The organism is Corynebacterium sp. HMSC065H09 (genome assembly GCF_001812845.1).
Classification (GTDB): Bacteria; Actinomycetota; Actinomycetes; order Mycobacteriales; family Mycobacteriaceae; genus Corynebacterium; species Corynebacterium jeikeium_D.
The window spans coordinates 115,012-165,863 of sequence record NZ_KV810576.1 but is presented as its reverse complement, the minus strand read 5'-3'; the positions used below and the strand labels follow the sequence as shown (position 1 = coordinate 165,863).

Annotated in this window: 45 protein-coding genes (1 of these 45 running past the window's edge); 20 read left to right on the top strand and 25 right to left on the bottom strand. The window is 60.0% G+C overall.

The features are described from left to right. Positions 1-82: 82 nt before the first annotated feature. Together HMPREF2878_RS01970 and HMPREF2878_RS01965 are read right to left on the bottom strand one after the other, a co-directional pair. Positions 83-1,849 carry a metal ABC transporter solute-binding protein, Zn/Mn family gene (locus tag HMPREF2878_RS01970; protein ID WP_222865187.1) on the bottom strand — a complete coding sequence of 589 codons (1,767 nt, stop codon included), beginning with the start codon at positions 1,847-1,849 and terminating at the stop codon, positions 83-85. Continuing rightward, complete coding sequence (locus HMPREF2878_RS01965) at positions 1,846-2,655, bottom strand: metal ABC transporter ATP-binding protein (RefSeq protein WP_035006260.1); 810 nt, start codon at positions 2,653-2,655, stop codon at positions 1,846-1,848. Before HMPREF2878_RS01965 ends, HMPREF2878_RS01970 begins: the two co-directional genes overlap by 4 nt. A 285-nt stretch (positions 2,656-2,940) precedes the next feature. Here HMPREF2878_RS01965 and HMPREF2878_RS01960 point away from each other — a divergent pair, with 285 nt between their 5' ends. The 6 genes from HMPREF2878_RS01960 to HMPREF2878_RS01935 are packed head-to-tail and all read left to right on the top strand — an operon-like array spanning position 2,941 to position 9,674. After that, positions 2,941-6,078, top strand: coding sequence for a Na+/H+ antiporter subunit A (locus HMPREF2878_RS01960; RefSeq protein WP_049193803.1), 3,138 nt, complete (start codon positions 2,941-2,943; stop codon positions 6,076-6,078). Then, positions 6,075-6,590, top strand: coding sequence for a Na(+)/H(+) antiporter subunit C (locus HMPREF2878_RS01955; RefSeq protein WP_048760372.1), 516 nt, complete (start codon positions 6,075-6,077; stop codon positions 6,588-6,590). The genes HMPREF2878_RS01960 and HMPREF2878_RS01955 overlap by 4 nt, the downstream gene beginning before the upstream one ends. Continuing rightward, positions 6,580-8,283 (top strand): Na+/H+ antiporter subunit D, encoded by a 1,704-nt coding sequence (locus HMPREF2878_RS01950; RefSeq protein ID WP_049193797.1) that lies wholly within the window; start codon positions 6,580-6,582, stop codon positions 8,281-8,283. The genes HMPREF2878_RS01955 and HMPREF2878_RS01950 overlap by 11 nt, the downstream gene beginning before the upstream one ends. After that, positions 8,283-8,936 carry a Na+/H+ antiporter subunit E gene (locus tag HMPREF2878_RS01945; protein WP_070601049.1) on the top strand — a complete coding sequence of 218 codons (654 nt, stop codon included), beginning with the start codon at positions 8,283-8,285 and terminating at the stop codon, positions 8,934-8,936. Before HMPREF2878_RS01950 ends, HMPREF2878_RS01945 begins: the two co-directional genes overlap by 1 nt. After that, on the top strand, positions 8,917-9,327 hold the full coding sequence (locus HMPREF2878_RS01940) for a monovalent cation/H+ antiporter complex subunit F (protein WP_070605341.1): 411 nt from the start codon (positions 8,917-8,919) through the stop codon (positions 9,325-9,327). The genes HMPREF2878_RS01945 and HMPREF2878_RS01940 overlap by 20 nt, the downstream gene beginning before the upstream one ends. Beyond that, positions 9,324-9,674: a monovalent cation/H(+) antiporter subunit G gene (locus tag HMPREF2878_RS01935; protein WP_016421509.1), complete on the top strand. Its 351-nt coding sequence runs from the start codon at positions 9,324-9,326 to the stop codon at positions 9,672-9,674. The genes HMPREF2878_RS01940 and HMPREF2878_RS01935 overlap by 4 nt, the downstream gene beginning before the upstream one ends. 172 nt (positions 9,675-9,846) lie before the next feature. Here the strand turns inward: HMPREF2878_RS01935 and HMPREF2878_RS01930 are convergent, their stop codons facing one another. The 4 genes from HMPREF2878_RS01930 to HMPREF2878_RS01915 all read right to left on the bottom strand — a co-directional run bounded on the left by HMPREF2878_RS01930 (position 9,847) and on the right by HMPREF2878_RS01915 (position 13,180). Then, positions 9,847-11,070, bottom strand: a complete 1,224-nt coding sequence (locus HMPREF2878_RS01930; RefSeq protein WP_049193794.1) for a glutamate--cysteine ligase — start codon at positions 11,068-11,070, stop codon at positions 9,847-9,849. A gap of 17 nt (positions 11,071-11,087) precedes the next feature. Then, positions 11,088-11,645 carry a hypothetical protein gene (locus tag HMPREF2878_RS01925; protein WP_049169906.1) on the bottom strand — a complete coding sequence of 186 codons (558 nt, stop codon included), beginning with the start codon at positions 11,643-11,645 and terminating at the stop codon, positions 11,088-11,090. Positions 11,646-11,866: 221 nt separating this feature from the next. After that, positions 11,867-12,790: a LytR C-terminal domain-containing protein gene (locus tag HMPREF2878_RS01920; protein WP_222865186.1), complete on the bottom strand. Its 924-nt coding sequence runs from the start codon at positions 12,788-12,790 to the stop codon at positions 11,867-11,869. 42 nt (positions 12,791-12,832) lie between these two features. Continuing rightward, on the bottom strand, positions 12,833-13,180 hold the full coding sequence (locus tag HMPREF2878_RS01915; protein ID WP_016421513.1) for a DUF3263 domain-containing protein: 348 nt from the start codon (positions 13,178-13,180) through the stop codon (positions 12,833-12,835). A 200-nt stretch (positions 13,181-13,380) separates the two neighbouring features. On the opposite strand from HMPREF2878_RS01915, the gene HMPREF2878_RS01910 reads away from it, so the two are divergent. Further along, positions 13,381-13,962 (top strand): peptide deformylase, encoded by a 582-nt coding sequence (locus HMPREF2878_RS01910; protein ID WP_049169904.1) that lies wholly within the window; start codon positions 13,381-13,383, stop codon positions 13,960-13,962. A gap of 3 nt (positions 13,963-13,965) precedes the next feature. Further along, entirely contained in the window at positions 13,966-15,138 is a 1,173-nt protein-coding gene (locus tag HMPREF2878_RS01905; protein ID WP_049169902.1) for an N-acetylglutamate synthase, CG3035 family, read from the top strand. Positions 15,139-15,184: 46 nt separating this feature from the next. Here the strand turns inward: HMPREF2878_RS01905 and HMPREF2878_RS01900 are convergent, their stop codons facing one another. After that, on the bottom strand, positions 15,185-16,012 hold the full coding sequence (locus tag HMPREF2878_RS01900) for an RDD family protein (RefSeq protein WP_222865547.1): 828 nt from the start codon (positions 16,010-16,012) through the stop codon (positions 15,185-15,187). 121 nt (positions 16,013-16,133) lie between these two features. Here HMPREF2878_RS01900 and HMPREF2878_RS01895 point away from each other — a divergent pair, with 121 nt between their 5' ends. The 3 genes from HMPREF2878_RS01895 (at position 16,134) to HMPREF2878_RS01885 (ending at position 18,097) form a co-directional block, all read left to right on the top strand. Continuing rightward, on the top strand, positions 16,134-16,931 hold the full coding sequence (locus HMPREF2878_RS01895) for an exodeoxyribonuclease III (RefSeq protein ID WP_038626705.1): 798 nt from the start codon (positions 16,134-16,136) through the stop codon (positions 16,929-16,931). A 242-nt stretch (positions 16,932-17,173) separates the two neighbouring features. Further along, a complete protein-coding gene (locus HMPREF2878_RS01890; RefSeq protein WP_016421518.1) occupies positions 17,174-17,737 on the top strand; it encodes a MarR family winged helix-turn-helix transcriptional regulator in 564 nt (187 codons plus the stop codon). Between the two features lie 42 nt (positions 17,738-17,779). Beyond that, positions 17,780-18,097, top strand: coding sequence for a hypothetical protein (locus HMPREF2878_RS01885; RefSeq protein WP_172954624.1), 318 nt, complete (start codon positions 17,780-17,782; stop codon positions 18,095-18,097). A 37-nt stretch (positions 18,098-18,134) separates the two neighbouring features. On the opposite strand, the gene HMPREF2878_RS01880 is transcribed toward HMPREF2878_RS01885, so the two are convergent. Further along, the gene (locus HMPREF2878_RS01880) at positions 18,135-18,638 is read right to left on the bottom strand and encodes an NUDIX domain-containing protein (protein WP_049169897.1); all 504 of its coding nucleotides are present in this window, start codon (positions 18,636-18,638) and stop codon (positions 18,135-18,137) included. Positions 18,639-18,773: 135 nt separating this feature from the next. Between HMPREF2878_RS01880 and HMPREF2878_RS01875 the strand changes: the two genes are divergently transcribed. From HMPREF2878_RS01875 to HMPREF2878_RS01860, 4 genes are all read left to right on the top strand, one after another. Continuing rightward, positions 18,774-20,432 carry a hypothetical protein gene (locus tag HMPREF2878_RS01875; protein WP_070652750.1) on the top strand — a complete coding sequence of 553 codons (1,659 nt, stop codon included), beginning with the start codon at positions 18,774-18,776 and terminating at the stop codon, positions 20,430-20,432. After that, entirely contained in the window at positions 20,429-21,508 is a 1,080-nt protein-coding gene (locus tag HMPREF2878_RS01870) for a glutamate ABC transporter substrate-binding protein (RefSeq protein WP_049193784.1), read from the top strand. The genes HMPREF2878_RS01875 and HMPREF2878_RS01870 overlap by 4 nt, the downstream gene beginning before the upstream one ends. Further along, positions 21,505-23,970, top strand: coding sequence for a serine/threonine protein kinase (locus HMPREF2878_RS01865; protein ID WP_070546056.1), 2,466 nt, complete (start codon positions 21,505-21,507; stop codon positions 23,968-23,970). Before HMPREF2878_RS01870 ends, HMPREF2878_RS01865 begins: the two co-directional genes overlap by 4 nt. 113 nt (positions 23,971-24,083) lie before the next feature. Continuing rightward, a complete protein-coding gene (locus tag HMPREF2878_RS01860; RefSeq protein WP_016421524.1) occupies positions 24,084-24,935 on the top strand; it encodes a L,D-transpeptidase in 852 nt (283 codons plus the stop codon). A 244-nt stretch (positions 24,936-25,179) separates the two neighbouring features. Here the strand turns inward: HMPREF2878_RS01860 and HMPREF2878_RS01855 are convergent, their stop codons facing one another. Both HMPREF2878_RS01855 and pta read right to left on the bottom strand, forming a co-directional pair. Then, complete coding sequence (locus tag HMPREF2878_RS01855) at positions 25,180-26,376, bottom strand: acetate kinase (RefSeq protein ID WP_016421525.1); 1,197 nt, start codon at positions 26,374-26,376, stop codon at positions 25,180-25,182. A 5-nt stretch (positions 26,377-26,381) separates the two neighbouring features. Beyond that, positions 26,382-27,908, bottom strand: coding sequence for a phosphate acetyltransferase (gene pta, locus HMPREF2878_RS01850; protein ID WP_016421526.1), 1,527 nt, complete (start codon positions 27,906-27,908; stop codon positions 26,382-26,384). Between the two features lie 541 nt (positions 27,909-28,449). Here pta and HMPREF2878_RS01845 point away from each other — a divergent pair. Next, positions 28,450-29,838 carry an FAD-dependent oxidoreductase gene (locus HMPREF2878_RS01845; protein ID WP_049169886.1) on the top strand — a complete coding sequence of 463 codons (1,389 nt, stop codon included), beginning with the start codon at positions 28,450-28,452 and terminating at the stop codon, positions 29,836-29,838. A 33-nt stretch (positions 29,839-29,871) separates the two neighbouring features. Here HMPREF2878_RS01845 and HMPREF2878_RS01840 read toward each other — a convergent pair whose 3' ends face one another. The 6 genes from HMPREF2878_RS01840 to HMPREF2878_RS01815 all read right to left on the bottom strand — a co-directional run bounded on the left by HMPREF2878_RS01840 (position 29,872) and on the right by HMPREF2878_RS01815 (position 36,932). After that, the gene (locus HMPREF2878_RS01840; RefSeq protein ID WP_049169883.1) at positions 29,872-30,642 is read right to left on the bottom strand and encodes a sirohydrochlorin chelatase; all 771 of its coding nucleotides are present in this window, start codon (positions 30,640-30,642) and stop codon (positions 29,872-29,874) included. 55 nt (positions 30,643-30,697) lie between these two features. Continuing rightward, positions 30,698-31,999: a sulfate adenylyltransferase subunit 1 gene (locus tag HMPREF2878_RS01835; protein WP_070595453.1), complete on the bottom strand. Its 1,302-nt coding sequence runs from the start codon at positions 31,997-31,999 to the stop codon at positions 30,698-30,700. Next, positions 31,999-32,925 carry a sulfate adenylyltransferase subunit CysD gene (gene cysD / locus HMPREF2878_RS01830; protein ID WP_038626730.1) on the bottom strand — a complete coding sequence of 309 codons (927 nt, stop codon included), beginning with the start codon at positions 32,923-32,925 and terminating at the stop codon, positions 31,999-32,001. The genes HMPREF2878_RS01835 and cysD overlap by 1 nt, the downstream gene beginning before the upstream one ends. Positions 32,926-33,041: 116 nt before the next feature. After that, positions 33,042-33,806 (bottom strand): phosphoadenylyl-sulfate reductase, encoded by a 765-nt coding sequence (locus HMPREF2878_RS01825; protein WP_048734528.1) that lies wholly within the window; start codon positions 33,804-33,806, stop codon positions 33,042-33,044. A gap of 250 nt (positions 33,807-34,056) precedes the next feature. Further along, positions 34,057-35,763, bottom strand: a complete 1,707-nt coding sequence (locus tag HMPREF2878_RS01820; protein ID WP_016421533.1) for a nitrite/sulfite reductase — start codon at positions 35,761-35,763, stop codon at positions 34,057-34,059. A gap of 143 nt (positions 35,764-35,906) precedes the next feature. Continuing rightward, positions 35,907-36,932 (bottom strand): sulfite exporter TauE/SafE family protein, encoded by a 1,026-nt coding sequence (locus HMPREF2878_RS01815; protein ID WP_049169877.1) that lies wholly within the window; start codon positions 36,930-36,932, stop codon positions 35,907-35,909. A gap of 252 nt (positions 36,933-37,184) precedes the next feature. On the opposite strand from HMPREF2878_RS01815, the gene HMPREF2878_RS01810 reads away from it, so the two are divergent. Together HMPREF2878_RS01810 and HMPREF2878_RS01805 are read left to right on the top strand one after the other, a co-directional pair. Beyond that, positions 37,185-38,690 (top strand): FAD-dependent oxidoreductase, encoded by a 1,506-nt coding sequence (locus HMPREF2878_RS01810; protein WP_049169875.1) that lies wholly within the window; start codon positions 37,185-37,187, stop codon positions 38,688-38,690. Positions 38,691-38,754: 64 nt separating this feature from the next. After that, positions 38,755-39,258, top strand: a complete 504-nt coding sequence (locus HMPREF2878_RS01805; RefSeq protein ID WP_016421536.1) for a phosphoribosyltransferase — start codon at positions 38,755-38,757, stop codon at positions 39,256-39,258. Between the two features lie 91 nt (positions 39,259-39,349). Here the strand turns inward: HMPREF2878_RS01805 and purT are convergent, their stop codons facing one another. The 6 genes from purT to HMPREF2878_RS01775 all read right to left on the bottom strand — a co-directional run bounded on the left by purT (position 39,350) and on the right by HMPREF2878_RS01775 (position 46,203). Next, a complete protein-coding gene (gene purT / locus HMPREF2878_RS01800) occupies positions 39,350-40,570 on the bottom strand; it encodes a formate-dependent phosphoribosylglycinamide formyltransferase (protein WP_049169873.1) in 1,221 nt (406 codons plus the stop codon). A 116-nt stretch (positions 40,571-40,686) separates the two neighbouring features. Beyond that, positions 40,687-41,718 (bottom strand): nucleoside hydrolase, encoded by a 1,032-nt coding sequence (locus tag HMPREF2878_RS01795; protein ID WP_049169871.1) that lies wholly within the window; start codon positions 41,716-41,718, stop codon positions 40,687-40,689. Between the two features lie 96 nt (positions 41,719-41,814). Next, complete coding sequence (locus HMPREF2878_RS01790; RefSeq protein WP_049169869.1) at positions 41,815-43,071, bottom strand: glycerophosphodiester phosphodiesterase family protein; 1,257 nt, start codon at positions 43,069-43,071, stop codon at positions 41,815-41,817. A 193-nt stretch (positions 43,072-43,264) separates the two neighbouring features. Further along, positions 43,265-43,903, bottom strand: a complete 639-nt coding sequence (locus tag HMPREF2878_RS01785) for an LppP/LprE family lipoprotein (protein ID WP_048734507.1) — start codon at positions 43,901-43,903, stop codon at positions 43,265-43,267. A gap of 162 nt (positions 43,904-44,065) precedes the next feature. Next, positions 44,066-44,656 carry an LppP/LprE family lipoprotein gene (locus HMPREF2878_RS01780; protein ID WP_049169864.1) on the bottom strand — a complete coding sequence of 197 codons (591 nt, stop codon included), beginning with the start codon at positions 44,654-44,656 and terminating at the stop codon, positions 44,066-44,068. A 257-nt stretch (positions 44,657-44,913) separates the two neighbouring features. Further along, positions 44,914-46,203, bottom strand: coding sequence for an adenylosuccinate synthase (locus HMPREF2878_RS01775; RefSeq protein WP_016421542.1), 1,290 nt, complete (start codon positions 46,201-46,203; stop codon positions 44,914-44,916). 51 nt (positions 46,204-46,254) lie between these two features. Between HMPREF2878_RS01775 and HMPREF2878_RS01770 the strand changes: the two genes are divergently transcribed. After that, positions 46,255-47,199, top strand: a complete 945-nt coding sequence (locus HMPREF2878_RS01770; RefSeq protein WP_224784293.1) for a hypothetical protein — start codon at positions 46,255-46,257, stop codon at positions 47,197-47,199. Between the two features lie 134 nt (positions 47,200-47,333). Then, positions 47,334-48,026 carry a DUF1707 SHOCT-like domain-containing protein gene (locus HMPREF2878_RS01765; protein WP_049169860.1) on the top strand — a complete coding sequence of 231 codons (693 nt, stop codon included), beginning with the start codon at positions 47,334-47,336 and terminating at the stop codon, positions 48,024-48,026. A gap of 101 nt (positions 48,027-48,127) precedes the next feature. On the opposite strand, the gene HMPREF2878_RS01760 is transcribed toward HMPREF2878_RS01765, so the two are convergent. The 3 genes from HMPREF2878_RS01760 to HMPREF2878_RS01750 form a co-directional block, all read right to left on the bottom strand. Continuing rightward, positions 48,128-49,531, bottom strand: coding sequence for an FUSC family protein (locus tag HMPREF2878_RS01760; protein ID WP_005510217.1), 1,404 nt, complete (start codon positions 49,529-49,531; stop codon positions 48,128-48,130). 97 nt (positions 49,532-49,628) lie between these two features. Further along, positions 49,629-50,039 carry a DUF3151 domain-containing protein gene (locus HMPREF2878_RS01755; protein ID WP_016421545.1) on the bottom strand — a complete coding sequence of 137 codons (411 nt, stop codon included), beginning with the start codon at positions 50,037-50,039 and terminating at the stop codon, positions 49,629-49,631. Between the two features lie 132 nt (positions 50,040-50,171). Further along, positions 50,172-50,852, bottom strand: partial view of a glycoside hydrolase family 76 protein gene (locus HMPREF2878_RS01750; RefSeq protein ID WP_049169856.1) — the 3' portion only. Its footprint extends 537 nt past the window's final position; 681 of the gene's 1,218 nt are visible here — the last part of the coding sequence; its start codon lies off the right edge, out of view; its stop codon occupies positions 50,172-50,174.

The following is a 50,852-nucleotide window of genomic DNA, read 5'->3' as shown; positions in this document are numbered from 1 at the left end:
TCCCCATTATCGGGGACACTCACAAGGTAACGGGAATGCGACCGGGGAAGCCCAACGCATGTGGGCCTCGAGCATTCGCGTTTTAGCGCTTCAGCCCCGCGATCATGGTCTTCAAGTTGCTGCGCAGGAAATCCTCGTAGGTTCCCGCGACCGTGCCCGGCTTGCCGAGCTCATCGGAGTGCAGTGGCTCGTCGAAGATCGGAATCCCGGCCTCCTTCGAGACGGTCTTCATGGGGCGCGTATCCACGTTCGACTCCACGAACAGGTGCTTCGGGCGCTTGTCCTTCAGCTGGCGCACGAGGTGTCCGATCTGCGCGGGGGAGCCGTTTTCATCCGTGTCGATCTGCCAGATATACAGCTGCTCCATGCCGTAGGTGTCGACCATGTATTGGAAGGCATGTTCACTGGCCACGAGCACACGATCCTCCTTCGGCAGCGCACCGATCTGCTCGCGGTAGTCGGCGTCGATGCTCTCCAGCATGGCCTTGTACTCCGCCCCCTTCTCCTCGATGTGCTCGGCACGCTCGGGCAGGGCCTCGGCCAGCGCCGCGGTCACGTTCTCGGCCATCGCGATGCCGACGGTCGGGTCCAGGAAGGCGTGCGGGTTGATCTCCTGATTGCCCTTTTCGTCCTTGAGGTACTTCGGTTCCACGCCCTTGGTGGCCTCGACCATCTGGGAATCGTCCAGGCCCGCGGTGTTTTTCAGTTTCGCGAGCCAGCCGTGCTCACCGCCCTCGAGGTTCAGCCCGTTGTAGAACAGCAGGTCGGCGTCGCTCGTCGCATCCAGGTCCGCGGGCAGGGGGTCGTAGTCGTGCGGGTCCGTGCCGGTCGGCACGAGGTTATGGACGTCCACCGCCTCGCCGCCGATCTCCTCCACCAGGTCCGCCAGCAGCGTGAAGGTGGTGACGACGTTCAGCTGCTCACCGTCTGCCTTCTCCTCCGTCGAGAAGGTCACGGCCCCGAACACGAGGGCACCGCCCACCAGGAGGGCCAACAGCGCGGCCAGTGGCTTATTGCCCAGCGAGCGAGCAATCAGTCCCTTGCCTGGCGCGAAGAGGAAAGCCAGCAGGAACAGCGCGCTGGCGGTCAGCACGATCGTCACGCCGGAGGACACGTTGTAGCTATAGCTCAGGAACAGCCCCACTACGGAGCTGAGCGCCGAGATCGCCACTGAAAGCCCGATCATCACTCCCAGCCGGTTCGTCAGCAGGTACGCCGCCGACGCCGGAGTGATCAGCAGGGAGACCACCAGGATCACGCCCACCGTCTGCAGGGAAATGACCGTCACCAGCGTGAGCACCACCATCAGCCCGTAGTGGATTGCCCGCACGGGCACGCCAGCCGACTGCGCCATGACGGGGTCGAAGGTGCTGAGCTTGAGCTCCTTGTAAAAGACCAGCGTGAGAATCAGCACGGCAGCGGCAATACCGATCGAGAGGTTGCGGTCGGCGTCCTGAACGGTCAGGACGTTGCCGAAGAGGATCTCCGTCAGATCCGTCGCCGTCTGCGCTTTCGCCATGAGCAGCACGCCGATCGCGAAGAAGGTGGAAAAGACGATGCCGATCGCCGAATCGTTCTTCACAGTGGAGCGTTCGCTGATCAGCCCGATCGCCAGTGTGGCGAGTAGACCCGCGACCACCGCCCCGAGGAAGAGGTTCGTGCCGAGCAGGTAGGAGGCCGCGACCCCCGGTAGTACGGCGTGCGAGATGGCGTCGCCGATCAGGGCCATGCCGCGCAGCACGATGAAGCTGCCGACGATGCCGCAGGCCACGCCCACGATCACCGAGGTGATCAGCGCTTTTTGCAGGTAGCCGTGGCTGAGTAGTGAGTCGAGGAACTCCGCGATCATGCTGTCTCCTCCTGGAGGGCTGCCTGCCGTGGCGTGGGGTGGGCTGGTGCTGACGGCTCGCGGATGACGAGCGCGCCGAAGGCCTTCTGCAGCACGTCGGGGACGAAGACCTCCTCGGTGGGACCCGCCGCGACGAGCTCGCCGTTGAGGACGATGAGGTCGTTGTAGTAGCCGCGCACCGTGTTCATGTCGTGGTGCACGACGACGACGTGCTTGCCCGCGTCCGCCATCTGCCGCAGCAGGGTCACGATCGTCTTCTCGCTGGGGACGTCGATGCCGACGAAGGGCTCGTCCAGGAAGATGTACTCCGCGTCCTGGACGATGGCGCGGGCAAAGAGGACGCGCTGGAACTGTCCGCCCGAGAGTTCGCTGATGTGGCGGTGGCGAAAGTCCCACATGTCGACGTCCTTGAGAGCCTGGGTGGCTGCTTCGCGTTCGGCCTTGCCGGGGCGGTGGAAAAGACCCAGGCGCGGGTAAGTGCCCATCAGGACGGTGTCGAAGACGCTGGTGGGGAAGTTGCGGTCGAGGTCAGAGCGCTGCTCGATATAAGCGATTGCGCGGCGCTGCTCGGCGGGGGCCTTGCCGTCGAGGGTGACGGGGTAGCCGGCAGGGGCGCCGGTGGGGCCTGTGCCGTGGACGTTGTGTTTGTCCAGGATCTGGAGCATCGCCTTCATGAGGGTGGATTTGCCTGAGCCGTTGGGGCCGATGATGCCGTGCATGCCGGGGGAGTCGAGGGTGAAGCTGATGTTCCGAATCGCGGTGTTCGCGCCGTAGCTCACGCTCAAGTTCTGGACGCTAATACTCATGGCAGCCAAGAATAGTGGTCAGTTCAATGAATCACCAAGTTCAATGTATTGACCTTTGGGGTGGGGTGGTGTTGGGGGGGGCAGTAATGGCACTGATTTGGGGCTTGAGCAGTCAGCCGCTCAAGCCCCAAAAAATGCCCAACTTCCGCCCCCCCACAACTCACCCCCAAATTTTCACTTTCCCAGAAACAATTGACCGTTTTCACACACTCGGTTAACACCGCTTCAAATGCTTAAGTCCCTAAAACGGGGTTGCATGAACTGGCGTGTTCCAATCATTATGGAATAGTGACTTCTCTCCTGTGCATCCTGTTCGTTACGGCAGCGCTTGCACCATGGACGATTAAGTGGCTCGGAACCCGCGGGTTCCTCGTACTCAGCCTCCCGCTGGCAGGCGGTGCCATCTACACCGGCACCCATCTCGTTCGCTTAGCTCTAGACAATGGCAACGGGGAAACTTCCGCACTCACGCAACCCGCCGTCACGCATTTTTCGTGGATGCCCATTATCCACTTGGATGTAAACCTGCGATTAGGTCCTATTGAATCGCTCTTCGGCACGCTGGTTTTGACCATCGGCTTTCTCGTACTGGTGTACTGCTCCGGTTACTTCATCAACCCGCCACTCGGCAAACGTCGCCGCGTAGGTTCCTTCGCAGCCCAAATGATCGCCTTCGCTGCGGCGATGTACGGCCTGGTCATCAGCGACAGCATCATGCTGATGTTCGTCTTCTGGGAAATTACCTCGGTTCTGTCCTTCCTCCTGGTGGGCTACTACGCCGAGCGCGCCTCCTCCCGTCGCGCAGCAGGCCAGGCGCTCCTGGTCACGACGCTGGGTGGCCTCATCATGCTGGTCGGTATCGTTCTGATGGGAGTGACCACCGGTTTCTGGAACTTCTCCGAACTCACCGCGCCTGGCGCTCTGACAGCGGCACAGCTGGACTCCACGGCAGTATCCACGGCCGCAATCCTGCTGGTCGTTGGTGCGCTGTCGAAGTCCGCTATCGCGCCCTTCCACTTCTGGCTACCCGGTGCAATGGCCGCCCCTACCCCGGTTTCTTCCTTCCTGCATTCGGCAGCGATGGTCAAAGCCGGTGTGTTCCTGGTTGCCCGGCTCGCGCCGACCTTCAATGACACCAACGCGTGGCAGCCAATCATCATCCCGCTCGGCCTCTTGACCATGATCATGGCCGGCTGGATGGCCCTGCGCCAGAAGGATCTCAAGCTGATTATGGCGTATGGCACTGTCAGCCAGTTGGGATTCATCATCACAGTCGCGTCGATAGGCACGCGTGCGACGATGCTGGCAGCCCTGGCACTGACGCTCGGCCATGCCATGTTCAAGGCCGCGCTGTTTATGGTCGCGGGCACAATTGACAGGCTGACTGGTACGCGCGATATCCGTGAGCTCTCTGGGCTCGGTAGAAAGTCGCCGCAGTTGCTGGTGATTTCGATTCTCGCCGCTGCATCGATGATGGGTGTGCCGCCGTTCTTCGGCTTCGTCGCCAAGGAAGCTGCGCTGGAGGCCACGCTCAATGCTGATCCGCTGCATGGGATGCCGTCGGTGTTTACCACCATTGGCCTCGTCGTGGGTTCGATTCTGACCGTAGCGTACTCGCTGTACCTGCTGCGCGCCGCGTTTGCGACCAAGTCCAGCACCCACGCCAGCGGCGGTGGCACTTCCCCTGCCGTGGCAGAGATGGATTCCCCGACGTGGGATCAGATTGGCCCGGCTTGGCTGTTGGCGCTGGCAGGTTTGGTTTTCGGCCTGGTTCCCCGCGTCCTCGACTCGATTATCTCGCCCTACCTCACCAGCGCATTCCCGAATACGGAAGCAGAAACGCACCTGGCGCTCTGGCACGGATTCACCCTTCCGCTGGCACTGACGGCCACAATTCTACTCGTGGGTGCCATCATGCATTGGCAGCGTAATCTGGTGCGTCAGCTGCAGTTTGATCAGCCGGCTCTCGGTAGTGCCGATGCGCTTTACGACGGAATCCTGGACTTGGCCCGCCGTCTTTCTCTCCGTGTCACTGCTGCGACCCAGCGTGGTTCCCTCCCGTTGAATGAAGCGGTCATTTTGCTGACCCTCATCGTGCTGTCCATCGGTGCGTTGTTGCTCGGCGAGCGCGATGAGCTGCGAATGGAACTGTGGGACTCTGCTCCGCAGGGTGCAGTTGCGCTCATCATGATTATCGCGGCGCTGGCCGCTACCCGGCAGAAGAACAGGCTTTCCGGGGTCATCCTGGTAGGCGTGACAGGCTACGGCTTGGCCATTATTTTCGCCATGTACGGCGCTCCTGACTTGGCCCTGACGCAGCTGCTGGTCGAGACGGTCTCAATGATTATTTTCGTGTTGGTGTTGCGTACGCTCTCCCCGCGGGCACCGGCATCGAACCCGAGGTGGACACGACACCGTGCTTGGTTGGCCATTGCAGTCGGTGTCACGGTTCCCGTGTTGGCCGCCTACGCCATGGGCTCCCGTCGTACTGAGCCAATCTCGGGCGACATTCCGCCGCTGGCGCACGATATTGGACACGGCCAGAATGCAGTCAACGTACTGCTTGTCGACATCCGCGCCTGGGACACCTTCGGTGAAATCACCGTGCTGGTGATGGTGGCTCTGGGGATTACCTCACTGGTCTTCCGCACGCATACCATGCATATGCGTTCAAAGATTAAGCCGCAGCGGAATCGAGCTCGCCGCACCAACCGTTGGTTGAACACTCTCGATGAGTCCGGTGAAGCCGAGCGGTTGCGCTACCCGATCATGGTGCTGGTGGCATCGCGCGTGCTCTTCCCCGCCATGATGGTGGTTTCCTTCTATCTCTTTTTTGCCGGCCATAACGATGTCGGCGGTGGCTTCGCCGGTGGTCTCGTGGCTGCGCTGGCACTGACCATGCGTTATCTCATCGGTGGTCGTCGTGAGTTGGCGGCAACTCTGCCGATTCCTAACGAGATGCTTCTCGGCGGCGGTTTGCTGGTGTCGGCACTCAGCGCGTTGTGGCCACTGTTTGTGGGGTGGGCACCGCTAACTTCTACGTATGGCTCGCGGGAAATTCCGCTGCTCGGAGATGTCACTGTTGTCTCCCCGATGCTCTTTGACCTGGGCGTATACATGATCGTGGTTAGCACGATTGTCTACATCCTGCGCAGTTTGGGCGGTGGCATCGACGCTCAGATAAACCTTCGCGCTGAGCGTGATCGTTCACGTCGTGTGAATCGAGCCGCACTCGGCCAGTCCCGCCAGCTGCGCAGCAAGTTGGCGGCGGCTAAGCCCGCAGGTGTTAAGTCCGCAGGCGCTAATCCCGCAAGCGTTAAACCTGCCGGCACTAAACCCGCAGACTCTGCCAACACAGCCACCTCAGAGGCTTCAGAACCGACAGCCCCAGCTAGGACCGAAGGAAAGGACACACACCCGTGATTCTCAATTTTGTTCTGCTAGCAACTGTCGGCACGCTGATTGCTACAGGGGTGTACCTGTTCCTCGATCGTTCGTTGACCAGGATGCTCATGGGACTGTTGCTGATGGGCAACGGTATCAACCTGCTCATCCTGCTTGGCTCTGGTTCGCCGGGACGGCCACCAATTTGGGATAGGGAATCGCTGGTCAGCGATGCTCAGGCAGACTCACTGCCCCAGGCCTTTATCCTCACCGCAATTGTTATTTCCATGGGCATGACCGCATTCCTGTTGGCTCTGCTCTATCGCCAGCACCGCTACCGCATCGGCGATCACGTGCAAGATGACCACGAGGACCGCAGCCTGGCAATGCGTCGGGCCAGCGACCCATCAGCTGCTCCGGACCACGACAAGTCCGACGATCCCACCACCGGTCGTCCCACAGAGGCCGGCGATAGCTTCGGTCCGGCCAGTTTCGAAAAGCCCGTGACCCCGCCATCAAACTCCCCAGGAGGTGACGACGATGACGACTGAGCAAATAATTCTGGCACTAATTCCGCTGCCTATCATCGTCCCCGCCGCCACCGCCGCAATTGCTCTGCTGCTGGCACGTTTTCCCAAAGCACAGCAGGCGATCGCGCTAATCTCGCTCGGCAGCCTGCTGGGAGTCGCCAGCGCCTTGGTGTATCTCATCTACGCGCACGGCGTCCACACGGTCCAGGTGGGCGGCTGGGACGCACCAATCGGCATCACGCTCGTAGCCGACAACCTCGCAGTGTTGATGATCACCGTCTCTCAGCTGGTCCTCTTTGCCGTGATGTGGTTCGGCATCGGCCAGGGTATTAGCGATGGTGACGAAGATGAGCCGATCTCCGTCTTCGTTCCGACGTACATGCTGCTCAACATGGGCGTCTCCATGGCCTTCCTGGCCGGCGATCTGTTCAACATGTACGTCGGCTTCGAGGTTCTGCTCGTAGCCTCCTACGTGTTGCTCACGCTGGGGGCATCGTCGTCACGCATTCGCGCAGGCGTGTCGTATGTGATGGTCAACATGTTGTCCTCGATGGTGTTCCTGCTGGCGATTGGCCTGGTTTATCAAGCGGTCGGCACGGTGAACTTCGCACACATTTCCCTGCGCATGGAGGACATCCCCGATGGCACCCGCACCGCGATCTTCGCAGTGCTGCTCGTCGCCTTCGCAGTGAAGGCGGCGGTGTTCCCGCTGTCGGCGTGGTTGCCAGACTCCTACCCCACCGCACCGTCGATGGTTACCGCGGTCTTCGCGGGGCTGCTGACGAAGGTGGGTGTCTACGCGATCATCCGCACGCGCAGTGTCGTTTTCCCAGACGGCAGGCTTGACGACGTCCTGATGTGGGCTGGCCTAGCGACAATGCTCATGGGCATTCTCGGTGCCATGGCCCAAAATGACATTAAACGTCTCTTGTCTTTTACGCTGGTATCCCACATCGGATACATGATCTTCGGTATTGCCGTCGGCAATACGCTGGGACTCGGCGGCGCGATTTTCTACATCGTCCACCACATTCTGGTGCAGACGGCATTGTTCCTGGTGGTCGGGCTTATCGAGCGCCAGGCGGGCTCGTCCTCCCTGCGCAGCCTCGGTAGCCTGGCCAAGACGTCGCCGCTGCTGGCGTTGCTATACCTCGTGCCCGCGCTCAACCTCGGTGGTATCCCACCGTTCTCAGGCTTCCTGGGCAAGGTCATGCTCATCGAGGCCGGCGCACAGAACGGATCCGCCACCGCATGGATTCTGGTTGCGGGATCTATCATCACCAGCCTGCTGACCCTCTACACCATGATTCTCGTCTGGTCGAAGGCCTTCTGGCGCGACCGTTCCGACGCCCCCGAGGGCGACACTGTGCTTGCGCAGCCAGCCGCGCTCCGGGAAAGGACTCAGATGGTTGCTATCGCAGAGCGTGACGACGTCGGCAAGATGCCACTCGGCATGGTGATGCCGACGGCTCTGCTGGTGATTGCTTCTGTGGGGGTTACCGTTCTGGCCGGGCCACTGTCCAATGTGGCTACCGAAGCGGCAAGCAACGTCGCGAATGTTGATGAGTACCGCGCAGCGGTCCTCGGTATCGACTCGGCCGATGACAAGGGCCTGGAGCAGCTGGAAAACCCAGGCCGCACCAAGAGCCCATGGAAGTCGGATTCGGCGACCGAACGTGCCACCAGCACGCTGGAAGGAGCAGGTGAAAGCTGATGAGTAAAACGCGCGCCAAGGTGGCTGCAAAGCGACCACCACGTATTTCAATCCTGCTCTTTTTATTCACAGTGATTATTTGGGTCATGCTGTGGGGCGAGGTGACATTTGCCAATGTGCTCTCGGGAATCCTGGTAGCCACGTTGCTGAACCTCGCCATGCCTATCCCGCCAAACAGCGCGCTGGATATCAACTTCGGTGGCATGGTGCGACTGTTCGGTTCTTGGACAATCGACTTTGTGAAGGCCTCTATCAGTGTCGCCTGGCTGGCCATCCGACGAGATGATCCGCCACCGACTGCCATTATCAAGGTCCCCATGCGGACCAATGACGATATTTCGCTCACGACTGCAATGGCACTAATTAATCTGCAGCCGGGCGGCATCATCGTGGACATCGATAAGCGAAAAAAGACGCTGACCATGCATCTTCTCGACGCTTCGTCGACAGGCAAGGTAGCTGAACAAATCAACCAGTTGACCCGAATCGAGCGACGGGTGATTCGCGCGTTTGAGAACCGCGATGTACATGAGCAACCGACTAAGCCAGGCTCTGGCGAAGAGCAGCCGAGCAGTGCGAAAAGCGGCGAGCAAGGCGAAACGAGCAGCGAAAAAGGGGAGAAAGGAGTAGCCGATGAACCCGGAAGTTTTTAACATTCTGCTCGGAGTGGCTGCCGCAGGCTATTTCATTGCGGTGATGATTACCCTCGGGCACATGATCGCAGGACCAAACTCGCTGGACCGCCTGGTGGCGCTGGAGTCCATGACTGCAATGTTGCAGGGCATGCTCGCTGCGTTCATGGCATGGAGTTTGGACACTTCGGTGGTCTACCCAATGCTCATCATTGCGCTGCTCGGTTTCCTGTCTTCGCTGGCAGTCGCCAAGTTCCGTGTTCCGGATGACGGAAAGCAGCCCGCGAAGGGCTCCCGAAAGGGTGTGGCGAAAGCAGCCGGAAAGGTCGCCACAAAGAAAACCGCACAGAAAGCAGCGCCTAAGGCAACACCGACAGCAGCTCCGAAAACAGCGAAGGGAGAGTCCAAATGATTCTCGTGGCAGACATTATCGCCATCACACTCATTCTCACCGGAATGCTACTGTGCGTTGCAGCGTCCGTGGGATTGATACGCTTCCGCGACACCATCAGTCGGATGCACGCATCCTCCAAGCCACAAACACTGGGGCTAATTTTGACGCTGTCGGGCTCGCTTGTGCACGTCGCCACGCACGCGTCAGCTCACACAACTACTAGTAGTGACTTGGCTCTGTTGACCCTGATTATCCTGTTTGCTCTGGGTACATCGCCAATTGTTAGTAACCGCGTTGGCCACGAGGCGTTCAAAGAGAGGCTCGTCGACGAGGACAGCCTCGCCCGCGATGACAGCCGGGAATAACGAGAGGACACTCCCCGTCAAGATTGGACCCCGACCTGGAGCGGAACCGGGTTCGACCGGGGCCGCCCAGGGGGGGGCGCCTTTCTTCAGTTAGTGGCTAGGTTTATGCACCCCAAAAGTGCTATAGGCCTAGTCACTAATTTTTGTCTGGGCACACACCGCTTAACGACGGCTAGTCGTCTACTTGCTCGTGGAAATCTGCAGGCGCTATCGGATGCCCGGCGCGCAGTTCCTGCACCGCAAGATCCACGGCGGCACGCCACGGGGTGTGGCCAATGCGCTCTTCGTTCGCCCGTACGTCGTCCTCGGTAGCCATGGAAGGCAGCGCCCCGGCCGCATCCGCCACAGTGCGCTGCCGCTCGTATGCCGCGCCCATTTCCACGATGTTGTTGACGAATTCCAGTTCGGCTCGGCAACCCAGTTCGTCGGCAAGCGGGGCGAGTTGAACCACAAGTTCACGGAGTTCGTCGCGAACCCACCGCTCGTCGGTATCGCGATTCACGATGACCAGCGCGTCCATGCCGTAGCGGGCGGCGCGCCACTTGTTTTCGGCGATGTGCCAGGACTGCAGCGACGGTAGCTCCTCGCCAGCCTCCCACATGCGGTCGTAGTAAACCGTCAGACAGTGCGTCAATGCCACGATAGCGGCGAGTTCCTGCAGGTTAGAGGTAGCGTCAGCGACACGAATCTCAATGGTGCCGTACTTTGATGCCGGGCGAATGTCCAAGTGCATCGAGCCGGTGTGATTGATGACGCCGGAGCGGGACTGGTCGTGCATGTAGGACTCCCACTCGGGCCACGTGTAAATCGCCGGCGGCTGACCAGCGGTGGGAAGCTGCTGGTAGAGCAGGCTTCGGTTGGAAGCGTAACCCATGTCCTCACCGTTCCAGGCCGGTGAGGAGGCAGACAGCGCCAACATGTGCGGCAGCTTCGTTGCCAGGGCCTGAATGATCGGCCAAACGCGTTCGGAGTCCTTAATGCCAACATGGACGTGGACTCCCCAGATGATCATCTGGTTACCCCACCACTGAGTGCGGTTGATGATTTCGGAGTAGTGCCCCTTAGCGCTGACCTGCTGAGCAGTACCGCGGGCGAACGGATGCGAGCCCGATGACCACACATCCACCCCAACGCGATCAGCGGCCTCGAGAACCATGTCCAGCTGGCTTTGGAGCTCCGCTACGGCACCGGGCACGTTCGTGTGCACACCGGTGACGAGCTCTACGGTGTTGGCGAGGAACTCTCGCTGGAGCCCATGTCCGGGATGCTCCGCATCGATGATGTCGAGCACCTCGGCGGCAGCGGGGGCGGTGTCGCGCGTTCGTCGGTCAACGAACGCCACTTCCCATTCCACTCCCAGTGATGGCTGCGCCGATCCGGAAAATTGCTCAGTCATACCGCTATTTTTTCACACTAGGAGTCGTTTTCCTCAGTTGGCTCCGTCCAGGTGACGGTTTTTGCGCAGGAGGCAAGGTCACCGTTGGAATCGACAAGCGCAACTGTGGTGAAACTGTCTTCATCCACCTTGGACGGAACGTTCCAGACATCTGCATTCCGTTTGTCATCGACGTGCACTTCGCCGATGACACCCAACCCTTCGGTTGCGGGGCTGCCGATGCCACTGCAGCCAGATGCACCGCGCGCCTGCACTGTGTACTTGCCCTTATCCAAGGTAGTGAACTGACCTTTTTCGTCGGACAGTCCCATCCATCCCTTGGCGCTCATGACCTGTACAGTTGCCAGCATTTTCATTGATCCGTCGTCGTTTGTTCGGATGAAGTTATAGGCGCTGACTCGCTCGGTCAGCTTCGGTGCAGCCGGATCTACGCTCACTGGCGCAGTGCTTGTCGACGCGCCTGCGTTCCCGTCCTTGTCGCTGCTGGATTCAACCCCCGAGCAGGACACCAACAGTGTTGCAGCACAACCCAACGCGGTGGCGACAGCAACACGACGACGCTTTACGGCGAACATAAAAACCTCACAGACCTCACTGGCTACTAGCAGAATACTAGTACCCCTTTTTCAGCCGTGATCTGTTTGAGACTGCAAAATATGCAAAAGCCCCGCGTAGGCCATGAAATGTGTGGCTTACGCGGGACTTGGAAAGCTATGGGGCTTCGCACCACGGCGGCAGGTTTTGAGACTTAGGCCGCAAACCTTAGTGAGAGACCAAAGCCTGGTGGGCCGGGAGTCTAGTGAGCCGGGTCAGTGGCGACCACGACGATTCCCGCCGGAGCGTCCCGGAGGCGGTCATCGCGAGGTGCGGCTTCCCAACCGTTGTCATGCGCGATCTGCTCAGCGGCGGCCTTTTCCTCTTCGTTCCTCGGGTCGAAGTAGACGGTGGTCTTCTCCCACACACCCATCTTCTCTTCAGGAGCATTGCCGGTCTCGCCGGCGCCCCAGCCCTGCTCGCCCATCTGCTTGGACAGGTCATCGGCGAGGCCCACGACCTCAGAGTTATTCAGGACACTGACCTTGACAGTCTTGCGGTCAATCTGGGGCGCTTCGTTGGCCTCATCCTGTGCCGGCGGATTCTCAGCGGGAGGAACCGGTTTGCCTGGCTCATTTGCCGGTGGCGGCGGCGGAACCTCGCCGTCACCATCTCCAACAGCACCATCCTTTGCCGGATCACTGCCGTTGGCCGAGTCAGCAGGCGCACCAGAGTCAACCGGAGCGGATGCCGAGGTGTCATTCTGGCCGGTGTTCTCGGCATCGTCGCCACGTGTGCTGAGTGCATAGGCACCGTAGGCGACCAGGCACACGCCGATAGCGAGCAGCACGATAGCGAGAACGCGCATGTAGCGGCCATCACCGGCACCGTCGCCGATGTCGCCGTCATCAACACCATCAGCAGCTGCGGAATTGCTAGCAGCCCCAGCGCTGGCACCGGTCGAGGCGGCGGTGGCACCAGCAGCAGCTGCACCAGCGGCGGGAGCCGCAGATTTTGGCGCTGTGTGTTGAGCATCCGACGGCTCGGAGTACGCATGGGCGCCGCCAGCGGCGGGAGCCTCCGCGTAATCGCTGTACTCATCGAAGTCGTCGAAGTCGTCATCGAGTCGATGACGGCCCGGACGCGGCGAATTCTGAGGGTTTAGTTGGTCAGACACATCCCACATCCTATATGTTCTGCCGCCGAACCGTGAAGTGAAACTTGAACCTTATGCGTCTTGGTTGTCCCGCACGGCGCGCAGCCGATGAACCAACACGGGTTCGGCCGCTTCGGCTGCCGGAGAATCGAGAAGTCGCGAAAGTACCTGGTGGTAACGGATTGTGTTGTTGCCGAAGTCCTCGGCAAAGCGACGCCGAATTGCCTCCTGCCGCGCACCGGCCATACGCGGCCCACGGCGGGCAACTTTCAGCCATTCCTTCTCAAAATCCAGCATTTTCTGCGCCAAAATGGGCTCAATGCCGCCGGTATCGCCCGCGAGTCCGGGATGCTCGGATGAGTCAGGCCGCAGCTCAGTCTCAGGTTCGTGGCTGCCGCCTATGGGTTTCTTGCTCACCATTTTCCGCACCCCGCTTTCCTTCCCACTCGCCCTGATTTTCTATTCTGCACAACACTGCCTATGCAGATACTTAGCGAAGATACATGGTAAGGCCCAGCCGCCCAGCCCTACATACCACTTCCGACATCGCCCAACGTCTCCAAGACCCCTGACATCACCAGGCGATATAGAAAACATGGACGCCGAGTAGAATCAGCGACATGACTATCCGTCCCATTGTGATTGCCGGAGACCCCGTTCTCCACACTCCTACCCAGCCGGTAACCGAGGACATCTCCGAGCTGCGTGAGCTCATCGAGGACATGTACGAAACCATGGACCGCGCCCACGGTGTGGGGCTGGCTGCCAACCAGGTGGGCGTCGGCAAGCGTCTGTTCGTCTACAACTGCCCCGATGATGACGACGTCTGGCACCGCGGCTGCGTCATCAATCCGGTGCTGACCACCAGTGAAATCCCGAAGACCATGCCTAATGACGACGGTTCCGATGACGAAGGCTGCCTCTCTGTACCCGGCCTGTCCTTCCCCACCAACCGCGCGGAGAAGGCTGTCGTCACCGGCCTGGATGAAAACGGCGAAGAGGTCCGCATCGAGGCCACCGGTTTCCTCGCTCGCTGCATGCAGCACGAGGTCGGCCATCTAGATGGGTTCCTCTATACCGATTGCCTCACCGGTCGTTGGAAGCGCATGGCCAAGAAGGAAATCAAGCGCGCCGGTTGGACCGAGGGCGGCCTGACCTGGATGCCGGGCGTGGATCCGGATCCGTTCGGCCACGAGGATTAGATCGTGGCGGATAGGCAATTGGAGTCGTCGGCAAGCGAAAATGCAGCACAGAAGCTACCGATTTCCCGCTGGGGCGTCGGTGAAGTGGCGGTGGGACGTCGTGTCATTGTGCGGCGCGCGCTGACCGATGAAGAAGCATTGGCCAGCGGCAAGAAGACTACGGACGTCATTGGGCATGTGCTCAGCATGGATCCGTTCGTCGTGCGTCCGCAGGTTCGTGCTGGCGTGCGTGCCGACGAATCCGTGGCAGCGGTGGACTTTAGCGATAAGCACATTTTGATTGTGAAGGCCCTGCCGGATCATCCGGTGCGCAATTCGGATATTCGCGCCGTGGAAACTGCGACAGCGAAGGCCTTCCCGGGTATCGCGCATGTGGTGGAGTCGGGCTGGCTGCTGCGAGCCGGCGATGGCATTACGGAGCGTTCCAACTCCGCGCTGCCGCTCGAACCCGGAGCCAGCACTCAGCCGGTGCCGTTGGAGAAGATTAAGTCGTTTTACGATTCCCACGATTTGCCGGTGCGGATTGCGATTCCGGATAGAATCGCCAAACCTGCACAGGCGCTGGTCGCGGGGCCGGAGTGGACGGTCGGGCCGGACATTGTGGTTATGACGCGCTCACTCGATGGGGATTTGCCGCCTGCTGAATTGGCAGCTGAATCGCACAGCGCCGTACAGGTGCTTGATGAGCACAGCGCCGAACAGGTGCTCGATGAGCACAGCGTCGAGCTTGCAGACGTGCAGGTGGATATCGCTGATCAACCTGACGACGACTGGCTGGGGCTCTACCATTTCCGCGGTACCACGCTGTCCGAGCATGCACTACAGCTTCTGCGCAATGAAATTGATGGCCGCATGTGCTTCGGACGCCTGCAAGTGCCTGCCAACAATGCGCCTGAAGGCATACGCACGGTAGCCATTACGCGCGGCACGCTGACCGAATCGGACGACGGCCGTGTGTGGCTCGGGTTCTCCGCTGTGGAAGTCGCAGCCGATATGCGCCGCCGAGGACTTGGCACCCTACTGGGAATTCACATGATGCACTGGGGCGCACAACACGGGGCAGATTCTGCATATCTGCAGGTATTGGGCTCAAATGAGCCTGGCATTGCGCTATACCGGACACTCGGTTTTACCGAGCACCACCGGCACCGCTACGCGGAGCTGACAGGGGCTTAGGGGCCGGGGGTTACGTTTCGGCCCTGCGCTGCTCGCCCTGATCGCCCTACTTCCCGCGCTTAACCCTTTTAATCCGCTTCAGCTGCTTGCCCTGCTGCTCTTTGCTACCCATGCGATTGTCCATGCGGCGCTGCCCGCGCGGCAGCTCGCGCGTCTCCGGCTTTTCCACCACACGGGTGTGGACCGAGAGTTCATGACGACCTCTCCCCAGCGGATCGCGGGACGCACCCATCGCAATCCAGCCAGCCAGGCCCGCAGAGACAAACCAACCGGCGACCGGAATCATCGACGGCAGAATCCAGGCATTGCGCACAAAACCATCGCGGGCTGAGACTGGCATCCCGTGTGCACCTTCGATTTTCATGCCCATGGCGTGTTTACCCGGCGACCCGTCGAAGATGGAGTCCCCCGCCACGCGGTAGAGGTAAAAACCACCGGGACCGAGGAAGAGGCTGATCAGCATCACCATTACGCCGCTGTCCGATGTCCCCACGATGCTAGTGAGAACTGCAATGGAGGCAATCAATGCAGTGTAGATGACAGAATCCACCAACAGCGCACCACCACGACGTGCCACTGAGCCATTGGCCAGATTGGGGTCAAAGCCCAGGTGTACTGCCATTTGAGCGGTCAGCGGCGCGACTTTGGGATTAGCACTGAGCTCACCGAAGGAAGACACCCCATAGCTAGCGGGGTACCCGCTTTCATAGCCGACCGGAATGTTTGCTACCGGATATGGCACTTCCTGATACGGCATTGCCGCATCGTACGCCGCATATGCGTCGTGTTCCCGATAAGCGTTCCTGCCACTACTACCCAGGTAATCCGTCGGACTGTACTCGCCGCCGTAACGGCGATCGTCCCAGTTAGCCAACCTCGAAACTCCCTTTCCTACCGGACTTCCGCCCACCTTATCCGTTTTTGTCCGCCTATTTTGTCACTGCTTTGTTCAACGCATGAGGCCGCCGTTTCGTTCCCCTTTTACAATCGTTGATATGCGAATCTGTGTCTGGAACGTCAATTCGGCTCGAACTCGCCTCGACCGAATGGTGGAAATGCTGCGCCGGAATGACATTGATGTCCTGGCCGTCCAGGAAACCAAGTGCAAGGACGACCAATTCCCCACCGCTGCTTTTGAAGAGCTGGGATACCAAGTCGCCCACCACGGCCTGAATCAGTGGAATGGCGTTGCCATCATCTCCCGCGTCGGCCTTGAGGACATCCAGGCAGAGTTCCCCGGTCAGCCCGGTTTCAACAAGGACCCCGACGCAACTCCCGCATTGGAGGCCCGCCATATCGCCGCTACCTGCGGTGGCGTGCGCGTCCATAGCCTCTACATCCCGAACGGCCGCGACATCACCGACCCGCACTTCGAGTACAAGCTCGAATTTCTGGAGCGGCTCCGTCAGCACATCATCGCCACGCTTGACGACGACCCGGAGGCCACCTTCATGATGGGCGGCGACTTCAACATTGCCCCGACCGACGGCGATGTCTGGTCAATGGCAGCCTTCGCAGGGAAAACACACGTCACACCGCCTGAACGCGCAGCTTTCTATGCGCTGGAGCAGGCGGGCATGAAGGAAGTAACTCGCCAATTCACCCCAAACCAGTGGACCTACTGGGATTACAAGGCTGGCCGCTTTTTCAAGGATGAGGGCATGCGCATCGACTTCCAGCTCGCCTCCCCCGACCTCGCGGCAAAGGCGTCCGCCGGATTCATCGACATCGAAGAGCGTCAGGGCAAAGGCGCATCCGACCATGCTCCGGTGATTGTGGATTACGAAGTGTAGATAAACGGGCGGAAAAGCGCGTAGGCCTAGTTCCTACTAGGGGGTGTCGCTGGGGCCGTCGTAAAGCGGAGTCTTTGCTGCCAGCCCCTAAAATCAGGGGCAGAAATGGGTGATAAAGCACCCGCACAACACTTATGAGTCTAACTTTTTGTTCAATCTACAAATTTTCACCACAGAAAGTTATTTCGACGATATAAGGTGTTTATTCAGAACATCAATTCATTACGTCGGGAAGGAAGATCATGACTTCTGCACGCTCCCCTCAGCGCACCACTACCCCGGAGCCAGCGAGCGGCTTCCCCACCGCGGATGACTCGACTGAGTCCGATGAATCCCTGCGCGAAAGCGTGCAGAAGATTTCCATCGGCCTGTATGACTTCCTTGCATCGACTCGCCGCCTCGGTGAGCGCCCGAATGCCAGGATGGACATTTCCCAGTCGGAAATGGAAGTACTGCACTTTATTTCAACCCACCCGGGCTGCGGCGTATCCGACATTGCACGCCTGCGTTTCCTACGCCCGTCCAACGTTTCGGCAACAGTTCGCCGTCTACTCGACAACGGACTGATTGAACGCGAGAACAACGCAAAGGATCGCCGTGCGCAGAACCTCTATGTCTCCAGCGATGGCGAAACGCTGCTGGAGCAACTTATCGACCACTGGGGTGCGCTGGTGTACGAAATTGTGCGGACAATGTCGCAAAAGGACGTTCGTGCGCTAATTAAGGCACTGCCCTCGCTACTAAAGCTGGCGGAGCACTCGGAAAGCTATGTTGAGGAGCACCAGCGCCGCCAGGAGCCGTTCTAAAAGCGCGCCGCCAAGCCCTTCTTACTAGGTACGATGATGCTTATGGCTATTACTTTGAAGAAGGCAAAAGACGTAAAGACCGCTCCGCTCGTGGCCACTGGCCTCATCGGCGGCTGGCTCACCGCTCGCGAAACAGGCATTCGTCCGCTCGGTGGCGTCATCTTGGGTGCCGCCGGCGCATACGCAGCACGCACCTGGAATGCAAAGACCGGCGCCCTGGGTGCCGCCGGCCTAGTAGCCGCCTACCTCGGCGCTTTCGGCCTCTCACACCCGCTGGCTAAGAAGATTGGCGCATGGCCGTCTGTCCTGACCGTCACCGCGCTGGCCGCTGGCGCGGCAGCAGTTGCCGACTCCAAGTAGTCGACGCAGAGAGCGCCGGTAGGTGCGAAGCCGACACCTAGTCAAGGGCCTCCAGCAGTTTCTCGAGGTGCGCGCGCACCCGGGGCCACGATTCCACAAAAGGCGGCAGCAGATCGAGGCTGTCGACGTCGTCAAGCGGAACCCAGCGCAACTCTAGGGACTCCTCGTTCGGATTCGTCTCCAGCTCTTCGGCAGCTAGTGCGTAGACCGTGTGGTATTTCCAGCCGCCGGCGAGCTCGGGGCGATTCGGATCGGCTGGGAAGGGACCGGTGGTGACCTGCGTGTCGAGGATGCGAAGCTGATGCTCCAGCAGCCCAGTTTCCTCAGCCGTTTCACGCAGCGCGGTCGCCTCAGGAGCCTCATGAGAATCACAAGCCCCACCAGGAACACCCCACGTTAGGGGGAACGATGTCCAGTCAGCTCGATACTGCATAAGCACAGTGCGCTGAGGGCTCACAATCAGCAGCCCTGCAGCTCCGAAGCGTCCCCAGCAGCGCGTACCGTTGGGGCCGGCTGCCCAACCATTTCCATCCTGAAGCATGTCTCCACCCTACGCCAGATACCCTTGTGTTTTCCGTCACAAGCCCGAGCGACTAAGATTTGCAAGGAACTAACGTTGCTCTGAGCGGAGAGATCGTCGCGGGCGACTTCGGTCACGTCGGAAGGACACGTGCACATGGGTGAAACCACTTCAAGTGCGCCTCATTCCCGTGCCCACGACAAAAACCGAAACCCATTCCACCGCAAGAATCGTGCTCCACGCCGAACTCGTTTCAGCGGTCGCACCACTCCTGGTGGCGAAAGCTTAGACACACACACTGCGGCTCAGGCGGCAAAGGAATCGAAAGATACTCCCGACACCACCCCGGCTACCGAGAGTGCGGCACCATCAACTGCTCTGGAAACTACAGAGTCCTCGGCTAATGCCCCAGCAACGGCCACAACCCCAACAGTCCTAACAGACTCTCCGCGTGATACCGACCTGCGTGTGGATGCCCTGGAAATTGGCCCGCGCAACCGGAGATTGACACGTTTTCTCGGTGAGCGTCTCTACGACAAGCTCGGCCCGTCGGCCACGTATGTGCGCCGGTCAGCGTCATTTTTGATGACGTCACCGGGCCGATTGACCACAGTCGCCCTCATCCTCATCGTCGCTATTCTGGCCGCCGGCCTATCCATGTGGCAAACAACCTCGCAACGCCAGCAGCAGCTCACCCGAATTTCGCAGCTGAGCGAGCCGATGGCCAATGCCTCGCAGAATCTCTATGCCTCGCTGACGATTGCCGATGCGTCGGCCAACACCGCCTTTTCCCGCGGCACACTCAACAGCAGCCAGGACTTGGTCAGCAACTTCGACGATGTCATCGCACAAGCATCCATGTCCGCTACCCGCGCAGCTACGGGCATTGAAAACGTCGATGCCCCAGAGATGAAGAATATCGCGACTGTACAGCGGCTGTTGCCGGTCTACACCGGCATGGTCGAGACAGCTCGCGCGAATGCGCGCCAGGGCAATCCCGTCAGTGTCGCGTACCTCGCCTCTGCCTCAAACTTGATGCAGGTCCAGATTCTGCCAGCTGCAAAATCGCTCTACGAACGCACCAGTACCACCACTAATGATGAGCAGCGCCAACTATCGAAGCCACCTCTTTTCCCGATGTCAGGCCTGGCAGCGGCAATTTTGATGCTGCTAATCACACAGTGGTGGCTGACTCGCCGCACCGGTCGACTATTCAACGTCGGCCTGTTTGGTGCAACCATGCTGATGGCCATCGCACTTGTCGGTGTGGGAATCGCCACCACTCAGCCGTGGCAGTCTAACTCCCTCTTCGGAGAGCAGCGCCCGGACGTTCATGCCCTAACCCAAGTACGCATTGATGCCCAGCAGCTACGCGCCAGCGAAACCCTCGGCTTAGTGCGCCGTCAGCCCGCGGATGCGGAGTCCTTCTCGCAGTCGGTGCGCACCCTGGTCGGCGAGCTGGAAAGAGTGGACGCCAACGCGCCGGACGACGATGTCAGAGCCGCCATCCACGGTATCTACAGCTGGGAGTCCGGCCACAACCTGATGATGGAGCACTTGAGTTCAGGCGACTACGCCGGTGCGGTTCGCATCGCGACCGATGTGGATAATGCCAGCTCGTCGGCGACTGCGTTCAACCAGGTCGATGAGTCGCTACAGAATTCCATCGCCGAGTCCCGCCTGACCGCCCGTGAGAACCTCGACCAATCCCGTCGCGCTATCGCGGCACTGTCCCTCGCCACGGTTACGCTGACCGTCATCGCGGCAGTTCTGGTTGTTTTCGGCTTCCGACACCGGCTTCTGGAGTACCTATGATTGTTTCGTTCTCCCCGTCGCTCCACAGTCTCGCCGGTTGGCGGCGCAGGGCCGTCCTTGGTGCACTCGCCATCGCCGGGCTCACCGTCAGTGCCTGCGCGACCGATTCGCTTGCCGACGATCCCTACTCGCGCACAATCCTGGAGGCCACCGGTGACTTCCCCCTGCCACCGGGCGCGTTCTACGACAAAGCCTCCTCGAGGAAGCCTGCGGCAGAAGCCAACACCCCAGATCTGTCCACACTCGCCCCCGATGACCAAACACCGGAAGAGCGAATCCCGGAGATTTACCAGCGCGGCCGCATCATCGTTGGTGTTGACCAATCATTGAACCTGCTCAGCTTCCGCGACTTCAGCAGCGGAGAGCTCTCGGGGTTTGAAGTATCCCTGGCACAAGAGATTGCCCGGGACATCTTTGACAATCCCGATGCTGTCGAGTTTCGGTTCGTCGACAGCAACGAACGCACTGCCGCACTCGAAGACGGCACTGTCGATGTCGTTTTGCGCACTATGACGGTCACCGATGCCCGGCGCGAAAGGGTGCTGTTCTCCACACCGTATTTGACAGCACGAGCTGGAGTTCTAGTCTCTTCGCCGGGTGGCGATGCTTCCCCCGAGGACGTCGAGGACGGTCGCATCTGTGTCTCCCGGGGATCCACTACCGAGGATTTGATTCGACGGCTCTCGCCGAACAATACGCTGCTGTTGGTCGGTAACTGGTCGGATTGCCTCATTTCACTTCAAAACAGCCAGGCAGAGATTGTCGTTGCCGATGACACCATCCTCGCTGGTATCAACGACCAAGATCCGGCTACCGCCATTGTCCAGCGGGGCTTGAACGAGGAAAGCTACGCGGCCGGTGTATCCAAGGGGAACCCAGGCCTAGTTCGCCAAATCAACGCGACCCTGGAGCGTATGGCGAGCGACGGCACCTGGCAGTCCCTCTACGACACTTGGTTCGGCCCCTTCCTGCCAAGCGGTACACAGCCATCGCCACAGTACAGCGACGACGAAGACATACTTGGAATCTCCCCCACACCGGAAGCTGCTCCAGAAGGCGAGGTGGATAACCGATGAGCGACGAAAACCAGTACTCCGAGCATGCCCAGCAAGCCCAGCATCCCCAGTACACGCCGGAGCCCCAGGAGGATGCTCACGCAGAGGCAGAGGCAGCTGCCACTCAGGCCGTCGCCTTCGACCCATTCGCCGATGAAGACGACGAACAAGAGCCCGGCACTGCCGCTGTCGCCTTCGACCCTTTTGCGGACGATGATGACGATGACGAAGAGTTCGATATCGCCGAATTGTTGGGGCGCGGGGGCTCGTCGTCAAGCGCGACGACCCAACCCGGCGCCCAGACGCCAGATCCGTCGATGGCCTCGCACCGGAAAGCGTTGGAGGACTTCCGCCGGAGGCGATCGAATGCACACCGCGGACGCACTGTCGCCGACGGCATGGTGCACCTGCCGTACATCACAACGCAGGATCCGCGCGATGCAGTAATGAGTGATGAGAAGATTCGAGCGACGAATAAGCCGGCGCCGAGCCTGAAAGCCGGCGATATCGTGGCGGATCAGTACGAGATCGTGGGCCCGATTGCCCACGGCGGGCTCGGCTGGATTTACCTGGCGATTGACCACAATGTCTCGGATCGTTGGGTCGTGCTCAAGGGCATGATGGCAGCGAAAAACGAGAAGGATTTCGCCGTAGTCCAGGCGGAACGCGAGTTCCTCGCGGAAATCTCGCATCCGGGAATTGTGAAGATTATCAACTTCATCGATGAGACGGACGCCAACAGCGCCACCGGCTTCATTGTGATGGAGTACGTCGGCGGCCCGTCGTTACGCAAGCAGCGACGGAGCTACCCAGACGGCGTCATGCCCTGTGACCTAGCGATTGGCTACATCCTGGAGCTGCTCCCCGCGCTGGATTACCTGCACTCGCGCGGCGTTGTCTACAACGATTTGAAGCCGGACAACGTGCTGCTCAGCGAAGACCACGTCACGCTTATCGACGTTGGCGCGGTCACCGGCATCGGCGCCTACGGCCATATCTACGGCACGCCCGGTTTCCAGGCGCCGGAGATTGCCACGACGGGACCAACGATTGCCAGCGATATCTACACAGTCGGCCGCACGCTGGCCTCGCTGATTCTGAAGTTGCCGGCGACCAACGGCATCTACGACCCGGGGCTACCCTCACCTGTCGAAGAGCCTCTATTCCGCCGTTTTTACTCGCTCTACCGCTTCCTACTACGCGCTTGCCACGAGAACCCGGAGGCTCGCTTCGGTTCTGCCGAAGAGATGAGTGTGCAGCTCATCGGCGTATTGCGCGAGATTCTGGCGGTGCGCGACGGCGTGCAATTCCCGCAGGCGGTGTCGAATTTCTCGCCGCAGCGTTCCACGTACGGCACCAAGCACCTGGTGTTCCGCACCGATCAGCTTGTCGACGGCATCACCCGCGGCGTGGAAATCACTCCGCAAGAAGTGACCTTCGCGCTGCCTGTACCACTGATTAACCCGACAGATCCGGGTGCGCGCATCTTGAGTGCCTCGTCGTTTACAGAGCCCAACGAACTTATCGAAACACTGACCAATGCGCTGTCCGAACCCGAGTATGGCTCTTCCGTGGAAATTCCACTGGGCATCGTGCGTGCGAAACTGGACCTCGGATTAATTGATGAGGCCCGCGACAGCCTCCGCGATGTCTCTGAACGTTTGCAGCGCGATTGGCGTTACCACTGGTACGAGGGCGTGACTTATTTGCTTCTCGACCAATTCAACGATGCCCTCGCCTCGTTCCACCACGTGCTGACGATGCTGCCCGGCGAGCCCGCCCCGAAGTTGGCGCTGGCAGCGACTCTCGAGTTGATTCAACAGCGCTTGGGCATCGCCAACGCATCTCTCCTCGAGCCCGCTGTCGCCCGCGCCGCCGCGAACTTGAGCAGCGCGCTGGATAATGTCGCTGCCGATACGCCCGAGATCTTCTCCCCCGCCTGGGCCAGCGAGTCCCTGTCGCCTCAGACGATTCGTTTCAACACCCTGCGTCTCTACGCCGTCGTGTGGGCGGCCAACCCGACGACGGTATCCTCCGCCTTCGGGCTAGCTCGTCAGCTGGCCTCTGAGCGCCAACACGAAATGGCTATCTCCCAGCTTGACCGCGTACCCGGTAACTCCCGTCACCATCGCATGGCACGTTTGACGACGATTCTGATGCTCACCTCAGGGATGCCCTCCGAGTTGACCGAATCGAGAATTCGCCGTGCTGCGCGTCGCCTGGTGGAGCTACCAACAAATGAACCGCGCATGCCGCAGCTGCGCATCGCCGTGATGGCGTCCGCGCTGAACTGGTTGCGCAGCTCGAACCTCGACCATGCAGCTAGCTCCAATGGTCTTTTCGATGCGCCCTTTACCGTGGCTGGCCTGCGTGAAGGACTGGAAAAAGACTTACGGATGCTGGCGCGCTCTTCACAGTTTCCGCGACACCGCTACAACTTGGTGGATATCGCAAATCTCATTCGGCCACGAACTTGGCGTTAGCTCTGTACCAGCTCTTTACTGAACCTGGTCAAACATGCGGTTGTGGGCGTGAGCGCCACCCCAGAATTGGTGAATAAAGAGAGAATTGCCGTTCGTGGTTTAAGATATCCTCTATGTTTGCCTCTTCGAAATCCTCTCTCCGCAGCGCTAAGCGCGTAATTATCAGCGCTGCAGCCCTCACCACCGCCTTTGGTATTGGGGCCGGCACTGCCGTTGCCCTGCCGGTTTCTCCAGACCTGCAGTCGCTTAGCCAGAGTGTTCGGGACCTCAAGCTGCCGGAGATCTCGACTCTGAATTCGGGCGACCTTGCCCCTGAGCTCTCTGAGGTACTGGATTCCTCTTCGGTGAAGCTGCCGGATTCGGTCGTCGCTCTGATTAATGAAAACTTCAAGTTCGCTGAAAACAACAAGCAGGTGGCGGACAAGGTCAAAACTCAGCTGCTGAACGCCATCGACAGCCTGCCGTTGCCAGCTGCACAGAAGGCCGAAGCCACCCGCGTCGTCAACGAGATTTTCGGTTTGCTGGGGGGCCAGGACGAGCCGTCGCAGCCTGAGCCGGCGCCTGCCCCTGCTCCACAGCCAGAGCAGAAGCCACGCCCTGAACCACGCCCAGAGCCAAACAACCCGTGCCCGCCGAGCGCCCGCGCATGCGTTGACCTGGCTAACCAGAAGACCTGGCTGCAGGAAAATGGCAACATCACCTACGGTCCGGTGCCAATGTCCTCCGGTATGCCGGGTTACGAAACCACCCGCGGCCACCTGAGCGTTACCCGCAAGGTCCGCGATGAGTGGTCCCGTCCTTACAACGGTCCGATGCCGTTCTCGGTGTACTTCACCAACGACGGCGAAGCTTTCCACGAGGGCTCTGTTAATCAGATGTCCCACGGCTGCATCCACCTGAACCACGATGATGCTGTGAAGTACTTCGATACCCTGCAGGTCGGCGACGGCGTCTACATCTGGTAGTTAGCTGCGCTGATGCGTTGAAACGATGACCGGGTGACTGAGCCTGTTGAGGCATAGGCGCAGTCGCCCCGGCGGTGAAAAATGAGCTCGCCCCACTAGGTTCTTCCAGTTTGGAAGGCAGTGGGAGCGAGCTCATTTTTGTTGAGTTACAGCTGCCGATTCAACAGATGGGGCATCTAGCAGCCGTCGATTACGGAGGGTTACAGGAGCCCCTGCCTACTCGTCAGTGCCCCTGCCTCAAAACCTACTCCACGAAGCTCATTGCGTAGCGAGCAATGGCCAGTTCCTCATTGGTCGGTACCACGAAGACCTTGACCTTCGAGTCCTCCGCCGAAATCAGACGCGGGCCGTCATTCGGCTGGGAGTTGAGCTCGTCATCAATCTTGATACCGAAGTTCTCAAGCTCAGCCATCGAATCACGGCGAATACCGACATGGTTCTCACCGACACCTGCGGTGAAGGTGATGGCATCGAGGCGGCCGAGAATCAGCATGTAAGAACCAATGTAGCGGCGCAGCTGGTGGACATACATCTGGTATGCAGCCCAAGCATCCGGGTCGTGGTCATCCATGCGCTCCTGCAGAACCCGGAAGTCATTGACACCAGAGACACCCTTCAGACCGGACTGGCGGTTGCACAGATTGTCGATCTCGTCGATGCTCATGCCGTTGCGGTAGAGGTGGAAGATGACGCCCGGGTCAATGTCACCGGTACGAGTGCCCATCATCAGACCAGCCAGCGGGGTCAGCCCCATCGAGGTATCCACCGCCTGGCCACCTCGGATAGCCGCACACGACGCACCATTACCCAGGTGCAGCGTAATCTGGTTGATTTCCTCTGCCGGCTTATTCAGAAGGTCCGGCACCTGCTTGGAAACAAACTCATGCGAGGTGCCGTGGAAGCCGTAACGACGGATATCAAACTTCGATGCGACCTCTGCGTTGAGCGGGTACAGAGCAGCAGCTGGCGGCATGGTGTGGAAGAAACCAGTGTCGAAGACGGCGACGTGAGGCACGTCCGAAAGCAGCTTGCGAGACTCCTCGATGCCTACGATATTGGCCGGGTTGTGCAGCGGCGCCAGCGGAATAAGGTCGCGGATCATGCCGACGATTTCGTCGGTAATCAGCTCCGGTCCAGAGAACAGGCGACCACCGTGAACGACGCGGTGACCGACGGCCGCAATATCCACCGACTCCGGACCAACACCGTGCTCATCCATCAGCTCGAACGCGCGGTCAAGACCACTGGCGTGGTCAGCGATCGGCTCAGTGATTTCAATCTTCTGTCCGGAGAACTTCAGATTAATAATGCCGTCTTCTTCACCAATGCGCTCCACCAGACCGGAGACATACGGCGGCTGCGTTGAGTCCTTCTCCGGATCTACCAGCTGAAACTTGATAGAGGAGGAACCGGAGTTCAAAACAAGTACGTGACGGGACATAATAATTAGTTTCCTCCAGCCTGAATAGCGGTAATTGCAACCGTGTTGATGATGTCCGGCACCGTGGCGCCACGGGAAAGGTCGTTGACCGGCTTGTTCAAGCCCTGCAGAATCGGGCCGATTGCCAATGCACCACCACAGCGCTGGGCAATCTTGTAACCGATGTTACCGGCGTCCAGATCCGGGAACACGAAAACAGTTGCCTTACCCGCAACGGAGGAATCCGGCATCTTCTTCGCAGCCACAGACGGGTCAATAGCAGCATCGAACTGCAGCGGACCATCGACAGCGAGCTCCGGAGCCAGCTCCTTGGCCTTGGCCAGACCCGCCTTCACACGGTCCACATCCTCACCTGTGCCGGATACTCCAGTGGAGTAGCTCAGCATGGCGACGCGGGCATCGATGCCGAAGGAAGCTGCAGTCTCGGCGGATACCACCGCGATTTCACCCAGCTGTTCCGGAGCAGGCTTCGGCAGCACCGCACAGTCCGCAAAACCCCACAGCGAGTTGTCCATAACCATGAGGAACAGTGACGACACCGTGGAAGCCGACGGCTTGGTCTTAATGATTTGCAAGGACGGACGAATGGTGTGCGCAGTTGTGTGGGCTGCACCGGACACCATGCCGTCGACAAGCCCATTGTGAATCATCATCGTCGCGAAGTAGGAGATGTCCCGCATCGTCTCACGGGCCTGCTCCAGCGTGACCCCCTTGGCCTTGCGCATCTCTGCGAACTGTTCCGCGAACTGCTCAACATATTCGGAGGTCTGCGGGTTCCAGAGATGGGCAGCGTCGATGTCAAAACCCAGTTCGGCGGCGCGTGCCTTCATCGCATCCGGGTCGCCGAGGATAGTGAGCTCACAGATGTCCTCGCGCAGGAGGTAATCAGCGGCTTCAAGAATGCGGTCATCGTCCCCCTCTGGCAGCACAATGTGGCGTTTATCAGCCTTGGCGCGCTGCAATAGCCACCACTGGAAACGCTGTGGAGTCATCACTGCGGTGACCTCGCGGCTTACGACCTTGCGCAGCCCCTCAGCATCGTCAACGGCAACAACGGGAACGTCGAGCTCGAGAGTCTTAGCAGCCTCAGCTGCCTCCTCCCCTGTAAGGACAACTGCGAGTACCTCGCTGTGACGCTGAGCTGCACTGCTGAGAGCCAAACGAACGCGAGCCTTTGCGGCCTCTGTGTGGCAGCCCTCGCCGCCAGCGACAACGATGACACCGGCGCCGGCGACGGTGGCAATGCGGAAGTCAAAATCGAGGTTGCCGGAGCCGGTCAGAACAGCCGCCCCCTCGTTAGCAGCGCGGTCAGCCTCAACAGCACTGACGATGGTGTCAAGCGCGAATTCCGGATCCACAACAACCTGATCCACGGTGGCGCCGTGCGCCCCACCGACAGTGTGGAGGCAACGTGCCCCACCCAGTGCCTCAGACAATGCCGTAATGACATCTTGCAGATTGTCTGCGCGGTCCACTGAAGTAATCAGGACTGCGGAGTTGTTGGTGGACGCTTGGGCGTTCTTATCGCTCACCGACGTTCCTTTCTCGCACTGCGCTTAATCGTTGACTTATTTAAACGTTGACTTGGCTCGAGCCGTTGGACTGCCGGAGGCTCAAGATCATGCTGAGCTTCTAATCCTGCTGAATCTAATCCCGCTGAGTCCCAAATCATTATTTTCATCTTATTGTGAGTCACCTTACATCTCACGGCGGACTCAAACCTCTTTGGTTACCCCTGGTAGCCACACTTTTCCCCGCAGATTCCAACAATTTTCCCGCATAATCGCGGGTTTTATGCGGTTTTTCTAGTGAACTAGCCCAAATTCCCACATTAGACGTGACTAAGGTCACATTTAGTTTTGTATGCCTTCAAAAGCATCTCACCGATGATGTGATGCTCGCCTCTCGATTTTTCGTAAGTTATCGCTACGATTGGGGGCGCTACCATTGGGAATGTCGAATAAACCGATAGCTCACCAATAACTCCTTTCCCCCACGAGGTCACCGCTGGCAGCTACTTACGCCGCGGCCTCGTGGCCGTCGTAAAGCATTAGAGAAAGAAGGACACACTTCATGAATCGCCCGCTCCGCGTTGCCGTAATTGGCTCTGGCCCGGCCGGTGTTTATGCTTCCGATGCACTGATGAAATCCAGTACTGACGTGGAAGTCGATCTGTTTGAAAAGATGCCGGCTCCATTCGGTCTAATCCGCTACGGCGTCGCCCCCGACCACCCACGCATCAAGGGCATCATCATGGCCTTGCACCGCGTGATGGAAAAGCCGGAGCTGCGCCTATTTTCCAACGTTGAGTTCGGCAAGGACATCACACTCGACGAATTAAAGGAGCATTACGACGCCGTCATCTTCGCCACCGGTGCCGTCGGCGACCGCGCACTGCCAACGCCGGGAGCGGACCTGCCGGAGCACTTCGGCGCAGGCGAATTCGTGGGCTTCTACGACGGCAATCCACTCTTTGAGCGCACCTGGGACCTTTCGGCGGAGTCCGTGGCCGTCGTCGGTGTCGGCAACGTCGCGCTGGATGTCTCTCGAATCCTGGCGAAGACCGGTGAGGAACTGCACGTCACAGAGATTCCGGACAATGTCTACGAGGTTCTGAAGACAAATAAGGCCAAGGAAGTCCACGTCTTCGGCCGCCGCGGCCCGGCACAGGCAAAGTTCACTCCGCTGGAGCTCAAGGAGCTCGACTACTCACCGAACGTCGAGGTCGTTGTCGATCCGCGCGATATTGATTACGACTCCGCATCCGAGATTATGCGTCGCAACTCCAAGATCACTGACCAGGTCTGCACCATCCTGGAGAACTACGCCATCCGTGAGCCAAAGAACGCACCGCACAAGCTCTACATTCACTTCTTCGAGTCGCCAGTGGAAATCCTCAGCGAGGAGGGTACCGACGGCCAGCAGCATGTGACAGGCTTGCGCACTCAGCGCATGGAATACGACGGTGCTGGCGGGCTGCGGCCGACCGGCGAGACCACCGACTGGAAGGTCGGCGCTGTCTACTCCGCCGTGGGCTACCGCTCTGATGCGCTGCCGGGTATCCCGTTCGACAACGTGAAGAATGTCATTTCCAACGTCGGTGGTCGAGTCATCGAATCCGACAACACCGAGGATGAAGCAGCCGAGGCCATCACTGGCCTCTACACCACCGGTTGGGTTCGCCGCGGACCGGTCGGCCTGATTGGTAATACCAAGGGCGATGCCAATGAGGCCGTAGCCAATCTGCTGGCCGATGCCGCTGAGGGCAAGAAATTCAACCCGTCGAAGCCGGAGTTGTCCGCTGTCAACGAGCTGCTGGAGTCCAAGGGTATCGACTACCTGGACTGGGAAGGTTGGCACAAGCTCGATGCTGCCGAACGCACCGCCGGCGAGGCCGAGGGTCGCGAACGCAAGAAGTACGTCGAGTGGGATGAGATGGTCACCCACTCCAAGGGCGAGTAACGGCGAGTAACTAGGACGGATAAAAAGCGTCGGCTACGCCACTACCTTCACGTCCGTGTACGCGGCGCGCGAGTCCCAGCGGCAGCACACAATCGGCGCCAACAGCTCGGCCAATGGCTCACCAAAAGCCACCTGACCAGCACCGTCGGCAGCGCCTGCATCGATGACTCGATCCCACAATAGGCCCGGCGCGGTAAACAGCGGCACCACTACGAGTCCGCGTCCGCGCTTGGCCGCGCGCTCCTGCGCCGCGGCCACAGCATCGGCTCCCTTGATTTTCTCAGGACCGACCACGAATGCCGCGCTCACATGTCCCGGCAGCATCCCGCCAAGGTTTGCCGCAAACTGGTGCACCGCCGCATTGGCATCCTCATCAGAGGAGCCGACCCCCATCACCAGCGCATCGACCGGCCAGGAAAAAGATGCATTCTCCGCCGCTTCGATGATTCGCTTTACGACGGCGCGCTTCGTGCCGTCGCCAAGCCCGAGTCCTTCAGCCACTGTGATGTCAACACCATGCCGATCGCAGAGTCGAACCTGCTCGGGAACGTCGACTCGCGAGTGGAACGCATCGGTGAACAGCAGCGGTACGGCCAGTGCCTGAGTCTCGCCGGCAGCGGCGAGCTCGGCACAGACGGTATCCAGTGAGGGCTCGTCGAGGTCCAGCCAGGCGAGGCGAATCTGAGAGGGCGCATCCAGACGGGTGAGCGGCATCTTCTCGCGCACGAGCGCGACCACGTCTTCGAGCACCGGTTTGGTCTCTGAGTGCCGAGAACCGTGCGCAAGCAGAATCAGTGCGGTCATCGATGGTCTCCTCAGGCTCGCTAGCTGTGCTTTCTGGTTTCTCTACCTGGCAGCTCTACTGGGCAGCGCCACGCACGAGGCCTGCGGTGAGGGTGTCACCGGTGCCCGGCTCGATGAGCAGGAACGCACCGACACGACCACCGACGCGGTAGACATCGACCGGCAGCGGCTGTGCGACCTCGACGGTGATCTCAGCGACGTCGTTGACTGCAAGCTGATCAGCCACACCGGTGGGCTCACCGGTTTCGATGTCGATGAGCGCATCGACGGAAGCGATACGACCACGCACCAGCGCGGCACCGTAGCGCACCTCTACGACGCGACCGACTGCCAACGGCTTGTCTGCAAGGTGGACGGCCACGGCGGAGAAACGGCGCACGTCTTCCGGGCGCGTGCCACTGATGAGGTCGCCACGGGCTAGGTCGAACTCGGCATCCAGGCTGATGGCCACCGACTGGCCGGCCACGGCCTCAGTGACATCCTCAGCTGCCACGGTGATCTTCGTGACCGTAGCCTGACGGTTGGCGTCTACGGAGACAACATCGCCCACACGCACGCTACCTGCGGCGATACGGCCGGCGTAACCACGGTATTCAGTGGCGTGATCGCGAATGACATAGTCGATGGGCAGGCGCAGGTCAGCCTCGGCATCGGTTTCCAGGTCGGCACCGATGTTGAGGTTTTCCAGCAGCTCCAGCACGGTCGGACCCTCGTACCACGGAGTGTGCTCAGAAGAATCGACAATGTTGTCGCCGACCAGAGCCGACACTGGAACAACGAAGGTGTTCTGCAGACCCAGGCGCTCTGCTAGTGCTGCCACATCCGACTCAATCTTGCGGAAGGCCTCTTCGCTGTAGTCCAGCAAGTCAATCTTGTTGACAGCAAAGATTACGTGGCGAACACCCAGCAGACCGGCCACCGTTGCGTGACGCTTGGTCTGCGTCACGACGCCGTTGCGCGCGTCGATAAGCAAAACGACGGCCTCGGCGGTGGACATACCAGTGATGGTGTTTCGGGTGTACTGCTCGTGACCAGGGCAGTCAGCGAGGATGAACGAGCGGACGTCGGTGGCGAAGTAGCGGTAGGCGACGTCGATGGTGATGCCCTGCTCGCGCTCGGCCCGCAGACCGTCGACCAGCAGCGACAGGTCAGGGTTTTCCTGACCGCGCGCCTGTGAGGAGGCGACGACGGCCTCGTACTGGTCAGCGAGGATGTTCTTCGTGTCGTGCAGCAGGCGACCGACGAAGGTGGACTTACCGTCGTCCACGGAGCCAGCGGTGCACAGGCGAAGAGTGCGACGAGCGCGAGTGGCGCGGTCAGCGGTAATCAGGGTAGCTGGGGAATTTGGCTGGCTCATCAGAAGTAACCTTCCTTCTTGCGGTCTTCCATGGAGGATTCGGACAACTTGTCATCTGCGCGGGTAGCGCCGCGCTCGGTGAGCTTGGATGTGCGAAGTTCCTCCATGACCTCCGCAATAGTGGTGGCAGTCGATTCGACAGCGCCGGTGCAGCTCATGTCACCGACAGTGCGGTAGCGGACAGTGCGAACCTCGAGGGTCTCGCCGTCGCGGGGGCCACCCCACTCGCCCGGCGCCAACCACATACCGCCGCGGTTGAACACCTCACGCTCGTGGGCAAAGTAGATGGGCGGCAGTTCGATGTCACGGGCTTCGATGTAGGCCCAGACGTCGGCCTCGGTCCAGTTCGAGATTGGGAAAACGCGAACGTTCTCTCCGGCGGCGTGGCGACCGTTGTAGAGACCCCACAACTCAGGGCGCTGACGGCGTGGATCCCAACCACCGAAGGAGTCTCGGACGGAGAACACGCGCTCCTTGGCGCGGGCCTTCTCCTCATCGCGGCGGGCGCCACCGAGAACGGCATCGTAACCACGGTTGGCAATGGTCTCCACCAGCGGCACTGTCTGCAAGGGGTTACGGGTGCCGTCGGCACGCTCGGTGAGCACGCCGCTGTCGATCCAGTCTTGGACCTTGGCTACGTGCAGCTTGATGCCCGGCTGAGCGGCAATCTTGTCGCGGAATTCAATAACTTCGGGGAAGTTGTGGCCGGTGTCGACGTGGAGCAGCTCCAGCGGGATACCCGCCGGTGCGAAGGCGCGCTTGGCCAGCTCGAGCACGACGACGGAATCCTTTCCGCCGGAGAAAAGTAGTGCCGGACGGTCGAACTGACCGGCGGTCTGGCGAATAATGTCGATGGCCTCGGCTTCGAGCTCGGCAAGCCGCGGGTCGAGGCGGTTTTGTACGGAAACGGTGGTTGAGCTAGTCATGGGGGTTCTTTCTGTTGGGCTGTGTTGGCTGTTGTAACTGCGCTGTTTTAGCTGATATCGGTTATCGGCGGGCGGCTAGTGGCTGGCGGCAAGTAGCTGTCTGCTAGCCGCTCGAACTAGAGGTGCAATCCGCACTCAGTCTTCTCGGAGCCCGCCCAGCGACCCGAGCGCGGATCCGCACCCTCTGCCACTCGCGCGGTGCATGTCGCGCAGCCAATCGACGGGAACCCCTGTTGCGTCAGCGGATGCACAATGAGGTCGTTGTCCTCGATGTACTGGGCAACATCCTCATCTGTCCAGGTGGCCAACGGGTTGAGCTTGATGCGACCAGTCTTGTCGATCTCCAGTACCGGCGTGTGTGCGCGGGTCGGCGCGTCGACGCGCTTCAGACCTGTGACCCAGCCCTCGTAGGGGCGCTTCACGGCAGACAGCGGCTCGACCTTCCGCAATGCGCAGCATCGCGTCGGGTCGGTCTTGTACAGATCAACGCCCTCTTCGGCGTCCTGCTCGGCGCGGGTGCGCTTCGGCTCAATCGACAGCAGTCGGTTGTCGTAACGCTGTGCGACCTGCTCTGCCACGTCGAGGGTCTCCGGGAAGTGGTAACCGGTATCCAGGAAAATCAGATCTGCCTCCGGCGCGTGCCGAGCAGCCAGTTCCGCCAACACTGTGTCCTGCATCGACAGGGTCACAGCCAGTGGCGTGTGCAGGTGCTCCGCACCCCATTCCAGTACTTCCCCAGCAGTGGCGGTCTCCAGCTTGGAACCCCACTCCAGTGCGAGCTCAATCAGACGGCGAGCAGTTTCCGGGTTGTCCAGCGCGTCTTCACGCGCGAGCGCCTCCTGAGTCTTAATGACCTCAGCGGTTTTCAGTCCCGTGCTCATGACGCCACCTTTCTATCGATATGTCCGTGCAGTTTCACTGTGAATACCCGGCAGCATTCGCGGCATTGCCAGGCGTAATCGGTTTCCAGGTCGGGCCACAGATCATCACCGCCGCAGTAAGGGCAATGCATCACCGCACCCCGGTTCGGATTGGGGTGTGCGCTTCGGCCACCGATTCCCAGTCGCGCTGGCGTCTCGTCTTTTTCGCTTGACGACGGCCCCTGCGACCGAACCCCATTGGGAGATTCACTCACTTCAGGTCCTCCTCATCAGCGCGGACAATCCACTCGCGGAACTGTTCACCCTCGTGGCGCTGCTCCTTGAAGTGATTGACGACGCGCTCGATGTAGTCACCCAGTTCTGCCGAGGTGACCTTGTGTCCGCGAACCTTGCGGCCGAAGTTGGCATCGAGCCCCAGCGAACCACCGAGGTGAACCTGGAAACCCTCGACACGGTTGCCCTCGTCGTCGGTGACAATCTGCCCCTTGAGTCCGATGTCGGCAATCTGCGTGCGGGCGCAGGCATTCGGGCAGCCATTGAGCGCAATGGTGATTGGGACGTCGAGGTCACCGAGGCGTTCCTCCAAGTCGCCCACCAAATCAATTGCGCGCTGGCGCGTGGTGACAAGTGCGAGCTTGCAGAACTCTAGGCCGGTGCAGGCCAGGATGCCCCGTCGGAAAGCAGAAGGCTTGGCAGACAGGCCAATTTCGTCGAGTTCTGCGAGCAGGGAGTCGACCTGGTCGTCGGCGACGTCGAGGAGAATGAGCTCCTTCATCACGGTGGTGCGGACGCGGGAAACACCGTGGCGCTCGGCGATGTCGGCGAGCTTGACCAGGTCAGAGCCCGGAACACGGCCAACAGCGGGCTTAACACCGACGTAGTTGAGACCGTCGGCCTGCTTGTGCACGCCGATGTGGTCCCGGTCGCCCTCGAAAGGTTCGGGTGCGGGGCCGTCGATAAGCTTGCGGTTGAGGTAGTCGTCTTCGAGTACCTGGCGGAACTTCTCCGCGCCCCATTCGGCAACGAGGAACTTCAGACGCGCACGATTGCGCAGGCGACGGTAGCCGTAGTCCCGGAAGATGCGGCACACACCCGCCCATACCTCGGGAACCTCGTCCTCTGGGATCCAGGCGCCGAGACGCTGGGCGAGCATCGGGTTGGTGGAGAGACCACCACCGACCCAAACGTCGAAACCGGGGCCGTGCTCTGGATGATTGACACCGACGAAGGCAACGTCCTGGACCTCGTGGGTGACATCGAGACGCGGGGAACCGGAAACTGCCGACTTAAACTTACGCGGTAGGTTGGAGAACTCGTCGCCGGAGAGGTACTCCTCCTTGATGCGGCGGATGGCGTTGGTGCCGTCGACAATTTCATCGGCCGCAACACCGGCAACCGGGCTGCCTAGAATAACGCGGGGAACGTCGCCGCAGCCAAAGTTGGTGTCGAGACCAACTCGCTCAAGGCGGTCCCAGATCTCCGGCATATCTTCGACGCGAATCCAGTGCAGCTGGACGTTCTGGCGGTCGGAGAAGTCCGCAGTGTCGCGGGCGAAGTCGCGGGAAATCTCGCCGATGGTGCGAATGCCCTCGGTGGTGGTCTGGCCACCGTCGAGGCGGACGCGGAGCATAAAGTACTTGTCCTGCAGCTCGGCGTTGGTCTTCACGCCGGTGTGCTCACCGCTAAGCCCCTGCTTGCGCTGGGTGTAGAGGCCAATCCACTTAAAGCGAGGCGCTAGGTCCTCCGCGGGGATGGAGTCAAACCCCTGCTTGGAGTAGATGTCGATAACACGCTGCTTAACGGCGATGCCAGCATCTTCTTTCTTAATGCGCTCGTCGTCGTTAAGTGGCTCGCGGCCGTCGATAAGCCACTGCCCCTGTGGCTTCGGTGCGCGCTTCTTACGTCGGGTAGCCGCTGCGGAAGCTGGACGCTCGGCGGTTTTCGTAGGAGAGCTCATGGGGAATCTACCGAATCACTTTCGTTTTGTTCTCGTTGACCGAATTAGTTTCTAATCTTTATAGACCGTTTGGTCTACGTTGCATTGCAGGCAACATTAGACCGACCAGTCTGGCTAGTGCAAGCCGGGACACGCTCGGATACCTAGCGGACCCCCGCTTCGCCCACGCGGACACCGTTTTTCGCACCCACTTTGACACCTTCAGAAGCATCCTCGGCCCCGGCATCAACCGAAGCGGGTGATGGAGATCCAGAACTAGGCACATCAGCCGAGGAAGACTGAGAAGTCGGCTCAAGCTGGATCCGCTGACGAAAACCCGGAAGAGTGTCGTGCGAACGCGCCCACAGCACCAGCGCGACGACAACAAAAGCCCACACAAGCAGCACCGTTGCCAGCACGCCCCCAGAAACCAGCGACGAAAACAGAGTGCGAATATTCAGCCCCACCAACACGCCGCCGATCGCAATTCCAAGCAGCCGCGGATTAATGCGCCCCACCAGGTACGCAGCCAAGGGGGCCGCAATCACACCACCACACAACAAACCAATTACCGGTGCAGCATGCTGGGTGAATTCCTCCCGCAGCTTGGGCAAAAAGCCCAGTACAGCCGCCGAGGCAACGAGAAATTCCGCCGCAGAGACAGTACCGATAATCTTGCGCGGCTGGTCAGCCTCAGCGCCGAGCAAAGTTGAGGTGGTAACAGGCCCCCAACCACCACCTCCAGTGGAATCAAGCAGGCCACCAAAGAGCCCCAGCGGAGCGAGCTTCTTCGGCCCCCAGGCCTTCTTCTTGCGCTTAACACTGGCCAAAAAGGCGAAGCGGATAATCACCCACAGACCGAGGAAAAGCAAGATTGTCGAGGTCACAGGCGTCGCAGCATCACCGTCGAGATTCGCCAAAAAGGTCGCACCAATAAAGGCACCGATAGCACCCGGCACGCCAAGACTCAGCGCGCGTCGCCAGTCGACATTGCCGAATCGCCAGTGTGAAATACCGGAGGCCAGTGTCGTACCCACCTCTGCTACGTGAACCACCGCCGACGCAGTGGCAGCACTACTACCAGCGACAATAAACAGCGAAGTAGCGGTGACACCGAAAGCCATCCCCAGAGTGCCATCGACTAATTGCGCGCCAAGGCCGATTAGCACGAAGACTATGAGTTTTTCCATGACAAGCCCTTCCCCGCTTACCCAACCAGAGCCTGCCGTTGCCACGACGTCCGCACGACAAGCTCTTTTAGACCTCGTTCAGCAGAAGCAATACGCAGCAAAACCCTCTCAAGCCAAAGCAGTGATTCTTGCGGTGTTTTGTGTTTGCTTTTTGTAGACCAGTTTGTCTATATTCTGTTTCAGCAAGCATAGACCGATTGGTCTACGATAAGCAATCGCGACAAAGAAAACGTAGAAAAAGGATTCCACCCAATGACCAACGACCAGACTGCAGCCCAGAACACGGCCGCTTCCTCACTGCCCGATCTCGCCAACTCCACCACGCCGCTGCGTGTAGCCGTGGTTGGCTCGGGTCCGGCCGGTATCTACGCCTCCGACGCGCTGATGAAGTCCGGCCGCGATGTCGCCATCGACCTCTACGAGCGCCTTCCAGTGCCGTTCGGCCTCATCCGCTACGGTGTTGCGCCAGACCACCCGCGAATCAAGGGCATCATTAAGTCCCTCCACCGAGTGCTGGACAAGCCGCAGGTTCGACTACTGGGCAACGTGGACGTCGGCAAGCAGGTCAGCGTTGATGAACTGCGCCAGTTCTACGACGCCATCATCTTCGCCACTGGCGCGACCGGCGACCGTGATCTGAACATCCCGGGCTCGGACCTGCCGGAGCACTACGGCGCCGGTGAGTTCGTAGGTTTCTACGACTCCCACCCGGAGTTTGCTCGCGAATGGGACCTCTCTGCTGAGTCGGTCGCTGTGATCGGCGTCGGTAACGTGGGCCTCGACGTCGCCCGTATTCTCGCCAAGACTGCCGATGAGCTGCACGTCACCGAAATCGCCGACAACGTCTACGACGGCCTGGCAAAGAATGCCGCCCGCGAAGTCCATGTCTTTGGCCGTCGCGGTCCGGCTCAGGCAAAGTTCACTCCACTGGAGCTGAAGGAACTGGACCACTCTGACACCATTGAGGTTGTCGTGAATCCGGAGGACATCCAGTACGATGCCGCCTCCGAAACGTCCCGTCGCGAGTCCAAGATCACCGATCAGGTCTGTACGATTCTGGAAAACTACGCCATCCGCGAGCCAAAGGGCGCCCCGCACAAGCTCTTCATCCACTTCTTCGAGTCCCCGGTCGAAATCATCGGCGAGACCGGTGAGGATGGAGTACAGCATGTCAGCGCTATCCGCACCGAACGCACTGAACTCGACGGCGAGGGTGGCGTCCGTGGCACCGGCACGTTCACCGAATGGCCGGTCGGTGCGGTCTACCGTGCAGTCGGCTACCGCTCCGACGCAGTCACCGGCGTACCGTTCGACACCGGCACCCACACCATCCCAGATGCCGGCGGACGCGTGCTTGACGACGTCGACGGCAACCACATCCAGGGTCTGTACACCACCGGCTGGATTCGCCGTGGCCCGGTCGGGCTAATCGGTAACACCAAGGGCGACGCCAACGAAACTGTCGGCAACCTCATCGCCGACTGGGAGGCAGGCCGCCTGGTCGCACCTGCAAAGCCCACGCATAACGACGTCGACGAGTTCCTGGCCAACAAGGGCCTCCAGGTCACCACCTGGGAGGGCTGGCACGCACTCGACGCCGCCGAACGTGCAGCGGGCGAAGCCGAAGGCCGCGAGCGCAAGAAGCTGGTCGAGTGGGCCGACATGGTTGCGGCCTCCACGGTCGTCGCAAAGCAGCCAGATGCCGATGACGTGGCCGAAGCTGTACACGAAGCGGTTGTGGAGACTGTCGCCAGCTAGCGCGTCGGGTCTAACCGGGCAGTTGATTGTGCACGTCAGTCGGTCTTCGGATTAGAGTTAATACATGGCTTATCATGCAGACTCATCCAACCTGGACGTCAAGGAAGTTCTGACCTGGGAAGGCTTCGGCGTCGCCTCCCGTGAACTGGCACAGCAGATTGTCGATTCGGGCTACGAGCCGGAGATCATTATCGCCGTGGCCCGCGGTGGTCTTCTACCTGCAGGTGCACTCAGCTACACCATGGGCGTCAAGCTCTCTGACGCCATTAACGTCGAGTTCTACACCGACGTGGCGGAGACCCTACCGGATCCGGTTTTGTTGGAACCGCTGCTGGACATCGAGTCGATTTCCGACCGCCGTCTGCTGGTCGTTGACGATGTCGCAGACTCCGGTCGCACGCTGCACCTGGTGCTCGATCTGCTTAAGACCCACGGTGCGGAAGTACGCTCCGCTGTGCTCTACGGCAAGTCCCGCTCGGAGATTGCACCGGACTATGTCTGGAAGCACACCGATGACTGGATCGTCTTCCCCTGGTCGGCCGAGCCACCGGTACAGAAGTCCAAGTAGATCAAGTAGCTTACGCACCATAGCGGGCAAACAAAAAAGTGCGCTGCGGGGCCGGTTATGGCCGTACCGCAGCGCACACTAGGTCGTCGAACTAGCCCAGTTCGACGACCTTAATCTTTGATGCCGCCTCCGATGCACGCTCACGAGCAGCATCGACAGAATCCGCGGTTGAAACAGCAACGCCCATGCGGCGACGCGGGCCAGCGACCGGCTTACCAAAGATACGAATATCAGTCTCCGGAATAGCCATGGCCTCCGTCAGCCCGGTGTAACCCGGCTGCTCGATGTCAGCACCGCCGTAGACCACAGCGGAGGCTCCCGGGGACACCAGCGTGACGTCGATAGGCAGACCCAACACTGCACGCGCGTGCAGCTCGAACTCAGAGAAACGCTGGGTGCCCATGGTGACCATGCCGGTGTCGTGCGGACGCGGGCTGACCTCGGAGAACCACACCTCATCGCCGCGGACAAACAGCTCGACGCCGAAGATACCGCGACCGCCCAGCGCGTTGGTGATGCGCGCGGCGACAGAGCGCGCATTGTCCAGGGCGTTTTCACTCATGGCAGCCGGCTGCCATGACTCAACGTAGTCGCCGTCCTGCTGACGGTGCCCAATGGGCTCACAGAACCACGTTGCCCCCTCGCCGGTCTCCGGATCAACGGAGCGCACGGTCAGCAGCGTGATCTCGTAGTCGAAATCGACGAAGCCCTCCACAATGACGCGGCCGGACTCGACGCGGCCGCCACTCATGGCATAATCCCACGCGGCCTGGACATCCTCCGGCGAACGCAGCGTGGACTGCCCCTTGCCCGAGGAACTCATGACCGGCTTGACCACACACGGGAAGCCAATCTCATCGACAGCTGCGGTGAATTCATCAAAGCTGGAGGCGAAGTGATAGCGGGAAGTCGGCAGCCCAACCTCTTCCGCAGCCAGACGGCGAATACCCTCTCGGTTCATGGTCAGCTGAGTCGCCCGTGCGGTTGGAATAACGGTGACGTCCAGCGTCTCGTCTTCCTCAACCTCTTCCAGCACCTCGGTTGCCAGGGCCTCGATCTCGGGGACGATGAAGTGGGGCTTGACCTGGAGAATCAGATCCCGCAGTGCACTGGAATCCGACATATTCAAGACGTAGGCGTGGTGAGCGACCTGGTGTGCCGGTGCATGCTCGTAGCGATCGGCAGCGTGCACCTCAACGCCAAGACGTTGGAAAGCAATGGTCACCTCCTTGCCGAGCTCGCCAGAGCCGAGCAGCAGAACTCGCGTTGCTTCCGGCTGGTACGGGGTTCCGGTGACTTCAGGGGTGAACATCGAGATAAATTCGCTTTCGTCTACGGCACATACGCTGCGCAACCAGCAGCTGTTAAATTGATTGCCTCCAGCATACGACAGCGAGCTGATTCACCGCGGCGGGCACGGGCGGGAACCTAGCGCGGGAACACCCGCTGGAACTCAGCCAGCGCCACCTCACGGTCAGCGGCCAGGACAACATTCGCCACCGAACCGGCAGGATCTTCCACCACCTGTCCGCGGCGTGCTGGCTCATCTGCAAAGGTTCGCTTATCGACGCCCACGAGACGCATCTTCTCCACTTCCCCGGTCACCGCACCGACGGCCACCATCGCGGCAAAGAGGTCATGAACCTGCGCCTTGTAACCGACTCCAACTCCCTGGTGGAACTCAAAGTAGAACTTCAGTGAGCGACGCAGAACACGCAGTAGCTCCGGGTTCATACCGGCATCTCGCCAGGATTCAATCTCAGTATCACTAATGGTGATGGTCTCGGTGACATTGAGCGGAACCAGCGTCGGCACCGGCGCGCCTGCGGCGGTGGCGATGCTGCGCACGGCATCCTCCGGGCGCTCGACGGCCACAGCGCCCGCGGTGCCGAAGACCTCGATGACCGCGGTGGGGTCAACCCAGAAGTTCCATTCCGCAAACTCGGTAACGTTACCGTGGTACTCCACAGCACCACCCATAATGGTCACGCCGTCGAGCTCCCGCATGAGTTCCGGGTACTTCTTCAAAGCGGCCACGTAGGTGGTCATAGGGCCAGTGACCAGCAGGTGCACCTTCTCCCCCGTCGACCGTGCCTGCTCGATGACCTGGCGCCACAGCGCCAGCGGATCCGCCGCTCCTGCGCGCCCCGGTTCGTAGATGACGGCCGGTGGCGCCAGGTTGTAGCCCAGCCCGTACGGGCCATGAGTCTCAGGCGTGGTGGTCAGCTCACGGTCAGCGGGCCCCTCGAAACCGCTGACGACCGGAACCTCCGGACAACCACAAAGATTCAGCATGTACTTGGTATTACGGGCAGACCATGCCGCAGTGGTGTTACCACCTGCGCAGGTCACACCCACCAGCTCGATCTCGCCTGCGGTATGCAACCCCGCGAGGTAGACGAGAGCAAGACTGTCATCGATACCCGTGTCAACGTCGGCAAGCACTTTCAAACGCGTCATAAGGTCAAGTGTGACACGAAACACGCTCGGCCCGCAGAGCTAAACATGGGCAAAACAGGGATACAGACGAGTTTCCGCTGGTGCTGGCCGGGTTTACTAGTTCGTCGACATCGCTGCATCACCCACCGGAGCAGGCTCCGGCAGCGGCATATTCAGCTCGGCCAAGACCTCGCGCAGTCGCGTCGGGTAGTCGGTGATGATGCCGTCGACACCAGCGGCAATCTGCTCGCGCATGGTCTCCTTTTCGTTCACCGTCCATGGCACCACCTTCATGCCGGCCTCATGCGCACGGGAGATTAGCTCCGGCGTGGCGACCGGGTGGTAGTCAGCATCCGACGGTGTCTTGCCGTAAGGAATGCTGTGCGTCGGCGAGAGCACCTGCACGCCGAGCTGCTTGGCGGCCTCGATGATGTCGCCATTGACCTCGTCGTAATTGACATCGCCAATCCAAGGAGAATCCTTCTTCCAGGTGGTTTCGTCCCACAGCATGACCAGCGGAATCTCCGGGTTCCGTTCCGCGACCAGCGGCAACGAGCGCCAATCGAAGGATTGAATCATCACACGATCAGCCACACCCGCGCGGTCAATCTCGTCGAGAATCACATCGACGAACTCCTGCGGTTCTGCCGAGTCAGCGCGCTTTTCGCCCTCGATCTTGGTCTCAATGTTGAAGTGGATGTCCTGGTTATCCTTAGTCAGCTCGAACAGCTCCGGCAGGGTCATCATCCTATTGCCCTTGATTGGCTCCGCATCCGGGAAGTCCTCGAGCTTCTTGTCACAGACCAGGGTTTGTACCTGCTCATAGGTGAGATCATGTACGAGCTTGCCGACGTACGGGTACTGCGGGTCCCCCTCCGTCACTGGCTCGGTGTCCGAGCACTTGTCGTCTTGGATTTCCGGATCGTGCCAGACCATAGGCACGCCATCCTTCGTCAGGACGATGTCCAGCTCCAACGTCGTAACGCCCAGCTCCAACGAGTTGATCATCGCCTGCTTGGACTCCTCCGTCCACTCACCGCGACCACCACGGTGTGACTGCAGATCAAAACCCTCCGGCAGCTTAGCCATCGCAGCCGGCCGCACATTCGCGGCCGCATTCAGCTCAGCGACCTGCTGCTTTTCAAAGGTCTTCTCTTCGCTCGACGTAGTGCTAACCGCGCTTGCACTGCTTGACGACGATGCCGCGTCGTTGTCCGCATCATTGCTGCATGCTGCAATAGGAGAAATAGCAAACGCGCCCATAGCGATGGCCGCGATTGCGCGACGCGTGCCGTGGACGCGTGAATTCTGAGGCTGCTCGCTCTGCTTGGTCCGTTCGTCAAACATGGAGTCAGATGAGTTGCGAGAAGACATGGCCGGTGATTTTTCCTCTTTGGGCGTAGTATTAGCGACTTCATAGCGACGGCGCAGTACCGACAACACAGTGTCGACAAACTACCGTCGGAGGTTTACGGAACACAGAAATCTAGATGAAAACTGTGTGGCGCGCCACTACTTTAAAACGGCCTGACAGCACTCGCATCTGGAGAGAGTGCGGGGTGAGCGTTTAATTTCCCTCTGCTTTTGGAATCTCGCCTTCTTGAGCGACCTCTGACCCATCCCAGGAGTACGTAACGGGAGCGTTGTACTGGTCTTTAAAGGCGAAGGCACCGCCGTCTTCGATCATTTTATTGACATCGAAGAAATTGACGGTCACAGTTTTGCCATCGCCCTCGACCGAGTTGATTGTCTGCGGACCACCGGCGGTACCCACGTACTCGCCCTTATGAAACAGCAGCACTGCACCAGCGGTAGTTGAATGCGTAATTTCATTCTGTACTGCTGAGGCAAAGGTCAACTCGCTGGTGGTATCCCAGTTCGTATCGTCCGTGACTGTCCAACCGCTGCCATTGCCACCTTCCATTGAGTTCAGGTCGGCAACCGCTTCTTCGAAAGCCTCTTCCTGGGTTGGCGCAGAAGAACCCCCATCGGAGTCGTTGTCATCGACATCCGGATTGGGGGTATCTGCACTTTCACTGTCATCCTCGACAGTGGTGGTCGTAGTGATGGTCGTCGTTTCTTGATCTACCTGAGAAGCAGAGGTCGGTGCTGCGGTCTCATCAGTGGAGCAACCGGACAAAGCCACTACACCTGCGACCGCCGCGCTAACCAGCATCGACCCGCGACGAACTGAATGACCACTCATGGCTGGAACCTCTTCTGTTCTCTCAAGTTTTCTCAAGCACTGCGCTACGACGGAGCATTACTTTCTCATGTCCGACTCTGAATTGAGTTTACTTGGAAAAAATCAAGAGTCCCCGCGAGTGCCCAAGAATTCTCGAAAGCTCTCGAGAGTTCTCGGGAGCCGTTAGGAAGCGGGCTTCGCGCCGCCGGGAATCTTCCCCTCGTGAACGACGTGATCGCCGTTCCAGAAGAAGTGAACATTAGAGGTGAACTTGGCCACATCAGCGTTCGGCGCACCTGCGGCCTCCTGGGCCTCCCAGTCGTGGTAGATGACCGAGATGTTCTTACCATCAGGGGTCGGCGTCACCTTGTTGATGTGCTGAGGCCGGTCAGAGTCCGTACCAATGTATTCACCCTTGTGGAACATCAACAACACAGTGGAGGACTGAGCGTTACCCTGCTTGGCCTGATCTGCGAGAGCAAAGCTCAAATCGCTACACGGGCTGAAGTTGGAGGTGCCAGTGTACTTCCACCCATCATGGTTGTTCGGACGCTCCCTGTTGACCTTATCCAGGGCCGCCTGGATTTCAGGTGCAGCCGGGTTCGGGGTACAGCTATCCGCCTGCGCCGGAGCTGGAGCCGGTGCTGGTGCCGGAGCTGGTTTCGCCTGAGCCGCAGGAGCTGCAATTGCTCCACCTACTGCGGAGAAAACCATCGCGCCGGAAAGCACGGCGGAACTTGCCAGTCGTTGTACTCGGTGTCCTGTGTTTTGCATGAAAACCACACGCCTTCTGTCGTTTGGACTTCTGTCGTTGGACTACGCGGTGAGGCCTACGATACAAAAATGACTCTGGGATGCCAGGGGCAACTGACAATTCCCAGAGCCTTCGCGTGGTTAGCAAATGTTCTTTTTTACAGCAGCCAGCGGTTTCGGCACCGAAGATTTTTTATCTAACAGTTCGATAAAGCCGGGTCGAAAGCCGGACTATTTTCCGGTTAGTTCGCCACTGCCTCCAGGTTAAGTGTCCAGCGCTAGTTATCCAGCACGTCGTGAACAACGATGGTCTGGTCACGACCCGGACCAACACCGATGTAAGAAATGCGAGCGCCGGAGAGCTCCTCCAGTCGGTTCAGGTAATCCTTGGCCTTGTCCGGCAGCTCATCGAAGGTGCGGCAGCCAGTGATGTCTTCGTCCCACGCAGGCATGGTCTCGTAAATCGGGACAGCGTGGTGGAACTCCGACTGGGTGAGTGGCATTTCGTCGTGACGCACGCCATCAACGTCGTAAGCGACACAAATCGGAATCTCGCCGATACCAGTCAGGACATCCAGCTTGGTGATGAACAGATCCGTGAAACCGTTGACGCGCGCGGCGTAGCGAGCCAGCACCGAGTCGTACCAACCACAGCGGCGCTTACGGCCGGTGTTGACTCCGACCTCACCGCCGGTGGTCTGCAGGTACTCGCCCCACTTGTCGAACAGCTCCGTCGGGAACGGGCCAGCACCGACGCGGGTGGTGTAGGCCTTCATGATGCCCAGCACCGAAGTGATCTTCGTCGGGCCGATGCCGGTGCCCACGCAGGCACCACCAGCGGTTGGGTTCGAGGAGGTCACGAACGGGTAGGTGCCGTGGTCGACGTCGAGCATGGTGGCCTGGCCGCCCTCCATGAGGACGTGCTTGCCGGCATCCAAAGCCTGATTGAGCTCAAACTCCGAGTCGATAATCATCGGGCGCAGACGATCGGCGAAGCCCATGAAGTAATCAAAGACTTCATCCGGGTCGATAGCGCGGCGGTTGTACAGCTTGACCAGAATCTGGTTCTTCTGAGCCAGCGAAGACTCAATCTTCTGGCGCAGAATCGACTCATCCAGAATGTCCTGGACACGCAAGCCCGTACGGCCGACCTTGTCGGCATACGTCGGGCCGATACCGCGGCCAGTGGTGCCGATAGCGCGCTTACCCAGGAAGCGCTCGGTCACGCGGTCCAGCGTCTGGTGGTACGGAGCAACCATGTGGGCATTGCCGGAAACGCGCAGGCGGGAGGCTTTTGCACCGCGAGCTTCGAGGCCATCAATCTCGTCGAAAAGCGCCTCGAGGTTGACCACACAGCCGTTACCGATAATCGGCACAGCGTTTTCCGACAGCACACCCGCCGGAAGCAGCTTCAGCTCGTACTTCTCACCGCCGACGACAACGGTGTGGCCGGCGTTATTGCCACCGTTGGGCTTGACGACGTAGTCGACGCGGCCACCGAGAATATCGGTTGCTTTGCCCTTGCCCTCGTCGCCCCACTGGGCACCGACGATAATGATTGCGGCCATAGTCCTACTTCAACTCCTGGGATTGCAGACGACGCATTAGAGTGTAGTCCTATGCGTATTGTTGTGCTGCAGTGTGGCCCCGATGTACCCGCGTTTCCCCAATTGCTCCGCCAATCATGGTCTACATCAGCACCGTCCACACCATCAGCACCAGCTACTCCGGCACCACCCGCCTATGCGCTTCACGACGTCGCGATGATCCCCACCCGCAAGGAGCTGGCTTTCATCGACGACCTGGCCAAGGACGTACTGCCTGTCGATACAGCTCCGACGCCGGAGGAAATCTCCAAGCAGAAGAAAGTCGACCACTTAGGCGCTCCGCAACCCGCTCCGCAAAAGCCGAGCGAGCCGTTACGAATTGTGGTCGTTGGCACCGACGCGGCACTGGCTACCGTGGCAACCTACCTGATGCGCAAGAACCTCCTGTGGATTGAAGTGGCACATGTCCCCACCGCACCGTCGACCGCGGCCAAAAACTGGGGCATCGAAGGAGGAGAAGGGCTCGATGCGGCGACCGCGCTCACACGCCCGACGACGCCAGTGCCGCTGATTCGCGATGACACCGGCCACGCAATTGTTGGTTACGCCCTACTGACAGAGCCGGGAATTACCGGAGTGTCCTCGGCAAACGGGTTTACTGGCGAGGTCTATGTCGACGAGCATCAGATGTTCTCCGGCACATCCACCGGCCTGCAGATTCGCCCTACCCCCGACGCCCCGGGCATCGTTGCGGCCGAAGTTCCGGCTCCGGAAGCGGAAATCGGTAACGAGGATGGAGGCAACAAAGGCCTGCTGAGCCGACTCGGATTGGGGCGCGGTGGCCGTCGTAAAGCGAAAGAAGCCCCGGCCCGCGAGCTACACCGTCCGATGACGGGTCGGGCAGTTCAAGTTGGTGGCCTGGGCTTCCGATATGTGCGCGATGGAGTCGAGTCTCGAAAGCCGCGAGAGAAGACAACTCTGTACCGACACCTTCGCGACTTGCAGATTGTGCACTAACTGCGTCGGGGCAATAGCCACGGTCTGCCCGTGAGAAAGTGGCGTGCATGAAAGTGGCCTGCGCGATAGCTCGAGTACAGATAACATTTGGGTGTTAAAGCCCCTGCCCGCCACTGCCTCGATAGGACAGCATCATGACTGACAACACCCCACGGCTACGCGCTGGCGACCAAGCCCGCCACACTGCGCTGGAACGCTTGGAATGGGCATTCCGCGATGGCCAGATTGACTTTGCGGAACTGCAGGAGCGCACCGAGAAAGCCCAAAAGGCAACGTACATTGATGAGTTGCCCACATTGACACAGGACTTGTCGCTGCCCGCGAACCTGGCCGAGCCGACTCCACATGCGCACCCAAACCCTAACCTGCGCCCGAACCTGCACAGCGTCCCGGACGAGCACCATTCAGTGGCACCGAATGCAGCCAGCAATCATCAACCAGCCCGGATTGATAGCTCCGCCGCGGCAACTGGTTCGAAGCTCTCCATCGGCATCTTTGGCGGCACCGACAAGAGAGGCCCTTGGACGTGCGCTCCCACGCACACCACGGTGGCGGCCTTCGGCGGGACTGGCTTGGATTTCCGCGAGGCCATCCTTACCGCGGAAACCACTGTCGTCAACATTGGCTGCGCCTTCGGTGGAGTCGACGTCATTGTCCCCGACCACTACCAGGTTGATGTCGACGTGCTGCCCATCTTCGGAGGCACGGATGTTACTGGAAACCCGGGACGTAACCTTCCTGCTCCTGGCGCAGGACAGGCTCCGAAGATTATTGTGCGCGGCTTCGTCGCTTTCGGTGGCGTCGAGGTCAAGCGCGTACCGCACTAGAGCACGCTGCAGTAGCACGTGGGCAGTAGCATGTGCGCCGGAGCACGTGGGCAGTAACCGCCTGGCGCCTAGCGAGCCACTACTCGCCCACGCCTCACCGGCTACTCGTCCCATACCTCCGGTGGCATTGCTGGGAACGGCGTCGTCGGCGGCAGCGTTGCCACAGCTGAACGTCTGGACAGGCCACACACCTGCAACAGGTCCACCACCAAGGAGCGGGACTGCGCAAACACAACCTGTTCCGACAGCGTTGCGTCCTCGATCACGCGCGGGTGCATTTTCGCCGCTAGACGACGCAAGTACCGAACCACGTCTTCAAGCTTGACCTCTCCGGATCCCTCGGAAAGCTGAGCGATAGCGATGTCGCCGGACTCGAAAGGCAACTCGCCCCACTCTGGGATTCGGCGCACGGCGGCTTCGTCGTCAAGCACATGACTGACCAGACGCGTACCTTCAGACACGCCGAGAACAAGTGCGCACAGTTCGGACGAGAAGTCGATGTGGTCCTCACGTGCTGTGATAGCGCGACGCGCGAGCACACGGATGTTGCGCATGGCGTTGTCGACGGGATGAACCATACGTGACAGCGAGTGGATTCGATCCCGGGAGCGCCAGAGCAACGGCGAGATACGGACCTGCTCGCCCGCGTCGGCGACAGTGCGGTCCATCAGCGAGACTTGCGCCTGCATGGAGCGCACCACGCTCAGTGCGGTGCGGATGCGATCGGTGTCGCCCTCTTTCATGCCGATGCCGATGTCATAAAGTACATCTGCACCCATGTCGAGGACCTTGGCCACCTTGCGGCGAGCACCCGCCAGCGGGCTTCGCGGCAATATCATGAGCACAATAATGCCCACCACACCACCGACGAGAGCATCGATCATTCGGTAATAAGAACCAGCGGTGCCCGGCGGAATAATGGTGGCGATGAGCACGGCTGAAGATGCCGCTTGGTTGACCACAAGCGGTCCTCGACCGACAAACACACCGATGACCATGGCGACGAACACACCGACGGTCAGCTGCCAGATACCCGAGCCGAGGATGGAGATAATCACATCACCAATGCCGACTCCCAACGAGGCACCGAGCACCAACTCCACAGAGTGCTTTAAGCGAGGACCTGCGGTCATCACGTTGAGGCTGATGAAAGCGGCCATCGGCGCGAAGAACGGGTTGGGGTGCCCCAGTACCTCAAGTGCGAACCAGTAGGCCAACCCAGCGGCTAACGTGGCTTGGACAATGAGCATCCAACGGGAGCGCACACGGTCAATCGCATGGAGGAAACGCGTGCGGGGCCTCACTTTCTGACGCAACTTGTTTGCTGCGCGGGAGGCCGGATGTAGGTACGTATTGCGAAAATCTTGGAAATCCGGGCGCGGATTATCCTCGACGAATTGCGTTTCCTTAGCTTCGACGAGGTCGTCGACATGCGCGGGAGCAAGGTCCTCTAGATTCCTGGCAGCTGCGGCATCCTTATCTTCCCCACCAGCTATGCCAGCCATGCCGAAGTCACCATCCTCATGTAAAAAACTGTGCGCTTTTTATGTACCCGTTGTGCTGTTGTGCACTCTTATGTGCCCGCTGAATCTCTGTGCGCGATTAAAGACCCAGTTCTGGCAACGCGGATTCATCACTGTCACGCAGCAACGCCATCATGCGATCGAATTCATCATCCTCGCCGATAGCCTTAGCAGCCTTAGCCAACGCTGCGAAGGCGCGGAGCACACCACGATTCGGCTCGTGCTCCCACGGAATGGCTCCGAACCCCTTCCAGCCGTTTCCACGCAGCAGGTCCAGACCGCGGTGGTAACCAGTGCGAGCGAAGGCATAGGCCTGAATCTCCTGGCCCTCGGACAAGGCGCTTTCAGCCAAATCCGCCCAAGCCTGGGAATCGCGCGGGCATGCGCGAACCACGGCCTCCGGGCTTGCGCCACCGTTGCGGGCAGCAACGGCCTCGTCAAGAACGGGGAGCTTCACGGGAGCAGGAGCCATCATGTCATTGAGTTTCATGCGTCCTATTGTGCCAGGCATCACGTGGCGATGGCAGGGGCTCAGTAGGTGACTCCCTGTTGGCAACGGCGGGCACAGCGCGGTGGGACAACGTCGGCAAGCGCCAGATGACGACCAACTAGCGTTCCCCGACTACTCCGGGCAGCTCGGCTTCGTCGAATCCAACGACTCACCATTTTCCAGCTTGGTCGCAACAAAATCGGCCACTCGGGCGCACGCTTCCATCAGCATCCAACCCGACAGTTGGACAGAGAGGTCACGCTCCTTAATCGCCGAACCGCGAACCGCGCCACCGACTGATTGCGCAACCGAACCGCCCTGTGGGAACTGAGCATTATCGTTCCAATCTGCGGGGAAAAGCGGCAGGCCATCAACCTCGAGGCGGTGGTACCAGCACTTCTCCCCCGAAGCCAGAACCAGTCGGCGAGCAATGCGAGCTGCCGCGCGATTCATGCGATTGTCTCCAGGCAAACGCACCGCCGCATCGGCGAGGTATCGCACCAGGATGCCGTTGAACAGACCACCATCGCCGCCACCGGCACCGGCGATAACATTGTCGGTGGTCGCCAAATCCTTTGCCACCGCGTGGATGAGGTTTTGCACGCGCGTGAAATACTTCGTCGCCTGTTCACGCTGGCCGTGCGCCCGAAGCGCAAGTCCCACTTCGAGGCAAGCGCCAATCATGACACCCTGGTTGTACGTAAACATGCCCTTCTGCACGACGGCACCTGCCATGGACAAGCGAATGCCGTCGTAGAGCAGCCCTGAGTCCGACAGGAGGTTGGCGTAAACCCAATCGATAAGTTCCTCTGC

What these genes read in the sequence shown, in the direction of transcription:
- HMPREF2878_RS01970 (WP_222865187.1), bottom strand. Translation starts at nt 1,849, where the DNA reads ATGATCGCGGAGTTCCTCGACTCACTACTCAGCCACGGCTACCTGCAA.
- HMPREF2878_RS01965 (WP_035006260.1), bottom strand. Translation starts at nt 2,655, where the DNA reads ATGAGTATTAGCGTCCAGAACTTGAGCGTGAGCTACGGCGCGAACACC.
- HMPREF2878_RS01950 (WP_049193797.1), top strand. Translation starts at nt 6,580, where the DNA reads ATGACGACTGAGCAAATAATTCTGGCACTAATTCCGCTGCCTATCATC.
- HMPREF2878_RS01945 (WP_070601049.1), top strand. Translation starts at nt 8,283, where the DNA reads ATGAGTAAAACGCGCGCCAAGGTGGCTGCAAAGCGACCACCACGTATT.
- HMPREF2878_RS01940 (WP_070605341.1), top strand. Translation starts at nt 8,917, where the DNA reads ATGAACCCGGAAGTTTTTAACATTCTGCTCGGAGTGGCTGCCGCAGGC.
- HMPREF2878_RS01935 (WP_016421509.1), top strand. Translation starts at nt 9,324, where the DNA reads ATGATTCTCGTGGCAGACATTATCGCCATCACACTCATTCTCACCGGA.
- HMPREF2878_RS01930 (WP_049193794.1), bottom strand. Translation starts at nt 11,070, where the DNA reads ATGACTGAGCAATTTTCCGGATCGGCGCAGCCATCACTGGGAGTGGAA.
- HMPREF2878_RS01925 (WP_049169906.1), bottom strand. Translation starts at nt 11,645, where the DNA reads ATGTTCGCCGTAAAGCGTCGTCGTGTTGCTGTCGCCACCGCGTTGGGT.
- HMPREF2878_RS01920 (WP_222865186.1), bottom strand. Translation starts at nt 12,790, where the DNA reads ATGTGGGATGTGTCTGACCAACTAAACCCTCAGAATTCGCCGCGTCCG.
- HMPREF2878_RS01915 (WP_016421513.1), bottom strand. Translation starts at nt 13,180, where the DNA reads ATGGTGAGCAAGAAACCCATAGGCGGCAGCCACGAACCTGAGACTGAG.
- HMPREF2878_RS01910 (WP_049169904.1), top strand. Translation starts at nt 13,381, where the DNA reads ATGACTATCCGTCCCATTGTGATTGCCGGAGACCCCGTTCTCCACACT.
- HMPREF2878_RS01895 (WP_038626705.1), top strand. Translation starts at nt 16,134, where the DNA reads ATGCGAATCTGTGTCTGGAACGTCAATTCGGCTCGAACTCGCCTCGAC.
- HMPREF2878_RS01890 (WP_016421518.1), top strand. Translation starts at nt 17,174, where the DNA reads ATGACTTCTGCACGCTCCCCTCAGCGCACCACTACCCCGGAGCCAGCG.
- HMPREF2878_RS01885 (WP_172954624.1), top strand. Translation starts at nt 17,780, where the DNA reads ATGGCTATTACTTTGAAGAAGGCAAAAGACGTAAAGACCGCTCCGCTC.
- HMPREF2878_RS01880 (WP_049169897.1), bottom strand. Translation starts at nt 18,638, where the DNA reads ATGCTTCAGGATGGAAATGGTTGGGCAGCCGGCCCCAACGGTACGCGC.
- HMPREF2878_RS01875 (WP_070652750.1), top strand. Translation starts at nt 18,774, where the DNA reads ATGGGTGAAACCACTTCAAGTGCGCCTCATTCCCGTGCCCACGACAAA.
- HMPREF2878_RS01870 (WP_049193784.1), top strand. Translation starts at nt 20,429, where the DNA reads ATGATTGTTTCGTTCTCCCCGTCGCTCCACAGTCTCGCCGGTTGGCGG.
- HMPREF2878_RS01865 (WP_070546056.1), top strand. Translation starts at nt 21,505, where the DNA reads ATGAGCGACGAAAACCAGTACTCCGAGCATGCCCAGCAAGCCCAGCAT.
- HMPREF2878_RS01860 (WP_016421524.1), top strand. Translation starts at nt 24,084, where the DNA reads ATGTTTGCCTCTTCGAAATCCTCTCTCCGCAGCGCTAAGCGCGTAATT.
- HMPREF2878_RS01855 (WP_016421525.1), bottom strand. Translation starts at nt 26,376, where the DNA reads ATGTCCCGTCACGTACTTGTTTTGAACTCCGGTTCCTCCTCTATCAAG.
- HMPREF2878_RS01845 (WP_049169886.1), top strand. Translation starts at nt 28,450, where the DNA reads ATGAATCGCCCGCTCCGCGTTGCCGTAATTGGCTCTGGCCCGGCCGGT.
- HMPREF2878_RS01840 (WP_049169883.1), bottom strand. Translation starts at nt 30,642, where the DNA reads ATGACCGCACTGATTCTGCTTGCGCACGGTTCTCGGCACTCAGAGACC.
- HMPREF2878_RS01835 (WP_070595453.1), bottom strand. Translation starts at nt 31,999, where the DNA reads ATGAGCCAGCCAAATTCCCCAGCTACCCTGATTACCGCTGACCGCGCC.
- cysD (WP_038626730.1), bottom strand. Translation starts at nt 32,925, where the DNA reads ATGACTAGCTCAACCACCGTTTCCGTACAAAACCGCCTCGACCCGCGG.
- HMPREF2878_RS01825 (WP_048734528.1), bottom strand. Translation starts at nt 33,806, where the DNA reads ATGAGCACGGGACTGAAAACCGCTGAGGTCATTAAGACTCAGGAGGCG.
- HMPREF2878_RS01820 (WP_016421533.1), bottom strand. Translation starts at nt 35,763, where the DNA reads ATGAGCTCTCCTACGAAAACCGCCGAGCGTCCAGCTTCCGCAGCGGCT.
- HMPREF2878_RS01815 (WP_049169877.1), bottom strand. Translation starts at nt 36,932, where the DNA reads ATGGAAAAACTCATAGTCTTCGTGCTAATCGGCCTTGGCGCGCAATTA.
- HMPREF2878_RS01810 (WP_049169875.1), top strand. Translation starts at nt 37,185, where the DNA reads ATGACCAACGACCAGACTGCAGCCCAGAACACGGCCGCTTCCTCACTG.
- HMPREF2878_RS01805 (WP_016421536.1), top strand. Translation starts at nt 38,755, where the DNA reads ATGGCTTATCATGCAGACTCATCCAACCTGGACGTCAAGGAAGTTCTG.
- purT (WP_049169873.1), bottom strand. Translation starts at nt 40,570, where the DNA reads ATGTTCACCCCTGAAGTCACCGGAACCCCGTACCAGCCGGAAGCAACG.
- HMPREF2878_RS01795 (WP_049169871.1), bottom strand. Translation starts at nt 41,718, where the DNA reads ATGACGCGTTTGAAAGTGCTTGCCGACGTTGACACGGGTATCGATGAC.
- HMPREF2878_RS01790 (WP_049169869.1), bottom strand. Translation starts at nt 43,071, where the DNA reads ATGTCTTCTCGCAACTCATCTGACTCCATGTTTGACGAACGGACCAAG.
- HMPREF2878_RS01785 (WP_048734507.1), bottom strand. Translation starts at nt 43,903, where the DNA reads ATGAGTGGTCATTCAGTTCGTCGCGGGTCGATGCTGGTTAGCGCGGCG.
- HMPREF2878_RS01780 (WP_049169864.1), bottom strand. Translation starts at nt 44,656, where the DNA reads ATGCAAAACACAGGACACCGAGTACAACGACTGGCAAGTTCCGCCGTG.
- HMPREF2878_RS01775 (WP_016421542.1), bottom strand. Translation starts at nt 46,203, where the DNA reads ATGGCCGCAATCATTATCGTCGGTGCCCAGTGGGGCGACGAGGGCAAG.
- HMPREF2878_RS01770 (WP_224784293.1), top strand. Translation starts at nt 46,255, where the DNA reads ATGCGTATTGTTGTGCTGCAGTGTGGCCCCGATGTACCCGCGTTTCCC.
- HMPREF2878_RS01765 (WP_049169860.1), top strand. Translation starts at nt 47,334, where the DNA reads ATGACTGACAACACCCCACGGCTACGCGCTGGCGACCAAGCCCGCCAC.
- HMPREF2878_RS01760 (WP_005510217.1), bottom strand. Translation starts at nt 49,531, where the DNA reads ATGGCTGGCATAGCTGGTGGGGAAGATAAGGATGCCGCAGCTGCCAGG.
- HMPREF2878_RS01755 (WP_016421545.1), bottom strand. Translation starts at nt 50,039, where the DNA reads ATGAAACTCAATGACATGATGGCTCCTGCTCCCGTGAAGCTCCCCGTT.